Annotated in this window: 49 protein-coding genes and 2 other annotated features; of the genes, 8 read left to right on the top strand and 41 right to left on the bottom strand. The window is 37.5% G+C overall.

The window, feature by feature from the left end; genetic code table 11:
• The first annotated feature begins 34 nt into the window (after nucleotides 1–34).
• The gene (locus tag AC1DTM_RS04145) at nucleotides 35–250 is read left to right on the top strand and encodes a YrzA family protein (protein ID WP_016106207.1); all 216 of its coding nucleotides are present in this window, start codon (nucleotides 35–37) and stop codon (nucleotides 248–250) included.
• A gap of 34 nt (nucleotides 251–284) precedes the next feature.
• On the opposite strand, the gene AC1DTM_RS04140 is transcribed toward AC1DTM_RS04145, so the two are convergent.
• The 13 genes from AC1DTM_RS04140 to AC1DTM_RS04080 form a co-directional block, all read right to left on the bottom strand.
• A complete protein-coding gene (locus AC1DTM_RS04140; RefSeq protein WP_016106208.1) occupies nucleotides 285–932 on the bottom strand; it encodes a YrrS family protein in 648 nt (215 codons plus the stop codon).
• A 116-nt stretch (nucleotides 933–1048) separates the two neighbouring features.
• Nucleotides 1049–2800, bottom strand: a complete 1752-nt coding sequence (locus AC1DTM_RS04135; RefSeq protein ID WP_088099536.1) for a peptidoglycan D,D-transpeptidase FtsI family protein — start codon at nucleotides 2798–2800, stop codon at nucleotides 1049–1051.
• Between the two features lie 91 nt (nucleotides 2801–2891).
• Nucleotides 2892–3368, bottom strand: a complete 477-nt coding sequence (greA, locus tag AC1DTM_RS04130; protein ID WP_131232081.1) for a transcription elongation factor GreA — start codon at nucleotides 3366–3368, stop codon at nucleotides 2892–2894.
• 278 nt (nucleotides 3369–3646) lie between these two features.
• Entirely contained in the window at nucleotides 3647–4285 is a 639-nt protein-coding gene (udk, locus tag AC1DTM_RS04125; RefSeq protein ID WP_477000051.1) for a uridine kinase, read from the bottom strand.
• Nucleotides 4286–4302: 17 nt separating this feature from the next.
• The gene (locus AC1DTM_RS04120) at nucleotides 4303–5583 is read right to left on the bottom strand and encodes a peptidase U32 family protein (protein ID WP_002111968.1); all 1281 of its coding nucleotides are present in this window, start codon (nucleotides 5581–5583) and stop codon (nucleotides 4303–4305) included.
• A gap of 18 nt (nucleotides 5584–5601) precedes the next feature.
• Nucleotides 5602–6531, bottom strand: coding sequence for a peptidase U32 family protein (locus AC1DTM_RS04115; RefSeq protein WP_016106210.1), 930 nt, complete (start codon nucleotides 6529–6531; stop codon nucleotides 5602–5604).
• Nucleotides 6532–6538: 7 nt separating this feature from the next.
• Nucleotides 6539–7180 carry an O-methyltransferase gene (locus AC1DTM_RS04110; protein ID WP_002034114.1) on the bottom strand — a complete coding sequence of 214 codons (642 nt, stop codon included), beginning with the start codon at nucleotides 7178–7180 and terminating at the stop codon, nucleotides 6539–6541.
• Nucleotides 7181–7395: 215 nt separating this feature from the next.
• Entirely contained in the window at nucleotides 7396–8466 is a 1071-nt protein-coding gene (gene mltG, locus AC1DTM_RS04105; RefSeq protein ID WP_002145640.1) for an endolytic transglycosylase MltG, read from the bottom strand.
• A 241-nt stretch (nucleotides 8467–8707) separates the two neighbouring features.
• A complete protein-coding gene (locus AC1DTM_RS04100; RefSeq protein WP_002111975.1) occupies nucleotides 8708–8986 on the bottom strand; it encodes a DUF1292 domain-containing protein in 279 nt (92 codons plus the stop codon).
• A 12-nt stretch (nucleotides 8987–8998) separates the two neighbouring features.
• Nucleotides 8999–9412 carry a Holliday junction resolvase RuvX gene (ruvX, locus tag AC1DTM_RS04095; protein ID WP_002160397.1) on the bottom strand — a complete coding sequence of 138 codons (414 nt, stop codon included), beginning with the start codon at nucleotides 9410–9412 and terminating at the stop codon, nucleotides 8999–9001.
• A 3-nt stretch (nucleotides 9413–9415) separates the two neighbouring features.
• Nucleotides 9416–9682 (bottom strand): IreB family regulatory phosphoprotein, encoded by a 267-nt coding sequence (locus AC1DTM_RS04090; RefSeq protein ID WP_002111976.1) that lies wholly within the window; start codon nucleotides 9680–9682, stop codon nucleotides 9416–9418.
• A 78-nt stretch (nucleotides 9683–9760) separates the two neighbouring features.
• Entirely contained in the window at nucleotides 9761–12403 is a 2643-nt protein-coding gene (gene alaS, locus AC1DTM_RS04085; protein WP_477000050.1) for an alanine--tRNA ligase, read from the bottom strand.
• A gap of 41 nt (nucleotides 12404–12444) precedes the next feature.
• Nucleotides 12445–12663 (bottom strand) — a binding site (T-box leader).
• 112 nt (nucleotides 12664–12775) lie between these two features.
• Entirely contained in the window at nucleotides 12776–13843 is a 1068-nt protein-coding gene (locus AC1DTM_RS04080; protein WP_002138436.1) for an AI-2E family transporter, read from the bottom strand.
• Between the two features lie 176 nt (nucleotides 13844–14019).
• Here AC1DTM_RS04080 and AC1DTM_RS04075 point away from each other — a divergent pair, with 176 nt between their 5' ends.
• Complete coding sequence (locus tag AC1DTM_RS04075; RefSeq protein WP_002160395.1) at nucleotides 14020–14232, top strand: hypothetical protein; 213 nt, start codon at nucleotides 14020–14022, stop codon at nucleotides 14230–14232.
• 35 nt (nucleotides 14233–14267) lie between these two features.
• Here the strand turns inward: AC1DTM_RS04075 and AC1DTM_RS04070 are convergent, their stop codons facing one another.
• The 7 genes from AC1DTM_RS04070 to cymR form a co-directional block, all read right to left on the bottom strand.
• Entirely contained in the window at nucleotides 14268–14396 is a 129-nt protein-coding gene (locus AC1DTM_RS04070) for a YrzQ family protein (RefSeq protein WP_002015286.1), read from the bottom strand.
• An 18-nt stretch (nucleotides 14397–14414) separates the two neighbouring features.
• The gene (locus tag AC1DTM_RS04065; RefSeq protein WP_002015288.1) at nucleotides 14415–14603 is read right to left on the bottom strand and encodes a hypothetical protein; all 189 of its coding nucleotides are present in this window, start codon (nucleotides 14601–14603) and stop codon (nucleotides 14415–14417) included.
• A gap of 127 nt (nucleotides 14604–14730) precedes the next feature.
• The gene (gene recD2 / locus AC1DTM_RS04060) at nucleotides 14731–17067 is read right to left on the bottom strand and encodes an SF1B family DNA helicase RecD2 (RefSeq protein WP_016106214.1); all 2337 of its coding nucleotides are present in this window, start codon (nucleotides 17065–17067) and stop codon (nucleotides 14731–14733) included.
• A 107-nt stretch (nucleotides 17068–17174) separates the two neighbouring features.
• Entirely contained in the window at nucleotides 17175–17834 is a 660-nt protein-coding gene (locus tag AC1DTM_RS04055) for a tetratricopeptide repeat protein (protein ID WP_016106215.1), read from the bottom strand.
• Between the two features lie 110 nt (nucleotides 17835–17944).
• Entirely contained in the window at nucleotides 17945–19060 is a 1116-nt protein-coding gene (mnmA, locus tag AC1DTM_RS04050; RefSeq protein WP_002160392.1) for a tRNA 2-thiouridine(34) synthase MnmA, read from the bottom strand.
• Between the two features lie 16 nt (nucleotides 19061–19076).
• Nucleotides 19077–20222: a cysteine desulfurase family protein gene (locus AC1DTM_RS04045; protein ID WP_016106216.1), complete on the bottom strand. Its 1146-nt coding sequence runs from the start codon at nucleotides 20220–20222 to the stop codon at nucleotides 19077–19079.
• A gap of 35 nt (nucleotides 20223–20257) precedes the next feature.
• Nucleotides 20258–20674, bottom strand: a complete 417-nt coding sequence (cymR, locus tag AC1DTM_RS04040) for a cysteine metabolism transcriptional regulator CymR (RefSeq protein ID WP_000704117.1) — start codon at nucleotides 20672–20674, stop codon at nucleotides 20258–20260.
• Nucleotides 20675–20964: 290 nt separating this feature from the next.
• Here cymR and AC1DTM_RS04035 point away from each other — a divergent pair, with 290 nt between their 5' ends.
• A complete protein-coding gene (locus AC1DTM_RS04035) occupies nucleotides 20965–22251 on the top strand; it encodes a replication-associated recombination protein A (protein ID WP_002111985.1) in 1287 nt (428 codons plus the stop codon).
• A 37-nt stretch (nucleotides 22252–22288) separates the two neighbouring features.
• A complete protein-coding gene (locus AC1DTM_RS04030) occupies nucleotides 22289–22930 on the top strand; it encodes an RsfA family transcriptional regulator (RefSeq protein ID WP_016106217.1) in 642 nt (213 codons plus the stop codon).
• 229 nt (nucleotides 22931–23159) lie between these two features.
• On the opposite strand, the gene AC1DTM_RS04025 is transcribed toward AC1DTM_RS04030, so the two are convergent.
• The 11 genes from AC1DTM_RS04025 to AC1DTM_RS03975 all read right to left on the bottom strand — a co-directional run bounded on the left by AC1DTM_RS04025 (nucleotide 23160) and on the right by AC1DTM_RS03975 (nucleotide 37999).
• Entirely contained in the window at nucleotides 23160–23927 is a 768-nt protein-coding gene (locus AC1DTM_RS04025; RefSeq protein WP_016106218.1) for a tRNA threonylcarbamoyladenosine dehydratase, read from the bottom strand.
• Nucleotides 23928–24428: 501 nt separating this feature from the next.
• Complete coding sequence (gene aspS / locus AC1DTM_RS04020) at nucleotides 24429–26210, bottom strand: aspartate--tRNA ligase (RefSeq protein ID WP_002160387.1); 1782 nt, start codon at nucleotides 26208–26210, stop codon at nucleotides 24429–24431.
• Nucleotides 26211–26221: 11 nt separating this feature from the next.
• Nucleotides 26222–27493 (bottom strand): histidine--tRNA ligase, encoded by a 1272-nt coding sequence (gene hisS, locus AC1DTM_RS04015; protein WP_033714928.1) that lies wholly within the window; start codon nucleotides 27491–27493, stop codon nucleotides 26222–26224.
• Nucleotides 27494–27562: 69 nt separating this feature from the next.
• Nucleotides 27563–27793, bottom strand: a binding site (T-box leader).
• Nucleotides 27794–27847: 54 nt separating this feature from the next.
• Nucleotides 27848–28024: a hypothetical protein gene (locus tag AC1DTM_RS04010; protein WP_002015300.1), complete on the bottom strand. Its 177-nt coding sequence runs from the start codon at nucleotides 28022–28024 to the stop codon at nucleotides 27848–27850.
• A 166-nt stretch (nucleotides 28025–28190) separates the two neighbouring features.
• Complete coding sequence (locus tag AC1DTM_RS04005; protein WP_002111994.1) at nucleotides 28191–28631, bottom strand: D-tyrosyl-tRNA(Tyr) deacylase; 441 nt, start codon at nucleotides 28629–28631, stop codon at nucleotides 28191–28193.
• Between the two features lie 17 nt (nucleotides 28632–28648).
• Nucleotides 28649–30832, bottom strand: a complete 2184-nt coding sequence (gene relA / locus AC1DTM_RS04000) for a GTP diphosphokinase (RefSeq protein ID WP_002111995.1) — start codon at nucleotides 30830–30832, stop codon at nucleotides 28649–28651.
• Nucleotides 30833–31042: 210 nt separating this feature from the next.
• Nucleotides 31043–31555 carry an adenine phosphoribosyltransferase gene (locus AC1DTM_RS03995; RefSeq protein WP_002111996.1) on the bottom strand — a complete coding sequence of 171 codons (513 nt, stop codon included), beginning with the start codon at nucleotides 31553–31555 and terminating at the stop codon, nucleotides 31043–31045.
• A 65-nt stretch (nucleotides 31556–31620) separates the two neighbouring features.
• Entirely contained in the window at nucleotides 31621–33942 is a 2322-nt protein-coding gene (recJ, locus tag AC1DTM_RS03990; RefSeq protein WP_016106220.1) for a single-stranded-DNA-specific exonuclease RecJ, read from the bottom strand.
• 101 nt (nucleotides 33943–34043) lie between these two features.
• Nucleotides 34044–34937, bottom strand: coding sequence for a cation diffusion facilitator family transporter (locus AC1DTM_RS03985; protein WP_016106221.1), 894 nt, complete (start codon nucleotides 34935–34937; stop codon nucleotides 34044–34046).
• Between the two features lie 219 nt (nucleotides 34938–35156).
• Nucleotides 35157–37433, bottom strand: coding sequence for a protein translocase subunit SecDF (gene secDF / locus AC1DTM_RS03980; RefSeq protein ID WP_002160382.1), 2277 nt, complete (start codon nucleotides 37431–37433; stop codon nucleotides 35157–35159).
• 281 nt (nucleotides 37434–37714) lie between these two features.
• Nucleotides 37715–37999, bottom strand: a complete 285-nt coding sequence (locus AC1DTM_RS03975; RefSeq protein WP_002112000.1) for a post-transcriptional regulator — start codon at nucleotides 37997–37999, stop codon at nucleotides 37715–37717.
• Between the two features lie 186 nt (nucleotides 38000–38185).
• Between AC1DTM_RS03975 and spoVB the strand changes: the two genes are divergently transcribed.
• Nucleotides 38186–39745 carry a stage V sporulation protein B gene (spoVB, locus tag AC1DTM_RS03970; RefSeq protein WP_002112001.1) on the top strand — a complete coding sequence of 520 codons (1560 nt, stop codon included), beginning with the start codon at nucleotides 38186–38188 and terminating at the stop codon, nucleotides 39743–39745.
• A gap of 29 nt (nucleotides 39746–39774) precedes the next feature.
• Here the strand turns inward: spoVB and AC1DTM_RS03965 are convergent, their stop codons facing one another.
• Nucleotides 39775–40431 carry a DUF421 domain-containing protein gene (locus AC1DTM_RS03965; RefSeq protein WP_002112002.1) on the bottom strand — a complete coding sequence of 219 codons (657 nt, stop codon included), beginning with the start codon at nucleotides 40429–40431 and terminating at the stop codon, nucleotides 39775–39777.
• A gap of 103 nt (nucleotides 40432–40534) precedes the next feature.
• Here AC1DTM_RS03965 and AC1DTM_RS03960 point away from each other — a divergent pair, with 103 nt between their 5' ends.
• Complete coding sequence (locus AC1DTM_RS03960) at nucleotides 40535–40918, top strand: TIGR04086 family membrane protein (protein WP_002122721.1); 384 nt, start codon at nucleotides 40535–40537, stop codon at nucleotides 40916–40918.
• A 37-nt stretch (nucleotides 40919–40955) separates the two neighbouring features.
• On the opposite strand, the gene yajC is transcribed toward AC1DTM_RS03960, so the two are convergent.
• From yajC to ruvA, 6 genes are read right to left on the bottom strand one after another with little or no spacing between them, the layout of a single operon-like run.
• Nucleotides 40956–41216: a preprotein translocase subunit YajC gene (yajC, locus tag AC1DTM_RS03955; protein WP_002034132.1), complete on the bottom strand. Its 261-nt coding sequence runs from the start codon at nucleotides 41214–41216 to the stop codon at nucleotides 40956–40958.
• Between the two features lie 27 nt (nucleotides 41217–41243).
• The gene (gene tgt, locus AC1DTM_RS03950) at nucleotides 41244–42383 is read right to left on the bottom strand and encodes a tRNA guanosine(34) transglycosylase Tgt (protein ID WP_002015319.1); all 1140 of its coding nucleotides are present in this window, start codon (nucleotides 42381–42383) and stop codon (nucleotides 41244–41246) included.
• 12 nt (nucleotides 42384–42395) lie between these two features.
• Complete coding sequence (queA, locus tag AC1DTM_RS03945) at nucleotides 42396–43448, bottom strand: tRNA preQ1(34) S-adenosylmethionine ribosyltransferase-isomerase QueA (RefSeq protein WP_016106222.1); 1053 nt, start codon at nucleotides 43446–43448, stop codon at nucleotides 42396–42398.
• Nucleotides 43449–43467: 19 nt separating this feature from the next.
• Complete coding sequence (locus AC1DTM_RS03940; RefSeq protein ID WP_002112011.1) at nucleotides 43468–43668, bottom strand: DUF2905 domain-containing protein; 201 nt, start codon at nucleotides 43666–43668, stop codon at nucleotides 43468–43470.
• Nucleotides 43665–44666 (bottom strand): Holliday junction branch migration DNA helicase RuvB, encoded by a 1002-nt coding sequence (ruvB, locus tag AC1DTM_RS03935; protein ID WP_000344470.1) that lies wholly within the window; start codon nucleotides 44664–44666, stop codon nucleotides 43665–43667. Before ruvB ends, AC1DTM_RS03940 begins: the two co-directional genes overlap by 4 nt.
• A 5-nt stretch (nucleotides 44667–44671) precedes the next feature.
• Nucleotides 44672–45289 carry a Holliday junction DNA helicase RuvA gene (ruvA, locus tag AC1DTM_RS03930; protein ID WP_002112013.1) on the bottom strand — a complete coding sequence of 206 codons (618 nt, stop codon included), beginning with the start codon at nucleotides 45287–45289 and terminating at the stop codon, nucleotides 44672–44674.
• Nucleotides 45290–45477: 188 nt separating this feature from the next.
• Between ruvA and AC1DTM_RS03925 the strand changes: the two genes are divergently transcribed.
• On the top strand, nucleotides 45478–46413 hold the full coding sequence (locus tag AC1DTM_RS03925) for an iron-hydroxamate ABC transporter substrate-binding protein (protein ID WP_016106223.1): 936 nt from the start codon (nucleotides 45478–45480) through the stop codon (nucleotides 46411–46413).
• Nucleotides 46414–46424: 11 nt separating this feature from the next.
• On the opposite strand, the gene AC1DTM_RS03920 is transcribed toward AC1DTM_RS03925, so the two are convergent.
• Nucleotides 46425–46940 carry a BofC C-terminal domain-containing protein gene (locus tag AC1DTM_RS03920; protein ID WP_002112016.1) on the bottom strand — a complete coding sequence of 172 codons (516 nt, stop codon included), beginning with the start codon at nucleotides 46938–46940 and terminating at the stop codon, nucleotides 46425–46427.
• Nucleotides 46941–47371: 431 nt separating this feature from the next.
• Between AC1DTM_RS03920 and AC1DTM_RS03915 the strand changes: the two genes are divergently transcribed.
• Nucleotides 47372–47815, top strand: coding sequence for a branched-chain amino acid ABC transporter substrate-binding protein (locus AC1DTM_RS03915; RefSeq protein ID WP_078179603.1), 444 nt, complete (start codon nucleotides 47372–47374; stop codon nucleotides 47813–47815).
• Nucleotides 47816–47848: 33 nt separating this feature from the next.
• Here the strand turns inward: AC1DTM_RS03915 and AC1DTM_RS03910 are convergent, their stop codons facing one another.
• Complete coding sequence (locus tag AC1DTM_RS03910) at nucleotides 47849–48493, bottom strand: YhcN/YlaJ family sporulation lipoprotein (protein ID WP_016106224.1); 645 nt, start codon at nucleotides 48491–48493, stop codon at nucleotides 47849–47851.
• Nucleotides 48494–48672: 179 nt separating this feature from the next.
• Nucleotides 48673–50431, bottom strand: a 1759-nt coding sequence (gene exsA / locus AC1DTM_RS03905) for a spore coat assembly protein ExsA (RefSeq protein WP_477000049.1), incomplete at its 5' end; no start/stop codon positions are given.

The following is a 50431-nucleotide window of genomic DNA, read 5'->3' as shown; positions in this document are numbered from 1 at the left end:
CTATAGGTGATTACATAGGAGAGGGGTCGTCTTCGTGTCATTTACCTTTGAAATGTTAGAAGATAAAGTAGAGTTTTTTGAAGCGGCGGACTTAGCTTCTTTAGAAAAAAAAATTAGTGAGCAAATTGATAATAATAAAGCACTTATGCTCGAAGTACATCACATCTCGCATCAAATGGTTATGGATCCTGAAAGCAAAAGACCTTATTATAGTGCTGTTGTTCATTTTAAATTAAAGAAATTACGCTAACTAAAAAAGAGAGGCTCATAAGAGCCTCTCTTTTTTAGTTTAGAGTTTGAACAAGTACTGGTTTCCAGCCCTCATTTTCTACCCAATCAATATTTACATAATATTTTTTACCTGATTGCTTATCTTGGACATTACCGTAYGCTTTATTCTTACCGTTATTTCCGATTCTATGAATAACTAATTGCTCTACTGGAACGTCAATTGCAGTGGAAATCGCTTGATTCATTTCATTCCAATCTGCTGAACCTTTTTTAAACGTCATCGCAGGTGTTGCACCTTGTTCTGTACCTACTGGCTTCCAAGAGGATTTCGTATACGCATCTGTTGCCTTTGGCTGTGTTTTTTCAGCTGGTTCTTTCTCGGTAGCTTTCGCTTCCTCTTCAGCTTTTTTCTTTTCTTCTTCAGCCTGTAGCTTCTCTTCTTCCTTCTTCTTAGCCTCTGCTTTCTCTTGCTCGTTCTTCTTCGTCTCTTCTTTACCTTTAGCTTTCTCAGCTTTATTCTCTTTTGTTGTTTGCTGAGTTACTTTTTTATCACTAGAAGACGCTTGCTCTTTTCTTTCAGGAACAAACAATTGATATGATACAATAGCTACTAATATTAATACAATTGCAATTGCAATATTTAAAACACCGTTTTGACGACGTTTTTGTTGTTTCTGTTGAAATCTAGATCCTCCTGCCATTCTTCAAACCTCCATGCAGTTTTTCATACTTGCTATTGTAACATTAAATCTAGAAAGGTTGAACATTTACAATAATATTTTCACGAAATGAAAACATTTCATAAATAATTGCAAGATTACTTTTCAATTTCTAATTGATGAATTGCTTCTACCATTTCTGCAAAAGCTGGTGTAACTACATTTACGTTATCTGTTTCTACATCAACTACAACTAAAGCATATCTTGGGTTTTCATATGGAAAATAACCTGCAAACCAGCGATTCACCTTCTCTCCTTTTCCTGTTTGTGCCGTCCCAGATTTTCCAGCGACAGTTAGTTGCAACGAACGGAATGCGGTTCCCGTTCCTTTCTCCATCGTTACAACGCCTCTTAACAACTGTTGTAATTTTTTCATCGTTTCATAAGAAAGCTGTTTCCCATTTAATTTATGATTTTCAAATATAAAAAAGTTGGTTCCATTTTTATACACTATTTTTTTCACAGCTTTCACTTCCATCTTCTCTCCACCTCTAGCAATTGTCGCCATCATATTCGCTATAGCTAGAGGTGACACACGTACATCTTTTTGTCCGACCATCGTTTGAGCAATCGCTTTTCTACTATCTTTATTTTCTTCGCTCCCCCAAATAACAGCACTCTTTTCTTCTGGCAATTGCTCAAATTCTGGTGTATGAAATATCGAACCTTTCCACCCTACCTTCTTACTTGCTCCTAAGGCCTCTAAATACGTTTCTAATACGTCCCTATCCTTTTGCATTAGTTCATCACCTAATACGGCAAACGTTCGATTACAGCTTCTAGCAAAGCTTTCCTTAAAGTTTAATGACCCCATCATAACTTGTGGAAGATTTTCACCGTATAAATCCGTATTGCAGTTAAATGTACGATTAAACCGCACCAAATTCTCATCAATTACTGCTGCTGCAACTACTGTTTTAAAAACAGACCCCGGAAAATGAGGAGTTAACATTTGATTTTCAAGTGTAGCTTTATATATCCTCCTATCATTCATCTGTAAAGAAGGCCTACTTACCATTGCTAAAACTTCACTATTCTTTATGTCTAGTAATACTAATCCACCTTTTTTTATTCCATTTTCATCTATAATCCTCTCTGCTCGTCGTTGCAACGTTTTATGTATTGTTGTTTGAATAGTAACTGGATAAAACGGATTTCCTGGTGAAGTGTATTTCGCCTGTTTCCCGAAAATCGGTTCTCCCTGTCGATCCACTTGATATAGTACTTTCGCTTCTCCATCAGTCAGTAAAAATTCATCAAATGATTGTTGCAATCCAGAAATACCAATTGGCGTTTGTTTCGAAGTTTTTTTCATTTCTCCATAACGCTTTTGAAATTCCTGCTCATTCTCTCCCACATCACCAATTAAATGACTTGCCTCTCCCGTTTGCTTCAATCGAACTTCTGCTGCTACAATACCTAAAATATCTAATTGATTTACCTTCTCCATCTGCTCGAGCGTTAATTGAAATGGGATATTCCCCCTTCGTAATATAAATGCTTGATTCTTATTTTTCATTTGCAGTCTTATTTCTTGTCTCGACACACCAATGATATGCGCAATTTTCTCTAACATGTCATTTTTTATTTGTAAAAATGGAAAAACAATTAAGACTGGATATTTCTCTTCACCAATTTCCTTACCATTTCGATCTGTAAAATGCCCTCTTCCATTATCTACTGTAAGTGATTGTGTTCGTTGCGTAACACTTTTTTCAATCAAATTGATATTTCGATCAGTAAAGGATTCCGTATCAATAATCTGTATTTGGATTAAACGACAAAGTAATAAAAAAATCACACCCATAAAACAAATTAAAACAATTATAATTCTCCGTTTCATTTTCATAAAAAACACCTCGTCTATTGTAGTTTAGACGAGGTGTTTCACCTTTTATACAAATAAAAAATCACTCGTTTTCACACGAGTGATTTTTACGTTATTTTACAGAGATAATCTCTACTTGCATTTCTCCACCTGGTGTTTGGATTGCTACCTTTTCACCAATTTGCTTACCTAATAAGCTTTTTGCGATTGGAGAATCGTTAGAAATTCTTCCTTCAAATGGATCAGCTTCTGCGCTACCTACGATTGTGTACGCTTCTTCGTCTCCACCTGGTAACTCTTTAAATGTTACTGTTTTACCTAATGTTACAACTGTAGACTCTTCACCATTGTCTTGAATGATAACCGCATTACGGATCATATTTTCAAGTTGTGTAATGCGTCCTTCTACGAATGCTTGCTCATCTTTCGCTGCATCATACTCAGAGTTCTCAGAAAGATCTCCGAAGCTACGTGCGATCTTAATACGCTCTACAACTTCTTTACGTCTTACTGTTTTTAATTGTTCAACTTCGTTCTCTAGTTTTTGCTTACCCTCTTGCGTCATAGGGTATGTTTTTTCTGTTGCCATGTTTTCCACTCCTTTTATATACCAATCCCCTGAAAAAAAGAGGAGTTCCATATGAAAACTCCTCCGCTTATATATAGCGGAGGTTTCTAGCACACATGGCACTAGTGGAGTTGTCACATACAACCCCTTATTCTCCAATTCTTCCTTATATAAAGAAGGTATGTATGGAAAGTTGATATAAATATGCCCTCACCTATTGGTAGGTGAGGTTTCATGTTTCATTGTATTCGATAAGAAGGGAAAAAATCCCTTCCTATCGTATATCTTTTACTATGCTATTAMAAATTTACTTTTTGTTCAAGAATTGTTGCAATTTTTGTAACCATAATATCAATTGCAACATGGTTTTGTCCACCTTCAGGGATAATAATATCCGCAAATTTCTTAGAAGGCTCAATAAATTGATTATGCATTGGTCGTACAACGTTTACGTATTGGTCAATAACTGAATCCATTGTACGACCGCGCTCTTCAATATCGCGCTGCATGCGGCGTAAAATACGAAGGTCCGCATCTGTATCAACGAACACCTTAATATCCATTAACTCACAAAGACGTGGGTCTTCTAAAATAAGAATTCCTTCTAAAATAATTACATCTTTCGGCTCAACTGGAATAATTTTTTCTGAACGCGTATGCAATGTATAGTCATATATAGGCTTTTCCACTTGCTCATATGCAAGCAACTGCTGCAAATGGTCAATTAACAAATCATTATCAAACGCTAACGGATGATCGTAATTTGTTTTTAAACGTTCTTCCATTGGTAAATGGCTTTGATCTTTGTAATAATAATCTTGCTCCAAGATTAAAATGGAATGACCTTTAAAATGGTCAAAAATCGCTTTCGTTACACTTGTTTTTCCTGATCCTGAACCACCAGCGATTCCAATTACAACAGGCTTATTCGTCCCCATTCGACTACCACTCTTTCTTATTGAAGTATGTTTTTGCGCATCATATTATTCACATACACTGGTTGATCCACTTTGAATTTCACGATTTGCAACGGATGTCTCGCTGCATCTAATTCGTTTCCATCCTCATCCCAAATTTTCTCCACCGTCTGCGTAAAGTTTTCTATTTCTGGCCCAAAGAACTCCACTTCATGTCCTGGTTTGAAGTGATTACGTTGCTCAAGCGTTACGATGCCCGTTTCTTCATTATAATCTAACACTAAACCAGCAAAATCATACGTTGTTTTCTTACTATGATTTCCAAACATTTGCTCTTGATGTCCTGGAACCCCTTCAAAGAATGCAGGAGCTGTATCACGATTTGCACATTTATCAAGTTCATCTAACCATTCTTGTTTAAACTCAAAGTTATCCGGATCCGCACAATACGCATCAATTACTTTACGATATACAGTTGCTACAGTCGCTACGTAATGGATAGATTTCATACGTCCTTCAACTTTTAAGCTATCAATTCCAATTTCAATCATTTTCGGAATGGATAAGATTAAATTTAAATCTTTTGGGCTCATCGCAAAGTGAGCATCTTCTTCTTGGAATAGAGGAAGCTCTTTTGCATCTTTATGTTGTGATACCGTTTGAACTAAATCATAATCCCAGCGGCAAGATTGACAACAACCACCACGGTTAGAGTCACGCGCTGTCATATGGTTACTTAATGTACATCTCCCTGAATACGCGATACACATTGCACCATGGACGAATGCTTCAATTTCAATATCAACTTTTTCTTTAATTTCTTTCATTTCTTCATAGCTTGCTTCACGAGCTAATACAAGACGATGTAAACCTTCTTCTTTCCAATACTGTGCTGCTTTCCAGTTGGATAGTGATTGTTGTGTACTTAAATGCACCTCAACAGAAGGCGCTACACGTTTACATGTCTCAATAATAAGCGGATCGGCAACGATAATTCCCGTTACGCCAGCTTTTTCAATCCCTTTTAAATATTCCTCTAGCCCATCCATATTTTCATTATGTGCAAAAATATTTGTTGTTACGTATATTTTTGCTCCATATTTCTTTGCAAATTCAACGCCTTCTGCCATGTCTTCCAGCGTAAAGTTACCTGCATTAGAACGAAGACCAAATTCTTGTCCACCTAAATATACAGCATCTGCCCCATAATGGATAGCTACTTTTAATTTTTCTAAGTTACCCGCAGGGATTAACAGTTCAGGTTTTTTCACAATAACGCGTTTGCCATCGATCACCCGTGAAATTTCTTGTACAGTCATTTCCTACACCCTCCTCGTTTAGTAAACCGTTTCTTTAAAGAAGAATCCTGTATCTAACGGACGATTTACCGGTTGTATTTCTTCTATCTCTTTCAATAAATCATCTTTCACGTCATAATACGCATCACGATCTTCTACACATAAATCAATCGCTTTACGATATTTCTTCGTTACCTCAATAATGTATTCAGAACTTTTTAGGACACCATCAATTTTTAAGCTATCGACTTCAGCATCGATTAGTTCCTCTAACTCATCGATGAAACAAATATCATTTGGACTCATAATGTGAGTACCATTTTCATCTTCATAAATTGGATATTTGTTATTACGTTCTGGGTCGTATAAGAACATATTCTCTTCATACTTTTTCTTTTCGATGTCGAGATTACGCCCTTGATACTCAAAGTAGTTTCCTACTAGTGAACGCTTCGATTGGAACATGCAAGTCATACCGTGAATTTGTACTTCAAGTTCCACTTCAGCATTTTCTTTTAATTCAGCAATTTCATCTAAGCTAAGCTCACGAGCTAATACAGCGCGTTTCGCGCCTCTTTGCCCCCAATAGTTACAAGTAAACCAGTTTGTCGCTGTCGTTTCTGTATTCCAGTGCAGTTGCATGTTTGGTGCAACTTCACGAACAGCCATTAATACCGCTGGATCTCCGAAAACAATCGCATCTACATTTACCTCATTTAAAAAGGCAACGTAGTCCGTTAATTCTTCCACTTTATCATTGTGGAACATCGCATTCATTGCAACGTATACTTTCACACCATTTTCATGTGCAATGTTTACAGCTTGTTTCACATCTTCACGTGAAAACTCTCCTGCCAAACGTAAACCAAACTTTTGTTCACCAACCATTACTGCATCTGCCCCTGCTTTCACAAGAGGTTCAATATCCGCCACCGCTCTAGGCGTTACTAACAATTCAGGTTTCTTCATACTTTTGTCACCCTCTCTTTTTACTTACAGCCACTCCATCGCCAATTGGGAAAATCGTTGTATCATATCCTTCATGGTTCATAAGCCATTCATTGTACGTCTTAATACGACGAATCAAACCACGCGTACGTCTATTTTCAATTTTCTCTTTTGTCGTCACAAGACCATGGTACATAACGTTATCTGAAATAATAACGCCACCAGGATTTAATAACGGTTCGTATAAGTCAAAAAAGCGACGATACTGCCCTTTCGCTGCATCAATAAAAATAACATCAAATGTTCCATGTTCTTTCACTTGTTCGCCCGTTTCTAAAGCATCACCGTAAATAACAGAAATACGGTCTGTTACTGAGGAACATTCTATATATTCAAGTGCCTTTTCATATCGTTCACGATTGCGCTCTACTGTCACAATGCGAGAGTTCGGAATAGCTTGCATCATACGAATACTAGAATAACCGATTGCTGTTCCAAGTTCTAAAATACTTTCCGGTCCAATTAAACGTAAAAATTGCAGCATAAATTCCATTCCAAGTCGATCCATAATCGGCACATGGTTTTCAGTTGCATACTCTTCCATTTCAAGAATTAATTTATCTTTTGGATCAATAAATGATAATAGGTACTCGTTAACTGCGTCCTCCATAATTGGTCCTCCTTATTTACATGGAGAAGTGCCTCTATGACGCGTCAACCTTTGTCTTTTCACACATAGAATGCAATAAAAATACAAGCCAGTTTCACCCTTAGCTTGTACGTCCCGTTTTGATATTAAAAACGATTCTTCTGCCAGTTTTTAACCCGATATATTTTACCACAAAAAAGAGGGATGTGCGACCTTTTTCGCTACCCCTCCCGATTTCATTGTTTTTTCGTAATGTATTTTTGCTTTAATGCATTATGTTCTTCTAATGTTTTCGCATAATACACTTCACCACTTGGTGCAGCTAAGAAATAATAATAATCTGTTTGCGCAGGATCTAACGCTGCTTCCACTGAATGTTTACCAGAGTTTGCAATCGGTCCAACTGGCAACCCTTTCACAACATACGTATTGTACGGTGAGTTTACTTTCAAGTCTTCGTATAATACACGTTGTTTATGCTTTCCAAGCGCGTATAGTACCGTCGGATCCGTTTGAAGCGGCATACCTTTCGCTAAACGATTATAGAAAACACTAGAGATTTTCTGGCGATCTGTAAAGCCAGTGGCCTCTTCTTCAATAAGTGAAGACAACGTGAGCAGTTGATGCACATCCCAGTTCTTCGCTTTCATTTTCGCCTCATTTTGAACAATGATTGCATTCGTTTTCTCAAGCATCGGAATTACGATTTCTTCTAATGTCGTATCTTTCTTATAGAACGAATACGTCGCAGGATATAAATAACCTTCTAATGGATATTTAATATTACTATCAAAAATTTTATCCGTTAATAGCTTCGGATACTTTTGCTGCATTTTTTGAATAAATGCTTTATCGTTTAATTGACGCACAACATCATCTTTATTCCACTTTAATTCTGTCGCAATCACTTCAGCAATTTCAGTTACTTGTGCTCCTTCTTTAATCGTCACTTTATAAAGAGCCGGACGATGTACGTTGCCAGATGACATTTGTTCAATGACATCGTTAGCATTCATCGAAGGATTTAATAAATATGTACCTGCTTGTAAACTTTTTGACTTAACTTTCGTATAAAAACTAAAAACTGTACCGCTGTTCACAGCACCTTTTTCTTCTAAAATCTCACCGATTTTACTTGTAGATGACCCCTTTGGAATCTCTACTTCAATCTCTTTTTTATTTCCACTATCAACTGGTCCTAATGCAGATGAAATATACGCATAGACTGATCCACAAACTAAAAGCAGTGCGATAATCGAAATTAAAAAAATGCGTCTACGCTTCTTCTTCACTTGATTCTCTACCAAAATTCTTCCTCCTTATTTAATTGTAGACCATATACACTTCCTCTATACAATGCCCTACAAACATAAAGCAAAACCAATCATTTCTAAATAATTGGTGACAGCTACTCATTTAAAGCCTCATTTCATACAACCCGTCTTATTATACTATAAACAATTAAGTAGTTTCGACAAAAAATCTGTCATTTTGCATATGAATACAAAAAAGGCGAACTGTGTACACAGTCCGCCTTTTTATACATTACTACTCTTCGTCTTGCTCATCAGCAAGAGTGTTAAACATTTCTTGTACCATTTCCCACTCTTCTTCAGATTCAATTGAAAGTAATGTTCCGCCCTCTTCTTCACTTTGCTCGTATGCCATTGCATCGAAGATTTGGTCTCCATCTTCGTCTACTTCACCGATTGGAGAGAAGACTACGTAAGATTTTTTGCCGAATTTTTCAGCATCAAAAGTGAAAATAATTTCACATAAATGTTCGTTTCCTTTTTCGTCTACAATTGTAATTTGATTTTCTTCCATTTTGGTCACCTCTTATTTACTATCTAGAAATCCTTGTAAGATTACGACTGCAGCCATCTTATCGATTACTTGCTTTCGCTTCTTACGGCTCACATCAGCTGAAATGAGCAGACGTTCCGCTGCCATCGTCGACAAACGCTCGTCCCACATTACAACTTCTAATTGTAACAGATTTCGCAGGTTTTCTGCAAATTGTTGGCACGCTTCACCACGCGGGCCAATTGTACCATTCATATTTTTAGGTAAACCTACTACTATTTTGTCCACATTGTACTGTTTTACCAACTCAGAAATACGGTCAAAACCAAAGTTGCCTCGTTCTTCGTTAATCCTGATTGTTTCCAGTCCTTGTGCTGTCCAGCCCATTTCATCGCTCATTGCAACACCGACTGTTTTAGTACCAACATCTAAACCTAATATCCGCATAAACTACTCCTCACGATGATGTTTCAAGTAAGACTTCACAAGCTCTTCAATTAACTCATCACGTTCAAGCTTGCGAATAATGCTTCGTGCATCTTTATGGCGAGGTATGTATGCTGGATCTCCACTTAATAAATAACCGACGATTTGGTTAATCGGATTATAACCTTTTTCTTGAAGTGCATTATACACAGTTAAAAGTACATCATTTACATGGACACTCTGCTTTTCATCTTGAATGCTAAACTTCATTGTTTTATCAAAACCGTCCATTTCAAGCACCTCACTTGTAAGTAGTAAGTATAGAGAGAAGAACTTCTCATCTCCCTACCATTGTACACTACTATCTCTTTATTTTGAAACAGATTTAACGTACTCTTGTACAAATGCTAAAGCTTCCTCAACTTGCGCTGGGTTTTTACCACCTGCTTGAGCCATGTCAGGACGGCCACCACCACCGCCTCCACAACGAGAAGCTACTTCTTTCACAAGTTTACCTGCATGGTAACCTTGACTAATTAAATCTTTCGTTACGCCAGCTAAAATATTTACTTTATCGTCATTTACAGACACTAATACAACAACTGCAGACTCTAATTTATTTTTAAGATCATCCATCATTGTACGTAAATTGTTCATATCTGCAACATTTACTTTCGCCGCTAATACGTTCACACCATCAACTGTCATTACTGAATCAGTTAAGTTTCCAGCTTCGATATTGCTTAATTTCGCAGCAAGAGATTCGTTTTCTTTTTGAAGTTGTTTTACTTCAGCAAATAAACCATCAACTCTTGTTAAAATATCTTTCGGATTTGTTTTCATTTTTCCTGCTGCTTCTTTTAATAAACCTACTTGATCGTTCATTAATTCGTATGCAGATTTCCCAGTTACCGCCTCAATACGACGTGTTCCTGCACCGATACCAGATTCAGCAACGATTTTGAAAATACCGATAGAAGCTGTGTTATCAACGTGACAACCACCGCAAAGCTCTAAGCTGTAATCGCCTACTTGTACAACGCGTACAACATCACCGTATTTTTCACCGAATAATGCCATTGCGCCCATTTCTTTCGCTTCTTCGATTGCTTTTTGAGAAATCGCAACATCAATACTTTGCCAAATTTTTTCGTTTACGATACGCTCAATTTTTTCTAATTCGTCAGCTTGTACTTGACCGAAGTGAGAGAAGTCAAAACGTAAACGTTCAGATGTTACAAGAGAACCCGCTTGGTTAACATGCGTTCCAAGTACATCTTTTAATGCTTGGTGCAGTAAGTGAGTTGCTGTATGGTTTTTCACAACGCTACTACGGTTTTTCGTATCGATAAGAGCTTTTACAGCCGCTTCTTTCGTTAATGTACCTTCTTCAACAACAACTTTGTGTAAGTTTTGACCATTTGGTGCTTTTTGTACGTCTTTTACAAGAACTTTCACGCCGTCAGCAAGAAGATAACCACGGTCTGCAATTTGCCCACCGCTCTCAGCGTAGAATGGCGTTACATCAAGCATTAATTGTCCTTCTTCACCTGCTTGTAGGCTATCTGTGTACTCGCCATTTTTTACAAGTGCAACAACGTTACTTTCTGTTGCAACTGTACCGTAACCAACGAATTCGCTCGCTACTTTAACTTCACCAAGTACACCGCCTTGAACTTGCATAGAATCAACGTCTTGACGAGCAGCACGTGCACGCTCACGTTGTTTCTCCATTTCATTCTCAAAGCCTGCTTGATCAACTGTCATACCAGCTTCTTCTGCATATTCTTCTGTTAATTCAATCGGGAAACCGTACGTGTCGTATAGACGGAAAGCATCTACGCCAGAAATAACAGTTATTTTTTCTTCTTTCGCTTTTGCAATTACGTCAGCTAAAATTGATTCACCATCATGAAGTGTTTCATGGAAACGCTCTTCTTCATTCTTCACAACTTTTGCGATGAAATCTTTCTTTTCAAGTACTTCTGGATAGAAGTCTTTCATTACTTCTCCAACAACCGGTACTAATTCAAACATGAATGGACGGTTGATATTTAATTTTTTCGAGTAACGAACAGCGCGGCGTAATAAACGACGTAATACATAACCACGGCCTTCGTTAGAAGGAAGTGCTCCATCACCAACCGCAAATGTTACTGTACGAATATGGTCAGCAATTACTTTAAATGCCATATCTTTTTCTAAGTCACCATTACGATACTTCTCGCCAGAAATTGATTCTGTCGCCCCAATCATCGGCATGAATAGGTCTGTATCAAAATTCGTAGGCACATCTTGAACGATAGATGTCATACGCTCTAGACCCATCCCTGTATCGATGTTTTTCTTAGGAAGCGGCGTATATGAACCGTCTGGATTATGGTTAAATTGAGAGAATACAAGGTTCCATACTTCTAAGTAACGCTCGTTTTCTCCGCCCGGATATAATTCTGGATCACTAAAGTCATTACCGTAAGCTTCACCGCGGTCATAGAAAATCTCTGTATTCGGTCCACTTGGTCCTTCACCGATATCCCAGAAGTTTTCTTCTAAACGGATGATGCGTTCTTTTGGAACACCCATTTTCTCATTCCAAATTGTGAATGCTTCTTCATCTTCCGGATGAATTGTAACAGATAGTAATTCTTTATCGAATCCGATCCACTTGTCGCTCGTTAGAAATTCCCAAGCCCAAGTAATTGCTTCTTCTTTGAAGTAATCACCGATTGAGAAGTTCCCTAACATTTCAAAGAATGTATGGTGACGAGCCGTTTCCCCAACGTTTTCAATATCGTTTGTACGAATTGATTTTTGTGCATTTGTAATACGTGGGTTTTGCGGGATTACACGTCCGTCAAAATATTTCTTTAATGTCGCTACACCACTATTAATCCATAGAAGAGATGGATCCTCGTGCGGAACTAGTGATGCACTTGGTTCTACTGCATGTCCTTTTTCTTGGAAAAAGTCTAAAAACATTTGACGAATTTGTGCGCCTGTTAGTTGTTTCATTGTATTTTCCTCCTTAAATATAAAAAACTCCCGCCCCTAATAAAAGGGACGAGAGTTAACTCGCGATACCACCCTAATTATGAATTGATTATTATAACAATCAATTCATCACCTCATGGTGCCGTAACGTGGCAAGACGGCAGTGATTAGCTGCTCTCAGGATTAGCTTTCTGTTACCCTTCATTTAAAGCTTCTTTCAGCCATTGGAAGCTTCTCTCTATAAATGGACTGTAACATACTTGTTCCGTCATTGATTTAATGTATTATATGACTAAATATAATAGAATTCTCTTAAGTTTGTCAATGTAGATAATAATAATTATATTGTACTACACACATTTTCGTTAGCTACATAAGCATCTACTTTTCATTTTAAATATCTTCTCTTTTCCAAAGAGGCCTCACATGAACGACCACTGTCCGAATGACCGCTAAAATAGGAACCGATATTAGTAATCCTACAATCCCCGCAACTTCTCCCCCTACTAGTAACGCAAACATAATAATCACAGGATGCATACGAAGCGACTTACCAACGATGTAAGGCGATAAAATGTTACTTTCCAAAAATTGCAAAATAGCAATCGTAATTCCCGCCTTAATGAGTAAACTCGTTGATACCGTTGCCGCAATCATCAACGTCGGAATCGCCCCTAAAATAGGACCAAAGTATGGGATTATATCCGTTACCCCAATAATAATACCGAGTAATAACGGATATTTCATACCGATAAACCAAAAAGAAAGAACAGATACTCCCCCTAATACTAAGCAAACAAATAACTGTCCTCGAATATAACTTCCGAGTGACTTATCAATTTCTTTCGCAAGCATTTGACCCGTACTACGCCACTTACTCGGAACTAGTTTCCAAAAAATATGATAAAACTCACCGTAATCTTTTAATATGTAAAATACAATGAACGGAATTAAGAAAATAATGAGCAATGAATCCAGTACACCACGTGCTGTGCTCATAACTTTATTTAAAAGCGTTTGTATCTTCATTTCTACACCAACGAAAATTTGCTTTACCTTTTCATGAATAAATGATGGGAAATTCGCTGTTTGTTCTGTAACTCCATCCATCCAAGAATCGTACATTTTTGTAAACTGCGGAAATTGTTCATTAATTTCTTGTAACTGTTTAATAACAACTGGCGTTCCTTTATAAATCCCATAGCCAATTCCGCCAAAGAAAAGAATATAAATGAGCAAAATAGCAAGTGTGCGTGGCATTCCTTCCTTATGGATTTTTTCAATTAAAGGGTGTAATAAATAAGCAATAAAACAAGCAATAAGAAACGGTGTGATCGCCACTTTAAATACAAAAATAATCGGTGCCCATAGTGGCTTAATTTTTAAAAAGACGAGCAAACAAAGAAAAACGAGTAACAATAATCCTAAACGATATATCCAAATGATTTTAAGATTCTTCACACGAAAAACCTCCTCCACCTTTATTTTGAAAATAAATAGGTTAGGTTATGTGCAAAAGTTTTAAAATCTTTTTATACAGACCATACTGTTTTTTAAAGACGTACATATATTTAACATAATAAGGACAACCACCCATGAAAATACAAAATGTCAAAATATAATCAGGAGGGCTCATAATGATCTTATTTATGCTTGCATTATCCGCGCTTTTTATGCTTCTTGAATGGATTTGTATCGGGTTTGGTATTTGGAAAGGCTTCTTTATTCGTTCCTCGCGAAAAGAAAGAGCGAAGCACTTATGGCATTATGGAATGCTTGGCGTTGGATGTTACGGTTTATCTTATCTCTTCTCTGAAATCGGACTTTTATATTTGCATACAAGCACATAAAAAAACTCCCTTATCATGAAGGGAGTTTTTACGCCTTATAAATAAGACTTAATCATCTTACGTGCTTTTTTCACATTGCGTTTTGAGAATACATCTTGTTTGCGAGCATATTGATATGCTGCAGCTCCAACACCTAATGCGATTAATGAATTGCGTAGATTCAAAGTAAATCCCCCTTTTCGTTATCCGATCGTTCTTTCATTATCATCAAATAAATCATCAAGAGAGCTTAATGAACCATCTTCCTCTACTTGATGTGTATGGATTTTCCCCTTTGAAACCGATAATTCGATATAACAATTCCAGCAATAAAATTGGTTGACACCTATTTTTCCGATGTCTTTCCCTTTGCAATTTGGACAACTGAACATATGGCTTTCATCTCCTTACAGTCTCCCAGATTCTATTCGCCATTATGTCCAAACTGCATTCATTTATACATTACTGGAGCMTTWCAACGTTATACGTTTGAAAGTTTCACTATATAATTTCACCTTGTTACATGAAATCATACGGTGAAATGTTTTCCACATCCATTTCTTCACCATTAACCGTCACCATTTGCACTTCTCCTTGTGATTCTTGCAATCGACCAGCTAAAGTCGTTTGACGCATTGCATCATCAAGGCGATTCACACCGGATTGAAAAGCTGCTTCCTCCCCGCAAATAATAAGGAATTTCTTACTTCTTGTAATACCCGTGTAAATTAAATTACGACGTAACATACGGTTATAGCTTTTTACAATCGGCATAATAACAATCGGAAATTCACTACCTTGTGATTTATGAATCGAGCAGCAATATGCATGTGTAATTTGATTTAAATCTGGCTTTGTATACGTTACTTCAATCCCATCAAATGAAACGATAATCATGTCTTGTTGCTCAACGTTTTCTTTCGCATAAAACACCGAAACGATTTCTCCGATATCACCATTAAATACTTGGCTTTCCGGCTGATTGACGAGTTGCAGTACTTTATCTCCTCTGCGGTATACAACGTCACCGTATGCAATTTCTTTACTTTTTTCCCTTTTCGGATTAAACACTTCTTGGAGAGCTTCATTTAACACATTAATACCTGCTGGTCCGCGGTACATAGGTGCCAACACTTGTACATCTCTTGCGCTAAATCCTTTTGTCTTGGCATTTTCACATACTTTTTTTACAACTTCAACGATTTGAGCGCCTGTACAAGAAATAAAGGAACGATCCTTTTTATTTTGTGCTAAATCTGGCGGAAGCGCACCACCTTTTATCGCATGGGCAAGCTGAATAACAGATGACCCTTCCGCTTGACGATAAATTTCTGTAAGCTTGACCGTTGGAACTGCACCTGCATTCAATAAGTCTTTTAGCACTTGTCCAGGTCCTACAGATGGCAACTGATCTTCATCACCTACAACGATAACTTGAATATTTGTCGGAAGCGACTTAAACAGCTGATTTGCAAGCCAAATGTCTACCATTGAAAACTCATCAATAATGAGTAACTTTCCTTGTACTGGATCGGTTTCATTACGCTGGAAAGATCCTTCTGGCGTCCAACCGAGTAGACGATGAATTGTGCACGCCGGAAGCCCCGTCGATTCACTCATTCGCTTCGCTGCTCTTCCAGTTGGAGCCGTTAATAAAATCGGAAATGGATTATCATCACTATATTCATTCGGATTTAATGATACTCCGTGAAGTGATGCATACATTTCAACAATCCCTTTAATAACTGTTGTTTTCCCCGTTCCTGGTCCACCTGTTAATAGCATCATCGGCTTATGAAGTGCAGTTTGAACTGCTTCTTGCTGAAGCGGCGCATACTGCACCTTTAGCTGTTCTTCAATTTCTCCTAATGTTTTTAACACTTCTGCTTCAGGGAATGCAGGGGTTTCTTCTTGATTCATAAGACGACGGATCGACTTTACAACGCCTTTCTCAGAATAGAATAAAGAAGCTAAATACACTCGCTCTTCTTCTATAATGACTTTCCCTTCGCTTTGCATCATTTCAACGCAGCCTACAATATCTTCCTCAGTCACTCTGCCTTCTTGATTATTTAAAAGTGACATCGTTTCTCTTACAAGCTGACCTTTTTCCATATACACGTGACCGAGTTGTAATGAAATATTCTCTAACGTATAAAAACACCCTGCACGTACACGGTCGTCGTGATTGCCCGTTATTCCGATTGCACGCCCTATATCATCTGCTCTTCCAAATCCAATTCCGTCCACTTCTTCAATAAGTTTATACGGATTATTACGAATCACTTCTAATGTCATCTCTTTATATTGCTGATAAATTTTAATAGAAAGTTTTGTTCCAAAACCGTAACCATTTAAAAAACTCATCACTTTCTCGAGCCCTTGATGCTCAATAATCGTCTCATATATTTCCTGCGCTTTTTGCTTGTTTACAACACCACTTAACGCATCCGGATCATCCATAATTTTAGAAATCGCATGCTCACCAAGATGGTCCACGATTTTTTCGGCTGTACGCTTTCCAATCCCTTTAAATAAATCGCTCGCTAAATATTGCACCATACCTGCTTTTGTTTGTGGCAGTTCTTTTTTAAACGTTTCAACTAAATATTGTTTTCCATACTTTGGGTGGTCTTTAAAATGACCTGTTAATGTAAACACTTCATCTTCATGCATACGGGGAAAATGACCGTTTATCATTACTTTTTTTTCGTCGTATGTTTCATTCGTTTCAATGACTTTCATACTGACAACGGAATAGAGGTTTTCTTCGTTGTGGAAAATGGTATGAAGAACTTGCGCTTTTATAAATTTTTTCTCTTCCTCAAACAAATCCATTGCATGTTGATTTCCCATATTTCCTCTCCTTTCCGAGTTCTTTTCACTTTAATGAGCAGTACATCCCCCACCTCTTTCACAATCTTTAGATGAGGGGTAACTGCGCATTAAACTATAATTTCACTTTATTCAGCTTCTTGCTCTAATAAACGAATACCATTACCAGCTAAAAAGTGGTCTGCTTGAATTTCAGTCGCTTTCTTAAATAAAGTAAGAGCTTTCTCGTTATTGTCTTCGAATACGTACGCAACACCTAAATTATAATACGCATCCGCATGCTCTTCATCCATTTCTAATACCTTTTCAAAATAAGGTTTTGCCTCTTGAATATGTTCTAGTCGCGCGAAGCAAAGTCCGCATTGGAAAACAGCTTCTACATCATTTTCATCTAATTCAGTTGCTCTTTGTAAAAATGGCAGCGCAAGACGATCATTTCCAAGTTGCACATGTGTGATACCTAACATAAATGTTACGTCAGCTGATTGTAATCCCGCTTGCATCGCTTGTTCAAATACAGCCTTCGCCTCTGCAAATTGCTCTTGACCGTAATATACGTTTCCTAAGCCATAATAAGCAGCCGCAGATTTACCATCTAATTCTACTGCACGTTTATAAAATAAAATTGCTCGCTCACTATCACCTAATACATCTAATAAATTCGCAAAGTTAATGTATCCAAGCGCATCTTTCGGATTTTCTTCGATTGCTTCTGTGAAATTTTCAGCTGCTTCTTCCCAGTTTCCTTCTTGCATATATTTAATACCTGTTTCAAGTTTGTTTGACATATCCTTCACCTCTACAACAAATTATAACAAAGAATGTATTTTCCAAGCGAACAAAAATTCGCTTTATGTAAAAGAAACCTCTAACCGCTAATCGGCAGAGGCTTCTCGTGTTATCCTAAATAATCTAATTTCTTACCACTATGATATACTTCATCAATTGTAGCGCCGCCTAAGCACTCATCTCCATCATAGAAAACAACTGCTTGGCCTGGCGTAATCGCACGAATTGGCTCATCACAAAGAATACGAACTGTATTTTCATCAACGATTTGAACCGTTACTTTATTGTCTGCTTGACGATAACGGAATTTCGCTGTACACGTAAATTCTTTTTCCTTCGCTTTATTACTTACCCAGCCTACATTCGTAGCAATAACTTCATCACCATATAGAAGTTCGTTATGGAATCCTTGGTCAACATATAAAATGTTTTCTTTCAAGTTTTTCCCAACAGCAAACCATGGATCACCATTACCACCAATACCAAGGCCATGACGTTGTCCAATTGTATAGTACATTAAACCATCATGTTTCCCTTTCACTTCACCAGATAATGTTTGCATCACACCTGGTTGCGCCGGTAAATAGTTACTTAAGAAATCTTTAAAGTTACGCTCACCGATGAAGCAAATACCAGTACTATCTTTCTTCGCCGCTGTCGCTAAACCAGCTTCTGTCGCCATTTCGCGAATTTGTGGTTTCTTTAATTCACCTAATGGGAACATTGTTTTTGATAGTTGCTCTTGGCTTAATTGATTTAAGAAATATGTTTGATCTTTATTGTCATCAACGCCGCGAAGCATTTTATATTCGCCGTCCATATAAGCAACGCGTGCATAATGACCTGTTGCTACATAATCAGCACCAAGTGCAATTGCATGCTCTAAAAATGCTTTAAATTTAATTTCTTTGTTACACATTACATCTGGGTTTGGTGTACGACCAGCTCGGTACTCATCTAAAAAGTACGTAAATACTTTATCCCAGTATTGTTTTTCAAAGTTTACTGCATAATACGGAATGCCGATTTGGTTACACACTTCAATTACATCATTGTAATCTTCTGTTGCTGTGCAGACACCATTTGCATCTGTATCATCCCAGTTTTTCATAAAAATTCCGATTACATCATAACCTTGCTCTTTTAATAAAAGAGCTGCTACAGATGAATCGACGCCACCGGACATCCCGATGACAACGCGTGTTTCGTGAGGTAGTTTGTTCATCATGTCACCTCCCATGCTAATTTTGTGTTAATCGCTTCACGATTTTCACTGTTTCGTACGCCGCTTTTTCAATTTGCTCTTTCGTATTTCCAAGACCGAAACTAAAGCGTACGGATGAACGTATTTGATCGGAATCTTTTCCGAACATCGCCACTAATACATGTGATGGGTCAATCGAACCAGCTGTACAAGCAGAACCACTTGATACTGCAATGCCAGCTAAGTCTAAGTTTACAAGAAATGGTTCAATATTCATTCCTGTAAAACTTACATTAAACACATGTGGTAAGCGATATTCCAAGTTTCCGTTTACCTCGAAAGTAATGTCTTCATTCTTGAAGACAGATACCATTATATCTTTAAACTCTTCATATTGGGCATTTTTTTGCTCACGAGTTTTTTCAGCTAGCAAAATTGCTTGCTGAAGTCCAGCAATACTAGGTACATTTTCAGTACCCGCACGACGTTTTCTTTCTTGCTCTCCGCCTATTAATAACGGTTCAAACTTCACATTTGCACCAGCATATAGGAACCCGACACCTTTTGGTCCGTTAATTTTGTGAGCTGAAATTGATAATAAATCAATTCCAAATTCTTTCACATCAATCGATAATAAACCGTAGGCTTGTACAGCATCTGTGTGGAAATAAGCTTGATGTTCTTTTAACAGCTTACCTATTTCCGCAATTGGTTGCATTGTCCCTACTTCATTATTCCCGAACATAATAGATACAAGAATCGTCTCTTCCGTTAGTGCCTTTTGTATGTCAGAAACTTGAACACGCCCTGTTTCATCAACAGGTAAATACGTCACTTCAAATCCTTCACGCTCTAACAATTCACACGTATGCAAAATCGCATGATGTTCAATTTGCGTTGTAATAATGTGGTTACCTTTGTGACGATTCGCGCGCGCTACACCTATAAGTGCTAAATTATCAGCTTCTGTACCACCGCTCGTGAATATAATTTCATTTGGACTCGCGTGAATGCTACGTGCACACACACGTCTCGCCTCATCTACCGCATGGCGCGTTTGACGCCCATAAAAGTGAATGCTAGACGGGTTTCCAAATGTTTCTGTCATATATGGAATCATCTTTTCGACCACTTCTGGGTGAGTCGGAGATGTCGCAGCATGATCTAAGTAAATGCGTTCCATTAAATCTCCTTCTTTCCAAATCGTTTCACAAGGAATTAAATGTAAAACATATAGCCCCCGTGATTTTCTTCCTCATAACGTACTAAATCTTCTAAAGTTGTACTATCTAATACTTCTTGCACCGCATCACGAACACGCATCCATAATTGGCGTTGTGCTGGTTCTTCTTCTTCTATCATTTCTACAACACTAATTGGACCCTCTAGTACACGGATTACATCTCCAGCTGTAATGTTGACTGGCTGATCAGATAATACATATCCGCCATATGCCCCGCGCGTACTCTTTACAAGACGAGCGTTACGAAGTGGTGAAATTAATTGCTCTAAATAATGCTCAGATAGGTCATGTGCCTGCGCAATTGATTTTAATGAAATTGGGCCTTCACCAAATTTTTTTGCAAGGTCGATCATAATTGTTAAGCCGTAGCGGCCTTTCGTTGAAATCTTCATCTATTTGCACCTCATTTCAAATTTTCACTTCTATTGGTTATATCTTATTTATAAAAGAACACAATTTAAAATCCTATGAAATTATAGCATAATATAGTATTATAAGAAATTTCAACTTGTGTATCAAAATGATAACATAAAATCACATTGAAAAACTCGGAAATTATTACAATTGAAAGAAAAATGAAAATATTCCCCTTCATTTTTCCCATAAAACAGCATCCTATTTCAAATTTCATAAAAAAAAATGATACGATAGAATGAGATTATACATTAAGGGAGAGGGTCAAATGAAACAACCACTCGCACATCGAATGCGCCCTACAAATATTCAAGAAATTATCGGACAACAGCATTTAGTTGGTGAAGGCAAGATTTTATGGCGAATGGTCCAAGCAAATCATTTTCAATCAATGATTTTATATGGTCCTCCAGGCACAGGAAAAACATCAATCGCTAGCGCAATTGCAGGAAGCACTGGAACCCCGTTTCGCCTCTTAAACGCTGTTACTCATAATAAAAAAGATATGGAAGTTGTCGTACAAGAAGCGAAGATGCATCGGCACCTCGTTTTAATTCTGGATGAAGTTCATAGGCTAGATAAAGCGAAGCAAGACTTTCTATTACCCCATTTAGAAAGCGGACTTCTTACTTTAATTGGTGCAACGACAAGCAATCCGTTCCATGCTATTAATTCTGCTATTCGAAGTCGTTGTCAAATCTTCGAATTACACGCATTAACAGAAGATGATATTTTAATTGGCTTAAAACGAGCGCTTGAAGATAAAGAAAAAGGGCTTGGGGAATATGATGTAACTGTTACGGATGAAGCATTACATCACTTTGCAAATGCGTCAGGCGGAGATATGCGCTCAGCTTATAATGCACTTGAACTAGCTGTTTTATCTAGCTTTACAACTGACGACAAAGCCGCGGAAATTACACTTGAAATCGCAGAAGAATGCTTACAAAAAAAGAGTTTCGTTCACGACAAAGGTGGCGATGCTCACTATGACGTTTTATCTGCTTTTCAAAAATCAGTACGCGGAAGTGATGTGAACGCCGCGCTTCATTATTTAGCACGTCTTATTGAAGCTGGTGACTTACAAAGCATCGGTAGACGTCTGCTTATTATGGCATATGAAGATATCGGACTTGCTAGCCCACAAGCTGGACAACGTACACTTGCAGCGATTGAATCAGCTGAACGGGTCGGCTTCCCAGAGGCACGCATACCACTTGCAAATGCTGTTATTGAACTTTGTCTATCACCGAAATCAAATTCGGCCTATAAAGCACTCGATGCCGCACTACACGATTTACGTAATGGCCAAACAGGCGATATTCCAAGTCATTTAAAAGATAGTCATTATAAAGGAGCCGAATCATTAGGAAGAGGCATCGGATACTTATATCCACACGATCACCCAAACGGTTGGGTACAACAACAATACTTACCTGATAAAATTAAAAACAAGCAATATTATAAACCGAAAACGACAGGGAAATTTGAACAAGCACTTTCTACTGTTTATGAAAGATTACAAAGTTCGCATAAAATGAAGAATAAAGGGTAATATAAGCGAAAACGTCACCATTACGGAGGCTTCGCTTATGAAAACACGTCAAGATGCATGGACAAAAGAAGACGATCTCCTTTTAGCAGAAACTGTTTTACGACATATTCGCAGCGGAAGTACACAAATAAAAGCATTCGATGAAGTTGGTGATACATTAAACCGAACTTCAGCAGCTTGTGGCTTTAGATGGAATGCTGAAGTAAGACCATATTATGAAGATGCGGTGCAAATTGCAAAAAAACAACGTAAAGAATTAAAGCGTTCGGAAGCTAAAATAGAAAAAGAGCAGTTCACACAAACTCGGCAGCTCGTAATCGATGCCGAGTTTTCAGAAGATATTGCCCCAAATAAACAAGATCTTACAATGCAAAATGTCATCTCATTTTTGCAAAACTTGGAGCACAATAACCCTTCACTCGCAAAGTTACAAACTGAAAATGACGTATTACAAGATCAGCTCACTTCCCTGCAAAAAACGAATAATGAACTTGAAGCAAAATTAGCTGTTCTCACAAAAAAACAACAAGCAATCGAAGAAGATTATGCAATGCTTGTTAGAATTATGGATCGTGCTCGAAAACTTGTTTCGGTCGAAGAACAAGAAGAGCAAATTGCTCCGATTTTCAAAACCGATCAAAATGGAAATTTAGATATTATATATTCAGCAGAAAATTGAAAATGGGGATGTCACTTTTTCAACTTAGTGACATCCCTGTTTATTACTACGGCAAACATCGCCTCGGTAAATGAAATTATATTAACGATTTTCCGAATATATCTATCACAACTCGAAATATATCAACCATTCGACATAGAATATCGATTTACCGACAAAAATTGACATTAATAATATTTCTTTAAAACATACAAAAAGCATATACCCTAGGCGGATATATGCTTCCTTTTTATTCTTGCCCTACACGCTTCACTTCTACGTTTTTAATACGTTCACGTACAACGTGACTTGCCATAATTAAGCCTGCCACAGATGGTACGAATGCATTTGAAGAAGGTGGTAATTTCGCTTTACGAATTTTTGCATTTTCGTCTGGTACGATTTCTTTACGTACTTCTTCACGAATTACGATTGGGTTTTCGTCAGAGAAGACAACTTTTACACCTTTTTTAATACCATCTTTACGAAGCTTCGTACGAATTACTTTCGCAATTGGATCTGTATGTGTTTTTGAAATGTCCGCAATACGGAAACGAGTTGGGTCCATTTTATTTGCCGCACCCATACATGAGATAATTTTAATTTTACGACGTAAACATTGTTTAATTAAATGAATTTTGAACGTAATCGTATCAGATGCATCTACTACGAAATCTAAACCCTGTTTAAAGAACTCTTCATATGTTTCATCTGTATAAAACATCTCTAGTCCAATTACTTCACATTCCGGATTAATGTCCGCAATACGCTCTTTCATTAATTCTACTTTTGAACGTCCTACAGTAGATACTAACGCGTGAATTTGACGGTTTACGTTTGTAATATCTACAACGTCTTTATCAACTAATACAAGACGTCCTACGCCAGAACGTGCTAGCGCTTCTGCCGAAAATGACCCTACGCCGCCAATTCCTAAAATACCGACTGTACTATTTTTTAATATTTCAAGGCCTTCTTTTCCAAAGGCTAATTCATTACGTGAAAATTGATGTAACATTCAGCTCTACACTCCTATTACAAAAATGGTCTACCATGTATTCTAGCGTTTTTCCGACTATTTGTATAGAAAAAGTTATAGAATTCCTAAAAATACGTATTTCAAACAAGGAAAACATAATGTAAACCGGACTTTTTTCTTACATATACGTTTAAAAAGGAGGATTTAGAGAACCGAGCAGATCGAGGCACTTATGCTAGGAGGAGCACAGTGTAGGGATACTACTCGAACACCGGACTAACATACGTAACGATGAGATGCGACTGTTATCTAAACCGGACTTTTTAAACTTCCTCTTCAATATACGTTTAAAAAGGAGGATTTAGAGAACCGAGCAGATCGAGGCACTTATGCTAGGAGGAGCACAGTGTAGGGATACTACTCGAGCACCGGACTAGCATACGTAACGATGAGATGCGACTGTTATCTAAACCGGACTTTTTAAACAATCTCTATAAAAAAAGCCTAGACGGCTATAGTATAACCATCTAGACTCTATTCTTACTTCTCTTCTTTCACTTTCACGCTCAATTTTAAGCTTAGCTCTTCAAGCTGCGCTTCTGCAACTGGGCTTGGAGCTTCTGTTAATAAGCAGCTTGCGCTTGCTGTTTTCGGGAATGCAATTGTATCACGAAGGTTCGTACGACCTGCAAGTAACATAACAAGACGGTCTAAACCTAATGCGATTCCGCCATGTGGTGGTGTACCGTATTCGAATGCTTCTAATAAGAATCCGAATTGTTCTTGTGCTTCTTCTTGTGAGAATCCAAGTGCTTTGAACATTTTTTCTTGTACGTCACGCTCGTAAATACGAAGTGATCCACCACCAAGCTCATAACCGTTTAATACAAGGTCATATGCTTGTGCACGTGCTTTTTCTGGTGCTGTTTCTAATAGTTCAACATCTTCACGGAATGGCATTGTGAATGGATGATGAGCTGCGAAGTAACGATCTGCATCTTCATCGTACTCAAGAAGTGGCCAATCAGTTACCCATAGGAAGTTAAATTTACTTTCGTCAATTAGCTCAAGTTCTTTACCTAAACGTAAACGAAGTGCACCTAAACTATCTGCAACAACGCTCTTCTTATCTGCTACGAATAGTAATAAGTCACCAGCATCCGCTTCTAATGTACTCATTAACACGTTTGCATCTTCTTCACCGAAGAATTTCGCAATCGGTCCTTTTAAGCCGTCTTCTTCAACTTTAAGCCAAGCTAGACCTTTTGCACCGTATACTTTTGCGAATTCAGTTAATGCATCGATGTCTTTACGAGAGTATTTGCTCGCTGCACCTTTTGCGTTAATCGCTTTTACTTGTCCGCCGTTTTCTACAGCACTTGTAAATACTTTAAATCCACAACCTACTGCAAATTCAGATAGGTCTTTTAGTTCCATTTCAAAGCGTGTATCCGGCTTATCAGAACCAAAGCGAGCCATTGCATCAGCATATTTCATACGAGGGAATGGTGCACTAACTTCTACACCTTTTGCATCCTTCATGACTTTCGTCATCATACGCTCCATCATTTCTAAAATTTCATCTTGTGTTAAGAATGATGCCTCGATATCAATTTGCGTGAATTCCGGTTGACGGTCCGCACGTAAATCTTCGTCACGGAAACAACGTGCTACTTGATAGTAACGCTCAAATCCACCGACCATAAGAAGCTGTTTAAATAGCTGCGGAGATTGAGGTAATGCATAAAATTCACCATCATGCACACGGCTTGGTACTAAATAGTCGCGAGCTCCTTCTGGCGTGCTCTTCGTTAAAATTGGTGTTTCAACTTCTAAGAACTCTTCTGTATCTAAGAAGTTACGAATTGTTTTCGTTACGTCATGACGCATTTTGAATGTGTTGAACATTGCAGGACGACGTAAGTCTAAGTAACGATATTTTAAACGCACATCTTCTGATGCATCTGTATCATCAGCAATAATGATTGGCGTTGTTTTCGCTGCGTTTAATACGTTTACTTTCGATGCTTGTACTTCAATACGACCAGTTGCCATATTATCATTAATTGCGCCTTCACCACGTTCAACAACTGTACCTTCTACGTGTAATACGTATTCGCTACGAATCGTTTCTGCTACTTCTAACGCTTCTTTTGATGTTTCTGGGTTAAATACAACTTGTACGATACCTGTACGGTCACGTAAGTCGATAAAGATTAATCCACCTAAATCACGGCGTTTTTGTACCCAACCTTTTAATTGAACTGTTTGTCCAACCGCTTCTACTGTTACTTTTCCGCATGCATGTGTTCTTTCAGCCACTTTAGTTCCCCCTATATTAATTTCTCTGCTACATATGAAGCAAATACATCTAACGCTACTTCTTCTTGTCCGCCTGTTGCCATATCTTTTAAGTTAATGATGCCTTTATCTAGCTCATCTTCCCCTAATACAGCTACGTATTTCGCATTTAAACGATCTGCAGATTTAAATTGTGCTTTCATTTTGCGATTTAAATAATCTTTTTCAACTGCTAGTCCAGCTTTACGAAGATCAAACGCAATTTTCGCAGCTTGGTCTTTCGCTTTTTCACCAAGTGCTACAACGTAACAATCAATACTATGTTCAATTGGTAACTCAATATTTTCAGCCTTCAGCGCCATAATTAAACGCTCAATACTCATCGCAAAACCGATACCTGGCATTTCCGGTCCACCGATTTCTTGTACAAGTCCGTTATAACGGCCACCGCCACTTAATGTTGTGATAGCACCGAAACCTTCTGCCTCACTCATAATTTCAAAAACAGTGTGTTGGTAGTAGTCTAAACCACGTACTAAATTCGGATCTTTCTCAAATGGAACATCCATCATCGTTAGTAGTTCTTGTACTTTGTCGTAGTATACTGCTGAATCTTCGTTTAAGTATTCTGTAATAGATGGTGCCGTGCTCATTAATTCATGATTACGGTCCTTCTTACAGTCTAAAATACGAAGAGGGTTTTTTTCTAAGCGAGATTGGCAATCAGAACAGAATTCTCCGATGCGCGGCTCAAAGTGAGCAATTAACGCATCACGGTGTGCTTGACGACTCGCTGCATCACCTAAGCTATTTAATACAACTTTAATATTTTTCAAGCCCATACCGCGGTAAAACTCTACAGCAAGTGCAATTACTTCTGCATCAATTGCTGGATCGTTACTACCAATTGCTTCAATACCGAATTGTACGAATTGACGATAGCGACCTGCTTGTGGTCTTTCATAACGGAACATTTGGCCGATATAGTATAATTTTGTTGGTTGCGTTGCATCACCGAACATTTTGTTTTCAACGTAAGAACGTACAACAGGTGCAGTACCTTCTGGACGTAATGTTAAACTACGCTCTCCACGGTCTTGGAATGAATACATTTCTTTTTGTACGATATCTGTCGTATCACCAACACCACGTAAAAATAGCTCTGTGTGCTCAAAAATTGGTGTACGAATTTCTTTATAATTGTAACGACGGCAAATGTCGCGCGCTTGCCCTTCGATATACTGCCATAACTCAACACTACCTGGAAGAATATCTTGCGTTCCGCGTGGGATTTGAATAGACATATTCAGTTCCTCCTCAAATTGTTTTAATCTTAATAAAAATAAAAAAACTCCCGCCTCTACTGTTTGAACAGTAGGGACGAGAGTATTATACCCGTGGTGCCACCCTAATTGAAGCACGTATGCTTCCACTTTTTTAATAACGCTTAAATTTGCGTTCATCTCTACTAAGCGTATAAGCCTTTCAAGTTGAAACCTACAGAGTGTCATTCAATCAGTCATCATGTAGAAATGTTTTCAGCCTAGGACATTTCTTCTCTTTCCATGTGTATCTCATTTACTCTCCTCTATCAACGGCTATATTCATATGTAAATATAAAATTACTATACGTTTGTTGAGTAGGATTGTCAAGTGCTCTAAGAGCGCTCAATTTGCTTCTTTAGGCGCTTTACATCTTGTAGTGAAATTCCAAACTCAGAAGCAAGCTCCATTGAAGTATTGTTTTGTTCTTTTGAAATAAAATCATGTAAATTTACGTTAAACAGTTGATTTGCACCATTTGTAACAGAATGCCCTTTTTCATTCATACGCATACGTATATCCCTCACATTCAATATGGATGTTTTACTTTTTATTGTTCCATATTGATGAGATAGTTATACATAGCCGAAACAGCTATTGATTCCAAATAACTAAACAAAACATACCACAATGTATGAAAAAAGAGAGGATCCTATAATCCTCTCTTCCCCGGCAACACTATTTACTTTCTACAATTAAGGTCACCGGACCATCATTGATTAAAGAAACGTCCATCATTGCTCCGAACTGCCCTGTCTCCACATGTAGTCCTTGTTTACGAACTTCTTCATTAAAGAAATCATATAAACGCTCTGCATAATCAGGTTTCGCAGCATCCATAAAGTTTGGACGTCTTCCTTTACGGCAATCTCCGTATAATGTAAATTGCGAAATAGATAGAACTTGTCCCTTCATATCAAGTACAGAGTGGTTCATCTTTCCGCTCTCATCTTCAAAAATACGTAGGTTTGCAATTTTTTCTGCGATATAAGTTGCATCTTTTTCTGTATCTTCATGCGTAATGCCAACTAGTAATGTTAAACCGAATGGAATTTGTCCTACAATCTCACCATCTACTGTGACAGACGCTTCCTTTGATCGTTGTAAAACAACTCTCATCTTTTCTACACTCCCTATTAATGCATCATGCGTCGTACGGCATAAATTTCTGGAACACGTTTAATGCGCTCCACTACTTTTTTCAAGTGTTGTAAGTTTCGAATAGAAATCGACATGTTAATCGTTGCCATCTTATTACGATCACTTCTACCAGAAACAGCTGAGATATACGTCTTCGTTTCTGTAACAGCTTGTAATACTTCATTCAATAAACCACGACGATCATAGCCTGAAATTTCAATATCAACATTGTATTCAATTTCTTTTTCAGGACTACCTTCCCAATCTACTTCTAGTAAACGCTCTACCGCTTCTTCTGTATGCACATTGACGCAATCGCAACGGTGAATTGATACGCCTCGACCTTTCGTAATATACCCAACGATATCATCGCCTGGAACTGGGTTACAGCATTTTGATAAACGAATTAACAAATTATCTGCACCACTTACCTTTACACCAGAATCCCATTTTCGAATTTTCATCGGTTTACGAACTTCTTTAACTTCAACGATTTCTTCTTCTTCACGTTGTTTACGGAACTTGTCCGTTAGTCGCGTAACAATTTGTGCAGCTGTAATTCCGTTGTATCCAACTGCTGCAAACATATCTTCTTCATTTGCAAAGTTAAACTTCTCAGCAACACGTTTTAAATTATCAAGTGCTAATACTTCTTTCATTTCATACTCTAAGCCACGCACTTCTTTTTCAACAAGTTCACGGCCTTTTTCAATATTTTCATCTCTACGTTGCTTCTTAAAGAATTGACGTATTTTATTTTTCGCATGAGATGTTTGAGCTAGCTTTACCCAATCTTGACTTGGGCCATACGAATGTTTCGATGTTAAAATTTCAATGATGTCACCAGTTTTCAGCTTATAATCAAGTGTCACCATTTTCCCGTTTACTTTTGCACCAATTGTTTTGTTTCCAATTTCCGAATGGACACGATATGAAAAATCAATTGGGACAGAGCCAAGAGGTAATTCCATTACATCGCCTTTCGGTGTAAAGACAAATACCATATCAGAGAACAAATCAATTTTTAATGATTCCATAAACTCTTCTGCATTAGAAGCCTCATTTTGCCATTCTAATATTTGACGGAACCATGTTAGTTTTTTCTCTAATGTACCCGTTGTTTCTGCTGCTTTACCTTCTTTATACGCCCAATGTGCCGCAATCCCGAATTCTGCAATTTCGTGCATTTCTTTCGTACGAATTTGCACTTCTAGCGGGTCACCTTTCGGCCCAATTACAGTTGTATGAAGAGATTGATATAGATTTGCTTTTGGCATTGCAATATAATCTTTAAAACGACCCGGCATTGGCTTCCAGCACGTATGAATAATTCCAAGCACCGCGTAACAATCTTTAATACTATTTACAACGACACGTACAGCTAATAAATCGTAAATTTCATTGAACTGTTTATTTTGCAATGCCATTTTACGATAAATACTGTAAATATGTTTTGGTCTTCCAGAAATCTCAGGTTGAATTGAAACCTCTTTTAATTTCTCACGAATGCCAGTCATTACTTCATCTAAATATTCTTCACGCTCTGCACGTTTACGCTTCATTAAATTTACAATACGATAATATTGCTGCGGGTTTAAATAGCGAAGTGAAGTATCCTCTAACTCCCATTTAATAGTACTAATTCCGAGTCTATGTGCTAAAGGTGCAAAGATTTCTAACGTTTCATTCGCAATGCGACGCTGCTTCTCTTGAGGCAAATGTTTCAATGTACGCATGTTATGAAGACGATCAGCTAGTTTAATTAAAATAACTCGAATATCTTGAGCCATTGCGATAAACATTTTGCGATGGTTTTCTGCTTGTTGTTGCTCATGAGATTTATATTTAATCTTTCCGAGCTTTGTAACGCCATCGACAAGCATAGCGATTTCTTTATTAAATTCCCGTTCAATATCTTCTAATGTAATTTCTGTATCTTCCACTACATCATGCAAGAAACCTGCCGATACTGTAGCCGGATCCATGTGTAAATCAACTAAAATACCTGCAACTTGAATTGGGTGAATAATATATGGTTCACCCGATTTCCTATATTGTTCGCTATGTGCATCGCGCGCATATTCATAGGCACGTGCCACTAGCTCAATATCTTCATCCGCTAAATATTGACTTGCTTTCTCGAGTACCTGTTCAGCTGTTAGTACTTGCTCATTTGCCATCGAATCACCTTTTATTGAAAATTGACTTTATCTTTATTAAGTAGAATAAATTATATTCTATCATTATAACCCAATGATTGTGAATTGTGAAAAGGAAAAGATTTTACTGACATTTCACCTTATTTTTTTGTGCAATTATACAAAAGTACCCGTTCCTCTCCAAGAGATTCACGGGTACTTTTTATCACCGTAGTTTTACCTATATAGCGATTAGTATTTTTCTAATACTAATACATCGTAACCATCTAACATTTTACGACCATCTAAGTAAGTAAGCTCTACTAAGAATGCAATTCCTGCTACAACTCCGCCAAGTTCTTCAACTAGTTTAATTGTCGCTTCGATTGTTCCACCTGTAGCCAATAGGTCATCTGTAATTAATACACGTTGACCTGGCTTAATTGCATCTTTATGGATTGTTAAAACATCTGTTCCATATTCTTTACCGTAGTCAACTGTAATTACTTCACGTGGTAATTTCCCTAATTTACGAACTGGTGCGAACCCTAATTCTAATGCATAAGAAACTGGGCAACCAATAATAAAACCACGCGCTTCTGGCCCTACTACAACATCAATGTCTCTTTTTTTTGCATAAGCAACAATTTCATCTGTTGCTGCTTTGTATGCTTTTCCGTCGTTCATTAAAGGTGTAATGTCTTTAAACACAATACCTTCTTTCGGATAGTCTGGTACAATTGCGATATGTTGCTTGAAATCCATATTTCTGAATCCTCCTCAGATATAAAAGGTTTGTAAATACAAATCCTTTACCCTAACTGTTCTACTTATTTATGATTACGAATCGTTTCAAACCATGTATATAGTTGCTGATATGTGCTATAAACCAATTCTTTCTCTAATTGTAAGTGGTTCATTTTCTCACGATATGTGTTCGATTCAATTAAATCACGCTTTTGTTTTTTGTCTGCCATAAAAATGACACCGTCTTTTATTGTAACAAATTCTAACTCAAAAAACACCTGTGTCATGAAATTTACTGTATCTTTTGACCAACCTTTATGACGACACAGTTGTTCCCCATATTGCTTTAAAGAAAATGGTGTTTTTTGGTTTAAGAAAGAATAGTACCATTTAAAATGTTCCCTCGTTGGGACCGTACTAAATAAATGATTGTTCTCTTGATAAAATAGCGTGTAAATTCGAGATGGAAATCCTACTTTAAATAAATCACGCAATTCATCTGTTCCTTTCGGCAAATCGAGTAACACAATATATTGATCATCTAAATGTGTTACCTCTGATGCATGCACGAGCTGTTCTTTATAGCCTTCTAAAGAAAACTTATTCAATACCTCTTCAGAAAAATACACCATGGTTATTTTTTCTTTCGGAAGTTCTGCTAAATTTGCTTCTACATTACGCATACTACGCCAGTCAAATAATTGCCATGCCTCTACAGCAATATCTTGCACCATTAATTGCGGCTTTTTAAAGTTATTCCATTCATTAATGGACACTTCCCCTACTACAGAAACCTTCGCAACTGGAGAGATTTCTTTCGCATAAGCACCAAATCCAAATCCAATTGTATCCAGTGTTGCTTGTCCCTCACGAAGAGCCATTTTCAAATGAGATCCATCAGATCCAATTGCACGGATACTTTCTAAGTCAGCATCTTTCACCGCAATACGCGGTTTCGGATTTCCTACGCCAAATGGCGCTAACTTTTGCATCTCCTCAATCGCGGCAAGCGTTACATCCTCTACTTTACAAAATGCATCCACTGCTGTAATCGGAATAAAATCTTCTTCTGTTAAAACTACATCTGCTTGCTCATTTAACCTGCGTCTTAATTCATCCACATCATTCATATTAAGCGTCATTCCCGCCGCCATCGGATGACCTCCGAAATGCGGTAACAATTCACGGCAATCTGAAAGGTTTGCAAACAAATCAAATCCTGCAATACTACGAGCCGATCCCTTTGCTGTTTCTTTATGAGGATCAATGCTTAATACAATCGTCGGACGATAAAAACGTTCAACTAACTTAGAAGCGACAATTCCAATTACCCCTGGATTCCAACCTTCTTTTGCAAGGACTAATACTTTATTTTCTTCCGGCGGGAATTTATTTTCGACTTCAGCGATAGCTTCTTCTGTAATTTGCTTTACAATATCTTTTCGAAGTGTGTTCAGCTCATCAATTTCTTCAGCTAGCTCTTTCGCTTCCTCTGGATTTTCTGATAATAAAAGGTGTACAGCAGGTGTTGCATCTTCCAAACGACCAACTGCATTAATACGAGGTGCGAGTGAGAATCCGATGCTTTCTTCTGTAATTTCGCTTTGCGAAACGTTAGCAACTTTAAATAACGCCTTTAAACCGATATTTCGAGTCATTCGCATATGCTTCAGTCCACGCTGTACTAACAATCTATTTTCACCGTGAAGCGATACTAAATCGGCTACCGTACCGATTACTGCAATTTCTAATAAATGCTCTGGTACACGGCCCAAAAGTGCATGTGCAACTTTAAATGCAACACCAACACCCGCTAAATAATGAAACGGATAAACACCGCCTTCTAATTTCGGATGAATAATCGCAAGTGCCTCTGGTAACTCTGGTGGCGGCTCATGATGATCTGTAATAATAAGATCTATCCCAAGTTCCTTCGCTACCTTCGCTTCATGTACCGCTGCGATACCAGTATCGACAGTAATAATTAGTGAGAACCCTGCACTGTGCGCCCAACGAAACGCTTCTTCATTTGGCCCATAGCCTTCAGTAAAACGATTTGGAATATAAAACTCTACTTCTGCACCTAATTCTTTGAGAGCAAGATATAACACAGTCGTACTACTTACTCCGTCCGCATCATAATCGCCAAATATTAATATTTGTTCTCCATTTTCAATGGCCTTTTTCACACGTTCTACAGTCCGATCCATTCCTTCAAGTAAAAATGGATCATGAAATTCTTGATCTGCTGTATTTAAAAAGTCTACAATCTTATCTTCTGTATTTAAGCCTCTACCGAGAAATAATGAAGTCACAAGAGGTGATAGTTGCAATTTATTTGCTAATTCACTCACTAGTTCCTCATTATATTCTTTTTCTTTCCAACGCGTCTTCGGTTGTAACACGAAATCACCCCTTAACCTATCCATTATACAAGACAGATTAAGGGGTGACAATATAATGCAAACTACGATTCGATATCTATATAATTAAATATCCGTTATGTTTAATTTGGAGAATACGGATTAATATGTACAAAAACATTTTGTACGTTATCTTGTTTCATAAGTTTTTCTTTTACATGTTTTCCGATGCGGTGACCTTCTTCTACAGTGATATATGGATCTACAGATACTTTAATATCAACAATAACATAGTGGCCATGTTCTCTTGCATATAAAGAGCCGATTTTTTTCACACCTTCCACTTGAAAAACTGCCTCCCTAAGCGGAACAACATCTTCTTCATGCAAAACATGATCAAGCGTTGCATGAATAGCTTCTGCTCCAATACTCCACGCCATCTTAGCAACGAGAATTGAGACAAATAATCCCGCAATTGGATCGGCATATACAAGCCAATCTATACCTAACTTACCGCCGATAATAGCTGCACAAATGCCGATTAAAGCTGCAATTGAAGAAAACACATCCGAACGATGTTCATATGCATTTGCAATAATTGCATCACTATTTATCCTCTTCCCTAACCGGAATTTATATTGAAACATTCCTTCTTTCACTACAATCGAAAGAATAACTGCAAAAATCGTAATTCCTTTTGGTGGTTCTAAATCTTGTGAAAAAGCTTTTATAGACGAAATCGCTATCTCTAGTCCAACAATAAATAATAATACCGCAACAATAATCGCTGAAATCGATTCCGCTTTACCATGACCATACGGATGATCTTCATCAGGCGGTTGCTTTGCTGCTCGTAATCCAAAAAGTACAGCTAACGAGCCAATTACATCTGATCCAGAATGCACCGCATCCGCTAAAAGTGCCTTACTGTTTCCAATATAACCGATTACCGCTTTTACAATCGCTAATATAATATTACCAACGATTCCGACAATAGCACCAAACTCGGCCTGTTTAAAACGTTCATCTTTTTCCATAATTAAAATCCCTTCTTTTCTTAACCTCTCTTTTTATCCCGCTTTAACGAGCAGTAAGACTCCCACTCATTAAAGTTTCACTTTATTGTAACAAAAATAAAGATAACATCACCACTTTCTTCCATTTACCCCCCTTAAAATAGGTGCTACTTTATTGTATCCGCAAACGAAAAAGAGATGCCTCATATAGAGACATCATCTTTTTATATGTTTTATTTTTTATACTTGCGGTTCAGATACTTCTTTCTCAACCTTCTTCTTGTTTTTGCCCTTTTTCAAACGGCGGTTTTCAAGCATTAACCAAATTTGAGAAGCAACGAAAATAGAAGAGTACGTACCTACAACTAATCCAATTAATAATGCAAGTGAGAAGTTACGCAGTGATTCACTACCAAAAATAAGTAGTGCGATTACTGGGAATAACACTGTTAACACTGTATTAATTGAACGACCAATTGTTTGACGAATACTTGCGTTTACGATTTCTTCTAGGTCTTTTATGTCGCGAACTCGTTTTTTCTGTTTGTATAACTCACGGTTTCTATCAAACGTAACGATTGAGTCATTGATAGAGTAACCAATAATCGTTAATACCGCAGCGATAAACGTTAAGTCTACCTCTATCTGGAAAAGACTAAATACAACAACCATAACGAATGCATCATGTAATAATGCGATTACTGCAGATACTGCGTACGTAAGACGGAAACGAATACTTACGTATAAAACGATTACTGCAGAAGCAATTAATACTGCGATAAATGCATTTCGTGCAATCTCTTTACCGATTGTCGGCGAAACTGTACTTACGTTTGGATCTGTACCATATTTATCGTGGAAGAATGTTTTTGTTTTCGCAATTTCATCTTTCGATAGAACACCTAATGTACGAACTGCGAAACCTTTATTATCATTACCAGTCGGTACAATATTTTCTTCTTTCACATCAATCTTCAGTTCGTTGAAGTCTTTATGAACGTCAGACACAGTAAGTGCTTGTTTTGATTGCAAGTCAATACGTGTACCACTTGCAAAGTCAATACCAAGATTCATTTTGAAAATCGGTAATATAATTGCCCCAGCAATTACGACTGCAATTGAGAATAAGAAAAATTTATGACCGATATTTACGAAGTTAATACGATCAAATTTAGTTGGTGGATGTACTACACCTTTTGTTAATGGAATAATATCCTTTTCCTTAACACCAAAGTAAGATGGTTTTTTATCGAAGTAACGACTCTTTACAAGTAAACCTAGTAAGAAACGAGTACCGAATACGTTCGTAATGAAACCGACTAAAATACTTACAATTAAACTTGTTGCGAATCCTTTTACAGAGCTATTACCGTAAGCGAATAAAACACCCGCTGCTGCAATAGTTGTAATGTTCGCATCTAAAATTGTCGATAATGAACGATGGTTACCAGCACGGAATGCTGACATCATCGACTTACCAATTTTAAGCTCTTCCTTCAATCTCTCGTACGTAATGATATTCGCATCAACTGCGATACCAACCCCGAGCACTAATGCCGCAATACCTGGCAACGTAAGAACTGCATGCATCCAGTTAAAGACAAGTAATGTAACGAAAATGTATAAACCTAACATAACAACCGCTACAATCCCTGGTAAACGGTAGAATACAAGCATGAATAAGAAGATAATAGCAATACCGATCGCACTAGCGAAAATCGTTTGCTCTAATGCTTGTTGACCAAATTTCGCTCCAACAGATGTTGAATACATTTCTTTTAAATCAACAGGAAGTGCACCTGCATTTAATAAAGATGAAAGTTCTTTCGCACTTTCAACTGTAAAGTTTCCACCTACGATAGATACTTCAGCTTGGTTAAATACTTGGCTTACTGTTGCTGCTGATAAATACTTCGGATTCTGTTTTGCATTCTGTTTTGCAGCTTCTGCTTTATACGAATCTTTTCCTTCTTCAAAATCAAGCCAAATTACCATCAAATTCGTTGGTGGTGGCATTTTTGAAATCTTTTCAGTTACTTCACGGAATTTATCAGCACTTTTTAGTGTAAGACCTACGCTCGCACGGCCTTGCTCGTCAAATGTTTGCTTTGCTCCGCCGCCTTTTAAATCCGCTCCATCCATAAGAAGGTTGTCATCCACATCACGGAATGTTAATTTCGCTTGTGTTGATAACATTTCGCGTGCTTTTTGCTGATCTTGTACACCAGCAAGCTGTACACGAATTCGATCTTCTCCTTCGATTTGAATGTTCGGCTCACTTACACCGAGAACATTGACACGATTTTCAAGAGCACCTACTGTACTTACAAGTGCATCACGATCGATTTTATCACCTTTTTTGGCTGGTTTTACTTCATACAGAATTTCAAAACCACCGCGAAGGTCTAGTCCTAGACTAATTCCTTTTGCTATGTCTTTTCCTGCCGCACCAATTACTCCACCAATTAATAAAACGATGAGGAAAAAGGCGGCAATTCTTGTACCACGCTTTGCCATATGTACCCTCTTTCTGCTACTAACACTTTCAATAAATCTCTTACGATTCATTTTTGCACGTGTGCATACGCCTAGTTAGTAGACTTACTTTCTATAAAATACATGTATTTCCGCTAGTTCATCACTAGCTGTGTCGGTAAGCTTTTCACAATACCTACACTTTCATTATTTATTTTTCCTCTTCACTACCTCCTTTATATATAATCTTAGACATAATTAATTCCTCTTTATCAATACCTATCATTATACTGCAAAAGGAAGAACAAACCAATTACAGTCGGTTATTTATTTTCATATTCATCAAACGACCAAAGTGGTGCTTGATATGCTTCAACAGTTAAATAATTCATATATTCATTAGTACTTACTCTTAATACATCATTTACTAATTCATATAATCTAACATCACTGTCTATCTTTTTCCACTTCTTCGCCTTGAGAAACTTCCAAATATCATTATCTGTCACTCGGTCGTAACCGAACATTTGAAACTCTTCTACTTTACTTTCTAAAACGACTTGTAACTGTCCGCGGTATGATTCTACCAAAGCCTCTTTATCCAACATATATAACATCTCCTTCTTATTTCAGCACGAAAAGTCGCTTTTAATCCCGCTCTAATGGACAGTAATAACTTCTTTCAAGAGTACCATTCATACTTTACTCTCTTAAATGCTTGTCATTCTTGTCTCATACGTGCATATAAATTATTGTAAATCATTCCATTGATTTTGAGAAGGTAGGAGAAGAGTATGACGAGACAAAGCTTTTTAAAAGGTGCATTTATTTTAATGATAGCTGGCTTTATTACAAAAATTCTTGGATTTATTAACCGCATTGTAATGGCACGTATTTTAGGCGAAGAAGGCGTTGGCCTTTATATGATGGCTGTCCCCACCTTCATTTTAGCAATTACATTAACACAAATTGGTCTTCCTGTGGCAATCGCAAAATTTGTAGCAGAAGCGGAAGCAGTGAACGATAAACAAAGAGTTAAAAAAATATTAACTGTCTCGCTAGCCGTTACATCCATTATTAGTATCATTTTAACAATTGGGATTATGCTACTCACACCTATTTTAGCAAAAACATTATTAACAGATGAAAGAACTTACTATCCATTAATGGCTATTTTACCTGTCGTCCCTGTTATTGCAGTTTCTTCCGTTTTACGTGGTTATTTCCAAGGGAAACAAAATATGAAGCCGAGCGCTTATGCTCAAGTCATAGAACAAGTTGTCCGCATTACAATTATCGCTGTATGTATTCGGTTATTTTTACCTTACGGCGTAGAATATGCTGCAGCCGGTGCCATGCTATCAGCTGTTCTTGGAGAAGTTGCATCTTTATTATTTTTACTTACTTTATTCCAACGCGAAAAACATTTATCTATACGTTCTGGATTTTTCACTACTGTAAAGGAGAGCAAAAATACATTTTATTCCCTTATGGACATTGCTTTACCAACTACAGGAAGCCGTTTAATTGGTTCCGTTTCTTATTTCTTTGAACCTATCGTCGTTATGCAAAGCTTAGCGATCGCCGGCGTTGCTGCTTCTGTCGCCACTCAGCAATACGGTATATTAAACGGATATGCGTTCCCGCTTCTATCACTGCCAGCCTTTATTACATATGCTCTTTCTACAGCACTCGTCCCATCAATTAGCGAGGCAATGGCAAAGAGACAACACAAATTAGTGGAACACCGATTACAACAAGCGCTTCGAATTTCCTTAATAACCGGCGGATGGTCGGTCGTTATATTATATGTATTTGCTTCTCCAGTTTTAACTCTCATGTACGGATCAGACAACGCGGCCGCGTTCATCCAGCTTCTTGCACCTTGCTTTTTATTTCATTATTTCCAAAGTCCCCTTACATCTGTGTTGCAAGCTTTAAACTTAGCACGCGCTGCTATGATGAACACCTTTATTGGCGCTATCGTAAAATTAATCGTTATTTTTGCACTCGCTTCACGCCCAGAGTTCCAAATGATGGGGGTTGCCCTCGCCATCGCAGCAAATATAGTAACCGTAACATTCCTTCACTACGCCACTGTTTTAAAGAAAATTGCATTTACCATTTACGCAAAAGACTATATTTTCGGCGGAATTGCTATCGGGATTGCTGGTACCTTCGGTTTTTATCTTCATAAGCATATCGTTTTTTCTCATTCACTTGGCGTACAAACGTTATGGGAAATCACCTTAACAACAATCGTTTATATCGTTCTCCTCTTCGTTTTCAAACTCATTCGAAAAGAAGAATTAAGTCGTCTCCCTATCATTCGGAAACTTTCATTTTTGAAGTAAGCGGGCTTGCCATTCAAAATGGTAAGCCTCTAATTTTCTTTCAAATCAACAAAAAATTGTCCATTTTGAAAACTACAATATACAATCTGTTTCACATCTTTATAACCTAAGTTATTCAATTTCTCAACGAGCCACTCATTTGTATGCTCAATCATTTGCAAATGATTGTATTGAATTTCTCCATCAATAATTAGTGGGAGTGTAAAAATTGGTGTATCATTTTTGCTCTTTTTACTTTTTTGTTTTTGAAAGACAGATAACTTTCCAGATGGTTCTAAAATAGCGTATTCTACATCACGCACATCTCCGATTCCTTGCTCACGTAGTTGCATCAATAAATCATCTATGTTATATCGCTGCTTCCGCATCTTTTTTTCATCAATTTTACCTGCATTCACAAGAATCGCAGGCTCTCCTTCTATTAAATGCCGAAAACGCTGGAACTTTAAAGAAATGACCGACAAAATGATTTGTATACACATTAGAAAAATCATTGGAACTAATTGATGCCAAAGTGATTTATCTGTATTTTCAATTGCCACTACAGCCATTTCACCTAGCATAATGAATACAACCAAATCTAATACACTCAATTCTCCAATTTCACGTTTACCCATAAGACGAAAAATAATTAAAATGATTGTATACAAAAGCATTGTTCGTCCGATTATTGATACCCATTCCATTGCTACATCCCCTTTTTTTACTTATAGGCTCCCCTACAAAAAAGAAACTAGTCTAACTTAAACAAAATGAAAATATGCTTGTATTAAAAAGGGGGAATGCATAATGGATGGAACGAAAAAATTATCGGGTGCAATCGGCTTCGGTATTATTACCCTATTAATCCTCGCATCTATTACAAGTATGATCATGGCTCTTTTATTAAAATTTACGAATATTAATGAAGGGACATTAGTAATTACTATTTTTATACTAGCCCTTCTATCTATGCTTATGTCTGGATTTATTGCTGGTAAAAAGGCACAAGGAAAAGGTTGGTTAGTAGGTTTCACTACAGGGCTCACATTCACTCTTCTCGTCTTTCTCGTTAACTATTTAGGCTTCTCTCAAACTTTATCGAACTCACAGTTACTCTACCAATTAGCATTAATGGGCGCGAGTACACTCGGAGGTATTTTCGGTGTAAATATGTCAAAACAAAATAAGTAAAAAAAGGCCCTGCACATTTCATGCAGGGCCTTCATCATTAGTTTTTCACAACTTCACGAATCGCATTGCGATCGAAAGTTAAGTGTGAACCACCAGATTTAACAACGATTTTCGTTTCATCTACTGATTCGATTGTAGCGTGTAAACCACCGATTGTTACGATAGCATCACCTTTTTTGATTTCATTTTGCATTTGAGCAACTGCTTTTTGACGCTTTTGTTGYGGGCGAATTAATAAGAAATAGAAAATCGCAAACATCGCAACAATCATAACGATATTCATCATACCTGCATTCATCTTTTGTTCCTCCTTTTAAATTATGTATTAGAAGTTTTTAGCATTCGGTTTATTAAAGCCATACTGTTCAAAGAACTCTTCGCGGAAATCGCCAAGACGGTCTTCACGAATAGCTTGTCTCACCTGCTCCATTAAGTTTAACAGAAAATGAAGGTTGTGATAAGACGTTAAACGAATTCCGAACGTTTCATCGCATTTCATTAAGTGACGAATGTACGCACGAGAATAGTTTTTACATGTGTAGCAATCACAGTTCGGATCAAGTGGTCCGAAGTCTCTAGCGAATTTCGCGTTTTTCACAACTAGACGGCCTTCACTTGTCATACATGTACCATTTCGAGCGATACGAGTTGGAAGTACACAGTCAAACATATCAACACCGCGAATCGCACCATCAATTAACGAGTCAGGAGAACCTACACCCATTAAGTAACGTGGCTTATCATCAGGAAGAAGTGGTGTTGTAAACTCAAGAACACGATTCATAATATCCTTCGGTTCACCAACAGATAGACCGCCTATAGCATAGCCAGGGAAGTCCATTGAAACAAGATCTTTCGCACTTTGGCGACGAAGTTCTTCAAACTCTCCGCCCTGTACTATACCGAATAAACCTTGATCCTGTGGACGTTCATGCGCCTTTAGACAACGCTCTGCCCAGCGGCTCGTACGCTCTACAGACTTCTTCATGTATTCAAAAGTAGCTGGGAACGGTGGGCACTCATCAAATGCCATCATGATATCTGAACCTAATGCATTTTGAATTTCCATCGCTTTTTCTGGTGATAAGAATAATTTATCTCCATTTAAGTGATTACGGAAATGAACACCTTCCTCTTCAATGCGGCGGAAGTCACTTAAGCTAAATACTTGGAATCCACCTGAATCCGTTAAAATTGCACGATCCCAGTTCATAAACTTATGCAAGCCACCTGCTTCACGAATAATTTCGTGGCCTGGACGTAGCCATAAATGATACGTATTGCTTAAAATAATGCCAGAATCCATTGCTTTTAATTCTTCTGGTGACATCGTTTTAACTGTTGCAAGTGTACCAACTGGCATAAATGTTGGTGTATCAAATGAACCGTGTGGCGTATGTACTCGACCTAAACGCGCACCCGTTTGTTTACAAGTTTTAATAAATTCATAACGAATTGCTGTCATAATTTACTCCTTTTATTTGTTTCTCATTTTAGCGTGAGATGCAACGAACATCGCATCACCGAAGCTAAAGAAACGATATTTTTCTTTTACTGCTTCATTATAAGCATGAAGTACATTATCTCTATTTGCAAATGCACTTACAAGCATAATTAATGTTGATTTCGGCAAATGGAAGTTTGTAATTAAACCATCAATTGCTTTAAATTCGTATCCTGGGTACATAAAAATATCTGTCCAGCCAGAAGCGGCGCAAAGCTTACCACTATGATCTGTCGCAATCGTCTCTAACGTACGAGTTGATGTCGTACCTACTGTAATAATACGTCCGCCATTCTCTTTCACGCGGTTTAATAACGCAGCTGTCTCTTCAGACATATGGTAATACTCTGCGTGCATATGATGCTCTTCAATCGTATCTGCAGAAACTGGTCTAAATGTTCCAAGTCCTACATGGAGTGTAATGAACGCTAATTGAACGCCTTTTTGCTTCAATTTCTCGAGTAACTCTTCTGTAAAATGAAGCCCAGCTGTCGGTGCTGCTGCTGAACCTATTTCCTTCGCATATACCGTTTGATAACGATCGCGATCTTCTAGCGTCTCTTTAATATATGGAGGAAGTGGCATTTCTCCAAGCTCGTCTAAAATTTCATAAAAGATGCCGTCATATGAAAACTCAAGTTGACGCCCACCTTGATCTGCTGTTCCAATGCAAGTTGCTTTTAACTTTCCTTCACCAAAAGAGATAACAGTTCCTTCTTTTACACGCTTCGCTGGCTTTATAAGCGTTTCCCACTTATCGCCCTCTTCTTGTTTTAAAAGAAGTACTTCAATGTGTGCACCTGTATCTTCTTTCACACCGTGCAAGCGAGCAGGCATAACTTTCGTTTCATTTAAAACTAAGCAATCCCCCTCATGTAAGTAAGAAAGAATGTCCGTAAAATGTTTGTGCTCAATATCTCCTGTTTCACGGTCTAACATCATCAATCTTGATGTTTCACGCTCTTCAAGCGGAATTTGTGCAATGAGCTCTTCTGGTAAATGAAAATCAAACAAATTAATATCCATAACTGTATCCACCTATTTCTTATTTGAATCGATTTATTATATACATAATAAAAGATAATACAATACTTAACACAATACATGTAATGATAGGAAAATAAAAGGTAACGTTACCTTTTTTCACAAAAATATCGCCTGGAAGCCTTCCTATGAACTTCCAAGCTAATCCAGCAACAATGAGCAAAATACCAGCTGTAATAAGCAGCTTTGGCATCTCCGTCATACTTTTGGCATCTCCATTCCGAAATGCTCATATGCGAGCGGCGTTACGATCCGGCCTCTTGGCGTTCTTTGTAAAAAGCCAATTTGTAATAAATACGGCTCATACACATCTTCAATCGTATGCGATTCTTCCCCTATCGTTGCTGAAACAGTTTCTAATCCAACTGGACCACCGCGGAACTTTTCAATAATACCAAGCAGTAATTTATGATCGATATGATCAAGTCCTAATTTATCTACTTGTAATAGTTCTAACGCCATTTGTGTAATTTCCATCGCAATGGTTCCGTCACTGCGAACTTGTGCGAAGTCACGTACACGTCGTAATAGACGATTCGCAATACGAGGTGTACCACGGGCACGCCTTGCAATTTCTAATGCAGCTAACGAATCTATTTCAACTTCAAACACTTCTGCTGTACGTTCTACAATCGCAGAAAGCTGATCTACTGTATAGTACTCTAATCGTGAAAGTACACCAAAACGGTCACGAAGTGGTGCTGATAATGCACCTGCACGCGTCGTTGCCCCAACTAGCGTAAATGGAGGTAAGTCTAGACGTACAGAACGAGCTGACGGTCCTTTCCCAATAACGATATCAAGGCAAAAGTCTTCCATCGCTGGGTATAACACTTCTTCAATAGATCTATGCAAACGATGAATTTCATCAATAAATAATACATCCCCAGGCTGAAGTGCTGTTAATACAGCCGCTAAATCTCCTGGTCTTTCAATTGCGGGACCTGACGTTGTTCGAATGTTAACACCCATTTCATTGGCAATAATATTCGCAAGCGTCGTTTTACCAAGTCCAGGTGGTCCATATAAAAGTACGTGATCTAACGTTTCTTCACGCATTTTCGCCGCTTCAATAAAAACTTCTAAATTATGTTTCGCTTTATCTTGGCCAATATACTGACGGAGCGTCTGTGGCCGTAATGAATACTCTAAATCCGCATCTTCGTATCCAGATTCCCCTGAAAGGAGACGTTCGTCCATTATACTCACCTCTTACCATTTAGTAAAAGACTAAGTGCCTTTTTAATATATTGATCCGTTGTAAGTGATTCTTTTAATAATTCTGGTACAACGCGAGAAACTTCTCTCTCCGCGTAACCAAGTGCTCGTAGTGCTTCAAGTGCCTCATCAAGCTCAGTTGATGAACCTTTCTTCTGATCAAAACTTTCGGCATCCGAGAACAGGTCAACAAACGCATCTGGCACGACATCTGCTAGTTTTCCTTTTAAATCTAAAATCATTTGGCGCGCTGTTTTCTTTCCGACACCTGGGAATTTCACTAAAAACTTCTCATCTTCATGTTCAATCGCTTGCACGACCTGTCCTGTTTGACCAGAAGCTAAAATTGCAAGAGCACCTTTTGGTCCAATCCCCGATACACCTAACAATTTTGTAAATAATAAACGCTCTTCACGTGTTTTAAATCCGTAAAGTGCCATAATATCTTCTCTCACATAATGATATGTATAGACACGAATTTCTTGCTTACTTCTTTGAAATACATACGGATTTGGTGTGAAAATTTGATAACCAATTCCATTATGATCAATTACGACATATTCCGGTCCTACATACTCCACGTAACCTGTAACATATTCAAACAAAATACGATCTCTCCCTCTCAAATCATGTATTCCATTTTAACATATTTAACAATAGAAAAGCGAGACTGCCCCAACAAATGTTCTCTATTTGAAACTTCTGTTATTTTCCATTGACAGAAAGTATAAAGCACCTTAATATACAGGAGTCAATAATGATTATCAATATTAATTAAAGGGGTTACATAGGGATGAAACGCAAATTATTTACTATCATGCTAGTCGTTCTTTCAATCGTTGGCTGCTCTTCTCAAAAAGAAGAGTCAAAAGCAAAAGAACAACCGAAAACAAAAGTTGTAAAACATGCTAAAGGGGAAGCTACAATTCCAGTAAATCCAAAGAGAATTGTTGACTTATCTGGATCAACAGAAGAGTTATTACTTCTTGGTCATAAACCTGTTGGTACAGCAAACACATATAAAGATAAAATCCAAAATCATTTAACAGAAAAGCTAGACGGAGTAAAAGCAGTAGGTTGGTACTGGGCACCTAAAGTTGATTTAGAAGCTGTTACTGCTCTAAAACCAGACTTAATTATTTTAAACAATCGTCAATTGAAAATTTACGATCAACTAGAAAAAGTAGCACCGACAGTTGTTCTAGAAACAAATTTAGAAGACTGGCGCGGTAAGTTTAAAGAAGTAGGTAAACTATTTGATGAAGAGAAGAAAGCTGACAAATGGATTGCAGACTACGATAAAAAAGCCGACTCTTTATCTAAAAAAATTAAAGAAAAAACAAAAGATGAGAACTTTATGTTCGTTGCAGTAACACCACAAAACTTCCGTGTATACGGTAGCTTCGGATATGGTGACATACTCTTTAACGATTTAAAGCTTCCAGCAACAAAAGGTACAGATTTAAAACAAACGATGGCACAAGTATCACTAGAAGGTCTTGTTGCATTCCAGCCTGATCAAATGTTTATTGTAAACTTCGGCGGAGAAGCTGATAAAGTGTACGAAGACTATAAAAACAGTGCCGTTTGGAAAGATAATAAAGCAGTAAAAAATAATCACGTATATGAAGTATCAAATGAAGCCTTCAATACGAAAGCCTTCAATCCAATCGGAAAAGATATGCTAATTGATGAAATCGCAAAAGAGATTTTAGCTAAGAATAAATAAGAAAAAGCAGCTCACCCTGAGCTGCTTTTTTTCTTATTTTGCACTGCGTACTGCTTCATTTTTTCGATTGTCTTTACAAAACCTTCTTTTGATTTTATGCGAATACCACGTTTCAATTCCGCACGCTCATAACTTTCAAGCTTTTTCATATCAATTTGAAAGAAGGAATGGATCGCGTTATCACTTTTCGGTACCCCTTTGAAAATTTGCAATATCCCTTCCTCTGAAACACCAAAATAACCGCTCGTTTTCAGTAAAGGAGAAATATCCTCAACTTTCTTTTGTAATACGATTTGCACATCATCACGATCAACAAGTTGCCATTCTTTATATTGCTGCAAAAACTTTTCTAAATCCGCTACTTTTTCTGTCAGTATTTCCTCGCTTACTTCTCCATCAACATACATACGCTCTAATAAAATTGTAACTGCAGGTTCTTTTTCTGTTATTTCTGCCCTCACATCGGATCCATAAGCTAAGCAAAACATCATAACGAAAGCTTGCACTGCAATTAGTATCCATTTCATTTCCGTTCACCTCTTCTAGGCAAAATCATACTTTCATTTGTAGCTTTTCCGGAAATGGGGGTTTTATCCATATAAAAAATCGCATTAAATTTCTAAGGAAAATAAAAAATGCAGATAAGAATTTATCCTATCTGCATGTATCATTTACTTTTATATAAAATGAAAGACGCCTGCAAAGCAGGCGTCTTGATGCGTTTACGGCGAGAAACCAGGCGACCACATTCGCGTGTTTAGCACTTAAGCATATCTCTCGACTTACGTAAATTAGCTCATCGCTTTGCTAATATAACATTAATAATGTATAACTGCAACATGTTTATAAAAATATTTCATTTCCTCTTCCATCCAAATAATTTTATGTAAATTATAAATTGATAATTGTAACATATATGTTACAATTAGTGTGACAGCGAAATCATAATAAACAGGAGATGGATATTGTGAAAAAAATAAAGGATGAACGTCTCATTCTTCAAACGTTAAAAAACATACGTATTGCCTTTCTTTTTCAATACATTGGTATAATTGGAATTTTAGGCTATATTGGATTCACTGAAGGAGCTAATCAAATTACGAAATCTCCATTATGGTTATTATTTATTCTTACAAGTATGTTATTTAGTTATTTACAGTTAAGTGTTTCAATAGATGTAGAAGAAAGTGAAAAGGAAATAAAGTTAACTCCTTATTACAAACTTGTCTTACGCTCTCTTATTGTTGGAATTATCATAGCTATTATTTATATCATTTTCAGTCCAGAAAGACCTCTGTTTGAAGCCATTCTAACAGGTAGTATTTTCTTCATATGCTTTTTAGTTTCTTACTCCGTTAGTTATTTTATTAAAAAACGTCGTTTACAAGACGAAGATGAATAAAGAGGAAGGGCTATCCCCTTCCTCTTTGATTTGTTATCGTACTGTACCAGTCAGACCGTAACGAATATCTCGGAACATATTTGTTATGTCACGATTAAAATCGTTTGTAACTGTACCGTTACGTAGACGTGTACTCATTGCATCCACACGAGTAAACATGTCATTTCTTACAGAAACATATACGTTTCTATTTCCAACTTCATTCGCAACAGCTTGACGAATTTCGTTTGCCATTGCTGTTTCATCTGTCGCCGAATTACGTGGCTTTACCGCAATCGCTACATCGTTTCCATATACAACTGTAGAAACTCGATCTACGTTATTCATACGTTTTACACGATTCGTAATTTTCTCCGCAGTTTTACCATCATTGTTAATGTATGAATTGTTCATTGTAATATTACGAGTTGGGTGTGGATTAGCAATTTGCCCATTATAATTTACATCACGATAATAGTTGGATCCTGCGTCATTACGACCGTTTCTATATGTTACATAATCTGTAGAACGATCGTTACGCGTTACATTATCATTATATCGGTGTGTGTCATTATAAGATGTACGCTCGTAATTATAGTTACGTCCATCCATCGCATTATTATCTTTTGGTGTACCACATGCAGCTAATGCACTGGTAACTAACAAAGAAGCAGCAATAACTTTTACTTTCGTATTCAATACAAAAACCCCCCTTGTTAGAATGAACTTCTCTTTCGAAAAGCTCCCCCTTATGATGAGTAACAGAGAGGTTTTTTACACTGTTAATATTTCACTAGGAATTTTCTAGCACTTAATGTAAATTCACCATATTCCTGACTATCATGAATACAAAAAAGGTGGGAATAACCCCACCTTTTTTAAACTTCCTCTTCATCCTCTTCTTCTGAAACTGGTTCACCAAATACATTTGGTGGGTCCGGCTGATAATACATCGTTCCTGGCTGCGGTGCATATGCTGGCTGAGTCGGTTGATAATATAAAGGATTGGCGTATTGTGGTCCACCCGGTTGCGGACTATATAACCTACTCTCTCCTCCGCATCCACAATCTTCTTCCCCTTGTACGAGTGGTGGCATATTATTATCCATTGGCATCATATTTGGATTTGGCATAGAAGTATATTGCGGTGCCATTTGTTGATACGGCATTTGATTGTATGGATTTTGTTGCTGATAATGCGGATATGGCGGCATCATTGGCTGTTGATATGGCATTTGATATGGCATCATATTTGGCGGTTGATTGTTATCCATTATCGGCATCATGTTTGGCATTTGATTGTTATCCATTATCGGCATCATGTTCGGCATTTGATTGTTATCCATTATCGGCATCATGTTCGGCATTTGACTGTTATCCATTATCGGCATCATGTTCGGCATTTGATTGTTATCCATTATCGGCATCATGTTCGGCATTTGATTGTTATCCATTATCGGCATCATGTTCGGCATTTGACTGTTATCCATTATCGGCATCATGTTCGGCATTTGGTTGTTATCCATTATCGGCATCATGTTCGGCATTTGGTTATTATCCATTATCGGCATCATGTTCGGCATTTGGTTGTTATCCATTATCGGCATCATGTTCGGCATTTGGTTGTTATCCATTATTGGCATCATGTTCGGCATTTGATTGTTATCCATTATCGGCATCATGTTTGGCATTTGATTGTTATCCATTATCGGCATCATGTTTGGCATTTGGTTATTATCCATTATCGGCATTATATTTGGTGGTTGATTGTTATCCATTATTGGCATTATGTTCGGCACTTGAATATTAGGCGGTATTACTTGCGGGATAATAACACTTTCTTTTGATACGTTTGGTGAGACTATGTTCCCTACATTCTCTTTCTTCACTTGCGGCGACACTATGCTTCCTACATTTTCTTTTTTCACTTGCGGCGACACTATATTCCCTACATTCTCTTTCTTCACTTGCGGCGACACTATACTTCCTACATTTTCTTTTTTCACTTGCGGTGAGACTATGCTTCCTACATTTTCTTTCTTCACTTGCGGTGAGACTATATTCCCTACATTTTCTTTCTTCACTTGCGGTGACACTATGTTTCCTATATTTTCTTTTTTCACTTGCGGTGAGACATTTCCTATATTTTCTTTTTTCGTTTGCGGAGAAATGACGTTGTTAGGTTTCATTTTATTAATTTGAGGAGCAATTAACTCGCTTCCTTTTTTTATTACATCCGAAATTTTATATTCTTTTTTCGCTTTAATCGGCGGTTGTGGCGGCTGTGGTAATACATTAATGGAAAACTTAGTATTTTCTTTCGTAGTCGGTTTTGGTTTTTCTACTTTCTCTACAACAGGTGGTTTTTGAATGACAGGTGGCTTTTCAACTGGCTTTTCTTTTTGAATTGGTTTTTCTTTTTGCACTTCTTTTTGTGGCTGCACCTGTACTTCTTTTTGTGGTTTCACTTGCATTTCTTTTTGCGGCTTCACCTGTATTTCTTTTTGCGGTTTTACCTGCATTTCTTTTTGCGTTTGTTGCATAGCTGGCTGCTGTGTAATAGGTGCTGATTGATACATAATTTCATCTTCATCTTCTATTCCGAGCGGGGTTGGTGTTGATGCAAACTCTTTTTGC

This window comes from Bacillus sp. P4_D3 (assembly GCF_056401855.1).
This window is presented reverse-complemented; position numbering and strand designations above follow the sequence as displayed.

Coding starts and splice junctions, on each gene's coding strand:
- AC1DTM_RS04110 (WP_002034114.1), bottom strand. CDS start 7,180: ATGGAGGACGCAGTTAACGAGTACCTATTATCATTTATTGATCCAAAA.
- AC1DTM_RS04120 (WP_002111968.1), bottom strand. CDS start 5,583: ATGACTGTACAAGAAATTTCACGGGTGATCGATGGCAAACGCGTTATT.
- AC1DTM_RS03975 (WP_002112000.1), bottom strand. CDS start 37,999: ATGTTGGATAAAGAGGCTTTGGTAGAATCATACCGCGGACAGTTACAA.
- greA (WP_131232081.1), bottom strand. CDS start 3,368: ATGGCAACAGAAAAAACATACCCTATGACGCAAGAGGGTAAGCAAAAA.
- spoVB (WP_002112001.1), top strand. CDS start 38,186: ATGACGAGACAAAGCTTTTTAAAAGGTGCATTTATTTTAATGATAGCT.
- AC1DTM_RS04005 (WP_002111994.1), bottom strand. CDS start 28,631: ATGAGAGTTGTTTTACAACGATCAAAGGAAGCGTCTGTCACAGTAGAT.
- AC1DTM_RS04030 (WP_016106217.1), top strand. CDS start 22,289: ATGAAAACACGTCAAGATGCATGGACAAAAGAAGACGATCTCCTTTTA.
- AC1DTM_RS03995 (WP_002111996.1), bottom strand. CDS start 31,555: ATGGATTTCAAGCAACATATCGCAATTGTACCAGACTATCCGAAAGAA.
- AC1DTM_RS04075 (WP_002160395.1), top strand. CDS start 14,020: ATGATCTTATTTATGCTTGCATTATCCGCGCTTTTTATGCTTCTTGAA.
- AC1DTM_RS04035 (WP_002111985.1), top strand. CDS start 20,965: ATGAAACAACCACTCGCACATCGAATGCGCCCTACAAATATTCAAGAA.
- alaS (WP_477000050.1), bottom strand. CDS start 12,403: ATGAAACAACTAACAGGCGCACAAATTCGTCAAATGTTTTTAGACTTT.
- AC1DTM_RS04055 (WP_016106215.1), bottom strand. CDS start 17,834: ATGTCAAACAAACTTGAAACAGGTATTAAATATATGCAAGAAGGAAAC.
- ruvB (WP_000344470.1), bottom strand. CDS start 44,666: ATGGACGAACGTCTCCTTTCAGGGGAATCTGGATACGAAGATGCGGAT.
- AC1DTM_RS04135 (WP_088099536.1), bottom strand. CDS start 2,800: ATGAAAATGAAACGGAGAATTATAATTGTTTTAATTTGTTTTATGGGT.
- ruvX (WP_002160397.1), bottom strand. CDS start 9,412: ATGCGGATATTAGGTTTAGATGTTGGTACTAAAACAGTCGGTGTTGCA.
- AC1DTM_RS04010 (WP_002015300.1), bottom strand. CDS start 28,024: ATGCGTATGAATGAAAAAGGGCATTCTGTTACAAATGGTGCAAATCAA.
- AC1DTM_RS03960 (WP_002122721.1), top strand. CDS start 40,535: ATGGATGGAACGAAAAAATTATCGGGTGCAATCGGCTTCGGTATTATT.
- AC1DTM_RS04045 (WP_016106216.1), bottom strand. CDS start 20,222: ATGGAACGCATTTACTTAGATCATGCTGCGACATCTCCGACTCACCCA.
- AC1DTM_RS04100 (WP_002111975.1), bottom strand. CDS start 8,986: ATGGAAGAAAATCAAATTACAATTGTAGACGAAAAAGGAAACGAACAT.
- mnmA (WP_002160392.1), bottom strand. CDS start 19,060: ATGAACAAACTACCTCACGAAACACGCGTTGTCATCGGGATGTCCGGT.
- AC1DTM_RS04115 (WP_016106210.1), bottom strand. CDS start 6,531: ATGAAGAAACCTGAATTGTTAGTAACGCCTAGAGCGGTGGCGGATATT.
- secDF (WP_002160382.1), bottom strand. CDS start 37,433: ATGGCAAAGCGTGGTACAAGAATTGCCGCCTTTTTCCTCATCGTTTTA.
- hisS (WP_033714928.1), bottom strand. CDS start 27,493: ATGTCTATTCAAATCCCACGCGGAACGCAAGATATTCTTCCAGGTAGT.
- AC1DTM_RS04065 (WP_002015288.1), bottom strand. CDS start 14,603: ATGTTCAGTTGTCCAAATTGCAAAGGGAAAGACATCGGAAAAATAGGT.
- AC1DTM_RS04090 (WP_002111976.1), bottom strand. CDS start 9,682: ATGGACGGTTTTGATAAAACAATGAAGTTTAGCATTCAAGATGAAAAG.
- relA (WP_002111995.1), bottom strand. CDS start 30,832: ATGGCAAATGAGCAAGTACTAACAGCTGAACAGGTACTCGAGAAAGCA.
- AC1DTM_RS03965 (WP_002112002.1), bottom strand. CDS start 40,431: ATGGAATGGGTATCAATAATCGGACGAACAATGCTTTTGTATACAATC.
- cymR (WP_000704117.1), bottom strand. CDS start 20,674: ATGAAGATTTCAACGAAAGGCCGCTACGGCTTAACAATTATGATCGAC.
- tgt (WP_002015319.1), bottom strand. CDS start 42,383: ATGACAGCAATTCGTTATGAATTTATTAAAACTTGTAAACAAACGGGT.
- AC1DTM_RS03925 (WP_016106223.1), top strand. CDS start 45,478: ATGAAACGCAAATTATTTACTATCATGCTAGTCGTTCTTTCAATCGTT.
- AC1DTM_RS03985 (WP_016106221.1), bottom strand. CDS start 34,937: ATGGAAAAAGATGAACGTTTTAAACAGGCCGAGTTTGGTGCTATTGTC.
- AC1DTM_RS04025 (WP_016106218.1), bottom strand. CDS start 23,927: ATGTTACATCAATTTTCACGTAATGAATTAGCCTTTGGAAAAGAAGGC.
- recD2 (WP_016106214.1), bottom strand. CDS start 17,067: ATGGGAAATCAACATGCAATGGATTTGTTTGAGGAAGAGAAAAAATTT.
- AC1DTM_RS03915 (WP_078179603.1), top strand. CDS start 47,372: ATGGATATTGTGAAAAAAATAAAGGATGAACGTCTCATTCTTCAAACG.
- AC1DTM_RS03940 (WP_002112011.1), bottom strand. CDS start 43,668: ATGACGGAGATGCCAAAGCTGCTTATTACAGCTGGTATTTTGCTCATT.
- AC1DTM_RS03920 (WP_002112016.1), bottom strand. CDS start 46,940: ATGAAATGGATACTAATTGCAGTGCAAGCTTTCGTTATGATGTTTTGC.
- queA (WP_016106222.1), bottom strand. CDS start 43,448: ATGGATATTAATTTGTTTGATTTTCATTTACCAGAAGAGCTCATTGCA.